We start from the raw sequence: 55,892 nt of genomic DNA, 5'->3' as shown, positions 1-55,892 counted from the left end.
CACCTCGGGCAGATCCTGCCCCTGCAGCCAGCCAATGGCCTCCAGCATCCCCATGCCGAGCATGATGTGGGCCAGATAGAGGGTCAGGGTCTGCCGGCCGACCGGCAGCCACACTCGCCACCAGCGGGCCTCTGGCAGGGTACGGCTCAGCCAGAGGCTGAGGGCGATCAGGGTGCTGGCCGCGCCCATGCCGAACAGCAGGTAGAGCGGCGCCGGGGGAATGGGCTGGGTCGCCAGCAGTGGCGCCAGCTCTGGGTTCGGCAAGAGGGTTGGCAACCAGAGTGACAGCCCCCTGGTCAGCACCATGGCACTCACACCACCGGCCAGCAGCCAGCGCTGGGTGACCGGATTGGCCAGAGACTGGCGGCTCAGCCAGAGGCCGTAGAGCAGAAAGCCCAGCCAGGGCACCACAGGGTGCCAGCCGTTGAACAGCAGATTGCGGATGAAGCCGGCCAGGGTCCAGAACTCGGGATAGCTGAAGCTGTGCCACTGCCAGCCCCGATCGTAATCGAGCAGGAACAGCAGGCCGACGAAGCTTGCCGCCAGCAGCGGGATCAGGGCCAGCAGCCAGGGGGAGGGAAGCCGGAGACAGCAGGCCCCCAGCAGAAAGTAGACGGCGTAGTAGTGGATGATGTCGGCCGGAAACACCAGGTAGTTGAGCAGCCCCACGATCAGCAGAAACAGGGCCCGCCTGGCGGTGTGGGTCATGGCCGCCGACCACGCCAGCTTGCGGGTCGACAGCCCCAGCCCGATGCCGGCCAGCACCACGAAGCTGGCGGCGGAGCGACCCTCCAGTGCATCCAGCAGGGGCTTGAGCCAGGCCGGCTCCCCCGCCAGTACCCCCATGGCGATGCGAAAATTCACCAGCACCATGCCGAGCAGGGCCATGGCGCGGGCCAGATCCAGTCCTTCCAGTCGATTGTACGGGACGGTCATGGGAGCGACTCCTTTGGTGATCAGCGGGTCAGCTGGCCGGGCCCAACAGCTGGTCCAGCAGGGACGGCAACCTTTGCTCCACCGGCGCCTGCTCTGGATGCAGAGCCAGGGCGTGGCGCAGGGCTTGCCCCTCCAGCGCGTCCAGCAGCAGCTGGGCCGTGAGGTCCGGCTGCAGGTGGGTTGCCAGCTCCCCTGCCTGCTGGCCACGGCGCACCGTCGCCGCCAGGGCATCGCACAGCTGGCGCTGGTTGCTGGCGAAGGTGGCCGCCATCTCGGGATGGCGGGTCAGCTCGGCCAGGATCTCGGTGCCGAGCAGCAGGTTCTCCGGGGTCAGCGACCAGGCGAGGTAGCCGGCGGCGAAGCGGGCCAGCGCCGCCCGGGCCGGCCCCTGAACCAGCTCATCCAGCAAGGGTTGCAGCTCGGCCGCCTCCAGCGAGGCGATGTGGGCGATCAGCTCCTCCTTGCGGGCGAAGTGGTTGTAGAGGTTGCCGAGGCTCACCCCGGCGGCGGCGGCGATGTCGCGCATGCCGGTCTGGTGGAAGCCCCGCTCGATGAAGCAGCCGAGCGCCGCCTGGATGATCTGCTCGCGGCGCTGCTCCAGCCGCAGGTTGTTGGTGGTCATGGGGATGCCTCTTGTCTGAAAATTCACCATGAGCGAACGTTCGTTCATTTGTGGATTCACTCTATGCCCCTGGCGAGCCACTGGCAAGCTCGGGACGTACAAAAAGTGATCTGCTGACCAGGCGGGCGGCATGACCCAATAAAAAAGCCCGCAGGGTGCGGGCTTTTGCAAGGAGGGGAGGCCTGGCCTGGCTTATTCGGCCTTGGGGGCCTCGTCGGCAGGCGCGGCATCGGCTTCGCTCACCGGGGCGACCGGCGCCGGGCCCGGCACCAGCTCCACCGCCGGCTTGGCGATGAGGGAGCGGGTCTCTTCCACCGCTTCGGTCAGCTTCACCTCGATGATCTGGCCGAGCTCGTAGACCACCTCGGTCTTGTCCAGATAGACGCGGCCGTTGTCCCAGTTGCACTCCAGCCGCTCCTTGTTGTCCAGGATATGGCGGGCGGGCATGAACACCACGGCACCGTTCTCCTGCAGGCGCAGCTTGAGGCCGGCACGCATCACGTCGATGATCTCGGCGTTGAACACCTTGTCGGTACCCGCATCGGCCTTCAGGTAGCGGACATAGAGCCAGTCGCCGATGTCGCGCTCCACCATGCGGTGCAGGCGACGGCAGGCGGTCAGGTGCTCGGTCAGCTCCAGGCTCGGGCGCTCACCCGGGGTCTTGCCGGCGATGACGGCCTTGAGCAGGCGATGGTTGACCATGTCGCCGTACTTGCGGATCGGTGAGGTCCAGGTGGCGTAGGCATCCAGCCCCAGGCCGTAGTGGGCACCCGGTTCGGCGGACATCAGCGCATAGCTCTGGAAGCGGCGGATCTTGCCGTCCAGCCAGCGGGTGTCCAGGCTGTCGATCCAGCGGCGCAGGGCGCAGAAGCCGGACAGACTGGCGATATCGATCTTCTCGAACGGGGCCTCGGCGCTTTTCAGCAGGTCGATGGCACCGTCGAGGGACTCTTCATCAAAGCCGGTGTGGACATTGAAGATGCCGTAGCCGACGCTCTTGCCCAGCACGCGGCCGGCGCAGATGTTGGCGGCGATCATCGACTCTTCCACCATGCGGTTGGCGATGCGGCGCGGCTCGACGTGGATGGCCAGCACAGCGCCGTTCTCGCCCAGCTCGAAGTCGTAGTCGGGGCGGTCCGGGAACACCAGGGCGTGCTCGGTGCGCCACTTGATGCGCGCCTCGGTCATCGCCTTCATCAGCGGCAGCTGGGCCAGCACGCCTGCGTCGATATCCAGCGTTTTGCCGTGTTCGGCCCAATCGGAGACGTCGTCATAGTTGAGGCGGGCGTGGGAGCAGATGCGGGCGGCGAAGAACTCGGTCTCCTCCAGCAGCAGGCCATCCTCGGCGATCAGCAGGCGGGCGCACAGGGTGTTGCGCTCCTCGCCCTCTTTCAGGGAGCAGAGTTCGTCGGAGAGGGTGCGCGGGATCATCGGCACGTTGCGGCCCGGCATGTAGACGGTGAAGGCGCGCTGGGCGGCCTCCTTGTCCAGCTCGCTCCCTTCGGCCACATAGGCGGTCGGGTCGGCGATGGCGACCAGCAGCTCCCAGCCGTTGTCCAGCTTGCGGATGGCCAGGGCATCGTCCATGTCCTTGGTCTTGGCGCCGTCGATGGTGAAGAAGGGGGTCGCGGTCAGATCGGTGCGGGGCAGCTCTTCCTCTTCGATCACCTTCCACTCCGGCAGATCCGCCGGCTCGACCTGGGCCAGGTTGTGGCGCGCCAGCACCACCCACCAGGGCACGTTGTGATCTTCCTGGGCGGCGATCTTCTGGGTGATCTCGGCGGAGAAGTTGCCGTCCACCAGGGCGTGACGCTTGAGGGTGGCGACCACCCAGTCCCCTTCCTTGAACTCTTTTTCGTCCAGACCCTTCTTGACGCGGGCCTTGATGGCATCCTTGATCAGCGGATGATCGGCCACCACGTTGAGGCGGTCGCGGAACATCTTGACCCGGGCCACGAAGCGGGTGACGGACTGCTCCAGCAGTTCATCCGGCTCGGCCACTTCCTTCTCTTTCTCGGTGCGGATCAGGGCGGTCACCCGGTCACCGTGCATCACCTTTTTCATGTAGGGAGGCGGCACGAAATAGCTGGTCTTCTCATCGACCTCCAGAAAGCCGAAGCCCCGATCGGAGGCGCGGATCACACCCTCTTTCTTGGGGATGTTTTCGCGGATTTGTTGCTTGAGCTGGGCCAGCAGCGGATTGTCTTGGAACATAAATGGGGAACCTGAGTGGAGACCTGGTGGTTAATCGCCCAGCACTATACGTTTTTACCCCTCCAAAGCCAAGGTGAATGGCCCTGTCAGGGGCGTTGCAGCGCTCGGCGACCCTGCTCGATCAGGCGCTGGGATATCTGTTTGTGCAGCCCGCGCTCCAGCACCCAGCGGTGCCAGTAGAGTCGCTCTATCAGGTGCTGTTCCGGGTTGAGATCGAGCAATGACCCCTCCGCCAGCTGGCGACGGATCTGCAGTTCCGGGATGAGGCAGCAGGCCAGCCCCTGCTCGGCCATGGCGACGAAGGCCTCGGAGGAGCGGACCGTGTGGCAGGGGTAGCCGCCGGGCTCCAGCCCGAAGTGGCGGGCCATGTAGCTGACATGCATGTCGTCGCGCTGATCGAAGGCCACCGCCGGCGCCTTGGCCAGCGCCGCCAGGGTCAGCCCCTGCGGGAAGTGGCGCTCGACGAAGGCGGGGCTGGCGGTGAGCAGGTAGCGCATCTCGCCGAGCTCGTCGACGCAGCAGCCCGCCAGTGGCTGGCCGTGCAGGCTGACGGCACCGAACGCCTGCCCCTCGCGCACCCGATCCAGGGTGCGGCTCTCGTCATCCACCAGCAGGTTGAGCTCGATGGGGTGCTGTTCCAGCAGCGGCGCCAGGGCGGGCAGAAACCAGGTGGCCAGACTGTCGGCATTGACGGCAATGCTGACCCGGATCGGCGCCTGGGGCTCGGCGGGAGAGAGCTCGCCGGCCAGCTCCAGTTCCAGCTGGCGTACCTGGCGGTAGTGGGCCAGCAGCTTCTGACCGAGCGCGGTGGCCTGCAGCGGCTGGCCGCGAATGATCAGCGGCTCGGCAAACTGCTGCTCCAGCTGCTTGATGCGCTGGGAGATGGCGGACTGGGTGATGTGCAGGCGCTGGGCGGCGCGCTCGAAGTTCTGCTCCTGCATCACCGCATCCAGCGCCAGCAGCAGCTTGTAGTCCAACGCCTTCATCAGCATTCCTTATCAGCAGGGAGATTGAGAAGGGATGCTACTCAAGTGGTGGCGAGAGAACAACCTGAGAGCGCTGAAAATGTCGGCAGCGCAGGCGAGACAAGGGTTGTGGGGTCAAAGCGGGTTTGTCACTGTGAGATGTGACAGTGGTGGTCAAAAGGTATTCAGGAGATACTCTTTTGCGTCCGTTTTTGCATGGGGTGGAAACGGGCTATAGCGAGAACTTTTAATCCCGGGTCTTACCCCGGGATTTTTTTGCGTCACCCTTATTCGGTGACCAGCTCGCGGGCTTCGTCATAGGCCCCCTGCAGGGGCTGACCGACGGCACGGGCGAAACGCTCGTCCAGATGGAAGCGGATCCCCACCCCGCGCACGGCGCCCAGATCCACCGCCTGGCGGTGACCGAGCCGCTCGATGGGCAGGCCGAGGCGGCGGAAGATGCGTTCCACCGGCAGGCTGACCACGGCGACCAGCTCACGGATCCCCTTCGCCCTGGCGAAGGCATAGACCTCGCGGAAGATGACGCAGGTCAGCTCGCTGACCCCGTTGCCCAGGCGCGGTGCCCGTTCGGCATCGATGGCGAGGCGGGTCAGTTCCCACACGTCGTTGCTGCGCGGCGGGGCTTCGCCGGCGAGGGCGGTGGGGAAGATGCTGGGCAGCATGTAATCCTGGGCACAACTGAGCAGACGGATGCAGCCGCACAGGCCTGAGTCGTCTTCAATCAGAACCCAATGGGTGTCAGGGGTATCGAAACTGTCCTGCTCCAGACCACGGTGAGATTCCACATCCCAGCCGAGGCGATCGGAGAAGACGCGATTGCGAAAGCGATAAAGCTCGTTTTCTACCTCCCATCTGGGGTGTTCTTTTAATTTTCCTTTGAAAACAAGCATTCAGATGTCTCCATTTCAGTGTTCGGCGCTATAATCGAGGCCCTGGCCAGGGGGGCTAGCCTATGAAACAAGACCAACTGCTTGAGTACCTCGAACATTTCACTTCGGTAACGGACGGGGATCGTCTGGCCGAGTTGATCGGTCGGTTCACGCTCGGTATGGGTTACGACTACTACCGGTTTGCGCTGATCATCCCCATGTCGATGCAAAGACCCAAGGTGGTGCTGTTCAATCAGTGCCCCGACTCCTGGGTGCAGGCCTATACGGCAAACCATATGCTGGCCTGTGATCCCATCATTCAATTGGCCCGCAAGCAGACCTTGCCCATTTACTGGAACCGGCTGGATGAGCGAGCACGTTTTCTGCAAGAGGGCAGTCTGGACGTGATGGGGTTGGCGGCGGAGTTCGGGCTGCGCAACGGCATCTCGTTTCCGTTGCACGGGGCGGCGGGGGAAAACGGCATACTGTCGTTCATCACCGCCGAGCGGGCATCGAGCGATCTGCTGCTGGAGTCCTCGCCCGTCCTCTCCTGGATGTCCAACTACATCTTCGAGGCGGCGATCCGGATTGTGCGGGTCAGTCTGCGGGACGATGACCCTCAGGAGGCCCTGACTGACCGGGAGACCGAATGCCTGTTCTGGGCCAGTGAAGGGAAAACGTCGAGTGAAATCGCCTGCATCCTGGGGATCACGGAGCGAACCGTGAACTACCACCTCAATCAGGTCACCCGTAAAACGGGGTCGATGAATCGCTACCAGGCCATCGCCAAGGGGGTGAGCAGTGGCATCTTGCTGCCCAATCTCGAGCAGGTCATGGTCACCAACTTCCCCAAGCTGATGCAATAAAACCCGATGATTCTCGGGGCAGAGTGACTGGCTAACAATTGTCAGATCCTGCAATTGACAGCCATGAACGGGTCTAGCCCCTTCTACCTCGAAGGGGTTGGGTCGAGCCCTCTGTCATTAGCAAAACAAATTGCTCAGCAGATTAATGAATTTCTCTAAACGTCTGGCCGCCCCTTATAGTGCCGTCCAATCACTCTGCTGGACGGTTCATCCATGTTTGCAACCACCCTGCAAGGCTTCACCCTCGGCCTTGCCATGATCATCCCCATCGGTGCCCAGAATGCCTTCGTGCTGAGCCGGGGCATCCACCGCAACCACCATCTGCTGACGGCGACCCTCTGTTGCCTGTGCGATCTCGTGCTGATCGGCATCGGGGTGTTTGGCGGGGCCAACCTGCTGGCGGCCAGCCCGATCGGCCTGGCCCTGCTGACTTGGGGCGGCGTGCTGTTTCTCGGCTGGTTCGGTATCCGTTCCCTGCGCAGTGCCTGGCGCGGGCAGGGGGCAGCACTTGCTGACTCGCCCCAGCTGATGGGAGTCAAGAGCGTGCTGGCCATGACCCTCGGGGTGACCCTGCTCAACCCCCACGTCTACCTGGACACCCTGATGCTGCTCGGCTCCTTCGGCAGCCAGTTTGCCGAAGAGTTGCGGCCCGCCTTCGCGGCGGGGGCCATGCTGGCCTCGCTGGTCTGGTTCTACAGCCTGGCGTTCGGGGCGGCCGCCCTCTCGCCCTGGCTCGCGCGCGGCAGGGTACAGCAAGCTATTGATACTATTGTTGGTTTCATCATGCTGGGGTTGGCGTTGCAGCTGGCGAGCGGGGCTTTGCTGGCGTCATAAGGCTATTTTTGTGCCGCACCTCATAAAAATTCACCCCGGCTTCATCCGCTGACATATTCGTCTGTTAAATTCCCGTCGCTGGTAAAGCGACACTCTAATAAAAGGGACAAGACAGTGAATAAATCCATGAAGCTGGGTGCTATTGCAGCCATCGTGCTGTTGTCTGCCTGTAGCAATGAAAACGACAGCAAGGCGCAACCGGGCGAGGTTGCCCTGCGTCTGATCCAGACCTCCGATATCCACTCCAACGTGCTGGGGTATGACTACTACCAGAACAAGGAGGATCGTAAGTTCGGCCTCTCCCGCACCGCGTTGCTGATCCGCGCGGCCCGTGCCGAAAACCCCAACAACCTGCTGCTCGACAACGGCGACCTGATCCAGGGCACGCCGCTGGCTGACTACATCTTCGAGCAGTCCGGTGCCGGCTACCTCGACAAGCAGGCCCACCCGGTGTTCAAGGCGATGAACGAGCTCGGCTACGACGCCGGCAACCTGGGCAACCACGAGTTCAACTACGGGCTGGATTACCTCACCAAGACCCTGCAGGGAGCCAAGTTCCCCTATGTGAACGCCAACGTGTTCGAGGCGGGCGCCTTCAAGCGCGATGCCAAGGGGCAGATTGACTGGAGTGGCAACAAGTTCACCCCCTACCTGCTGCTGGAGCGCAAGGTGAAGGATGACAAGGGTCAGCTGCAGACCGTCAAGGTCGGCATCCTGGGGCTGACCCCGCCGCAGGTGCTGCAGTGGGACAAGCGTCATCTGGAAGGCAAGGTGGTGGTGGCCGACATGGTCGAGACCGCCAACCACTATGTGCCCGAGCTGCGCGCCAAGGGCGCCGACGTGGTCGTCGTTGTTGCCCACACCGGCATCAACGCCAGCAGCTACGAGGCCATGATGGAGAACTCCGCCTGGCACCTGGCCAAGGTGAAGGGGGTGGATGCCCTGATGCTGGGCCACGCCCACAAGAACTTCCCGGGTGATTTCCCGGATCTGCCGGAGGTGGACAATAAGGCCGGCACCCTGAGCGGCATTCCGACCGTGATGCCGGGTTACTGGGGCAACCACCTCGGCATCATCGACCTCAAGCTGGAGCAGGTGGACGGCAAGTGGCAGGTGAAACAGAGCCAGGCCAGCCTGCGCAAGATCGACTCCAGCGAGGGTAGTGCGGTGGATCAGCGGGTGGTGGACCTGGTACAGGCCGACCACGACGCCACCAACCAGTGGCTGGACGAGCCGCTCGGCAAGATCACCTCCTCCATCCACAGCTTCTTCGCCCTGGTGCAGGATGATCCCTCGGTACAGCTGGTGAGCGATGCCCAGCGCCGCTACGCCGAGCAGCTGCAAAAAGATGGTCTGCTCAAGGAGTCCTACCCCATCCTGTCGGTGGCGGCGCCGTTCCGTGGCGGTCGCAACGGCATCAACGACTTCACCTACGTGGCCCAGGGCGACATCTCCCTGCGCAACGTCTCCGACCTCTACATCTATCCGAACACCCTGCAGGTGGTCGAGGTGAACGGGGCCACCGTCAAGGAGTGGCTGGAGATGAGTGCCGGCCAGTTCAACCAGATCGACACCGGCAAGACCGAGGTGCAGTGGCTGGTGAACGAGAAGTTCCCCACCTACAACTTCGACGTGATCGACGGGGTCAACTACGAGGTGGATATCACCCAGCCGGCCCGTTACAACAAGGAAGGGGCCAAGGTCAGCGACGGCCAGCGCATCAGCAGCCTCACCTTCAACGGCCAGCCCATCGATCCGGCCCAGAAGTTCTACGTGGTGACCAACAACTACCGCGCCAGCGGCGGCGGCCACTTCCCGGGCATCGACGGCAGCAACATCGTCCATGAAGATCCCTTCGAGACGCGCGAGATCATCGCCCAGTACCTGAAGGCCCAGTCTGCCGACAACCCGGCCGGCTTCAGCCCGGCGGCCAACAACAACTGGCACATGAAGGCTCTGCCGGCCAACGTGGACGTGCGGCTCTACTCCTCGCCCCGCGAGGAGGCCAAACAGCTGGCCGGTGCGGATCTGGAGTACAAGTCCACCCTGCCGATGGATGACGCCCAGCACCCTGGCTACGCCATCTTCCGGCTGATCCGTCAGTAATTCCCGGCCGACATGGCAATAAAAAAAGCCCTCGCATTGCGAGGGCTTTTTCATGGGCGGAGGGTTCCGAGGGCTTAGTTGACCACGGCCACGTTGATGGTGCCGTTGCCCTGGGTCATGCGTACCCGGGCGCCCGGTACGAAGGTGGGGCTGGCCTTTTGCACCACCACGATGGATTCGCCGTTCTCTTTCTTGATCTCGAGCTCGACGCCATCCACCTGGTTGAGCTTGTCACCGGCTGCCTTGCCCGCCGCTGCACCCGCGATGGCGCCACCGGCCGCAGCGATGTCGCTGCCGCGCCCGCCGCCGATGGTGCTGCCGAGCAGGCCGCCGACCACGGCGCCGCCTATGGTGCCGATCAGCGAGTTCTCATCGGCCTGGATCTTGACCGGGCGGGTGGAGAGGATGGTGCCGTAGCTGACGGTCTGTACCTGCTTGGCGCGATCCTTGGTGTAGACGTCGCCGGAGTAGACGTCGCTGTTGGCACAGCCGCTGAGGGTGGTGGCGGTGGTGGTGGCCAACAGGGCGATGAGGGTAATGCGTTTCAACATGATGGGCCTCCTGGGCTGGCATCTAATCTGGTTTGTTCGGTCAGTGATTCAACTCTACGCCAACCGGATTGAGCATGAAACCAGCAAAGTGTAACCAATTATAAGGCCCGGGCCCGGCAAACCCCGTCACCGCCGGCTCAGCCGAGCCGTTTCTCCAGCAGCAGGCGATCCTCGCCCTGGCCGAAATAGTCGCGCTCCTCGGCCAGTTGCTGATAACCGAGTCGAAAGTAGAGGCGCTGGGCCGGATTGGCCGGATCCACCGTCAGTCTGACCCGCTCGATCCCCAGCTTTTCCAGTGACTGCTCCACCTGCAGCATCATGCGTTCGGCCAGACCGAAGCCGCGCGCCTCCGGCAGCACCGCCAGCGACAGCAGCCAGCCCTGCGACCGATCCTGTCCCAGCCCACCCAGGGCATAGCCCAGCAGCCTGCCGTCCAGTTCGGCCACCAGCAGCAGTTCGGGCCACAGATCCATGGCCTGGCGGAAGAAGAAGCCGGGATAGACATCCTCCCCGAACACATTGACGTCGATCTGCCAGATGGCGTGCATGTCGGTGTGAGTGGCGGTGCGCAGCAGGGGCGGGGTGTGGTGCATCAAGACTCCTTCGGTCAATATTGGCGAAAGGTGATGCCCTGGGTCTGTACCTTGCGGTCGCTGCCGCCTCGCCATTGGGCAGGGCGCGCCAGCTCGCGGACATCCAGAGCGGTATAGGCGATATCGTGGTGAAACAGGCTCTCGGCGAGCGACTGGCGCAGTGCGAGCAGGCGCTGATCGTCGAGTTGCCAGCCACTGGCAAGCTCGGGCGCGCTCTCGTGGCGGTAGAGCGCGAAGTAGTAATGGAGCCAGCGGGGCGGCAGTTTATGGATCCTGGCCTGGGTCAGCAACTGCCCCGCACTGTATTGCTCGCGGGCACCATACTCTTTGGCCAGGATAGCCGACATCGCCAGATAGCGACGCAGGGCCCGACGCTCACGAAAACGGGTAAACCAGCCCATCTTATCTCCACTTCTCCACTGTCAGATGCAGACCGCAAGAGGCGGTCTGGACGGGGTGGAGTTTACCGGCTGATTCCTGAATCCAGCATGAGTGATCAGGGGGGAAGCGGGCGGCTGTGGGGGCGTCTGGGGGCCTTGCGGCGGCTGTCCAGCAGGTGGCGCAGGGCCAGCCAGGGGTGATGCCACAGCATGCGCGGGCCGCTCCACTTCATCACCAGCTGGATCTGCTTGCGCATGGCCGGGGCATAGCAGTGGATGTGGCAGTTGGCACAGGTGGGCTTGTGGCCGTGACCATAGCGGCAGCGGCGCAGCCGCTGGTGGGCGAACTCCTGCAACTGCTGGCAGTGCCGGCAGGCGGGATCCTGATGATGGTGGTCGCAGTAGAGGCGGATCATGGCGCTGACCGTCTGCTGCTCACGCTTGAGCCTGGGATGCACGGGCGCCTTGTCGGCACGGGCCGGGCGTGCGGGGTGGGTGTGATGGGTCGTCATGCAAGGCATTGTCCGGACCTGGGGCGACGGGGTCTTGATACAGGTCAAACCGGCGGGCAAAAAAACAGGGCCCGTGGGCCCTGTTTCATCAGACAACTTCGATTGTCTGCGCTTAGATGAGGCTGGTTGCCTGCTCCAGCCAGGCGAGATCCTCGCCCTCAAGCAGCGGGCTCAGGCGGCGGTAGACCTCGGCGTGGTACTCGTTGATCCAGCGGAACTCGGCCGGGCTCAGCAGGCTGCGATCGATGAGGCGGGTATCGAACGGTACATAGGTCAGCCGCTCGAAGCCCAGCATCGGCAGCTCGCCGATCTGCTCCTGTTCGGTAACCACCACCAGGTTCTCGCAGCGGATGCCGAAGGCATCTTCCCGGTAGTAGCCAGGTTCGTTGGAGAGCACCATGCCCGGCTGCAGGGCCACCAGGCTGCCCTTGGGGGCGATGCGCTGCGGGCCTTCGTGCACGCTCAGGAAATGGCCGACGCCGTGGCCGGTGCCGTGGTCGTAGTTGTAACCGGCCTGCCACAGCGGCATGCGGGCCAGAACGTCGAGCTGGATGCCGGCGGTGCCGCGCGGGAAGCGGGCCTGATCCAGCGCGATGTGACCCTGCAACACCCGGGTGAACATCGCCTTGTGCTCGTCGGTCAGCTCACCCACCTTGATGGTGCGCGTGATGTCGGTGGTGCCGCCGTCCAGATACTGGGCGCCGGAGTCCACCAGATAGATGCTGTCCTGGCCGAAGGTACGCGGGGTGCCGTTGGTGTGGCGGTAGTGGCACATGGCGGCGTTGGGGCCGAGCGCCGAGATGGTGTCGAAGCTCGGCTCCACATAGTGATCCTGCTCGCGGCGGAAGGCTTCCAGCTGGTCGGCCAGGGTGCCTTCATCCACGCCGTCGAATTCGCCGCTGGCGATCAGCCGATCCAGCCAGGCCAGGAAGCGGGTGACGGCGACACCGTCGCGCAGATGGGCGGCGCGCATGCCGGCCAGCTCCACTTCGTTCTTGCACGCCTTCGGCAGCATGGTCGGATCCTGACCGGCTACCAGGATGGCGCCCGCCTCTTCCATGACCAGCTGGGTCCAGGCGTTGGCGGTGTTGGGATCGGCCAGCACCTTCTGCTGATCCTCGCCGATGCGTTTGAGCACGTCACCCAGCTTGTCGATGGGGTAGACGGAGACATCTTGCCCCACGTGCTGGCTGAAGGCGAAGCAGTCGATCTTGTCGGTGTCGACGAAGAAATCCATGGTGGCGTTGGCGTAGAGCACCGCAAAGCCCAACACCACCGGCAGCCGCTCCACGTCGCGACCACGCAGGTTGAGCAGCCAGTTGATGGGCTCGGCCTGAGTCAGCAGCACCGCATCCAGCCCGCGCTTGCGCAGATCGCTGGCCAGCAGCTCGCGCTTGGCCTGGCTGGACTGGCCCGCCAGCGCCTCGCTGTAGAGGATGGCCGGATTCTTGGTGGGAGCGGGGCGATCGCTCCAGTGCAGATCGATGGGGTTCTGATCAACACGCACCAGCTCGATGCCGCGCTCGGTCAGGATCTCTTTGGCGTGTCGATACCAGGCCAGGCTGTGCAGGCGGGCATCGAAGCCGACCCGTGAACCGGCAGGCAGCTGCTCGGCCAGCCACTGCACGTGGGGATCTTCGTTCAGATGGAGAAACTCGAAGAGCTCGGCCGGTGCCTGCATGCGGGCCTGCACCGTGTAACGACCGTCGATGAACAGGGCCGCCCGCTGCGCCAGTATGATGGCGAGGCCGGCGGAGCCGTTGAAACCCGTGATCCAGTCCAGTCGCTCGGCGTAGGCGGGAATGTACTCCCCCAGGTGCTCGTCGTCATGGGGGACGATGAAGGCGTCCAGCTCCATCATGGCCAGTTCGGCCCTGACCTGGGCGACGCGGGTTTCAATAATCTCGAAATGATTCATGTCGTTAATGCCAGATTGTAGTGATGTGAGTGTTCAGTGGTTGTGGCCGCTGTCCAGGATCCGCTTGATGGATTGGCCAGCCGCCTCGATATGCTGCTTGAGCAGTACCACCGCCTCGTGCTTGCGGCGGGCGCGGCACAGCTCCAGCAGCTGGGCGTGCTCCCGCTCCGCCTTGTCGACGCCATCGCTGGCGAACAGCAGCTCGAAGCGCACATAGCGGTCACAGCTCAGATTGATCTGGGCGATCAGCTCCAGTGCCTGGGGGCGGCCGGCGGCCTGATAGAGGGTGGCGTGAAAACTGTGGTTCAGTTCGGCCCAGTGTTCGATCTGGGTGCCCGACTCGAGGGCCTGGTCGAACTGGGCGAGGATCGCCTGCGCCTTGGCGAAGGTCTCCTCCGTCATCAGGTCGACGGCGTGGAACAGGGTATCGGCTTCCAGCAGGGCTCGCAAATAAAAGAGCTCCTCGATGGCCGCGGCGTCCAGCATGGTGACCACGGCGCCGCGGTGGGCCTCGAACTTCACCAACCCCTGGGCCTCCAGCTGCATCAGGGCCTCCCGCACCGGAATGCGGCTCACCGCCAGCTCCTTGGCGATGGCGTCCTGGCGCAGGGGGGCGCCGGCGGGAAACTCACCGCGCAGGATCCGGCCACGGAGGTTTTCCATCACCATTTGGGTACGGGTCTTGTAGGGTGGGGTCATGATCGGGTCACAGGGGAATCGTTACAAAATTGTATATTGTATAAAGTTGGGCTGAATCTAACGCGCAAGGGCCCACAAGGCAAGGTTTGGCGGGAGTCAAACGCCGCGCTCTGCTCAAAAAAATACCGGTCAGCTGGGCTGACCGGTATGAGATTGGTTGTGAACGGGGTCGCTGTTACAGCTGCGGACCCGCCGCGACCAGACGCTTGCCTTCGTCGTTGTCGGTGAAGCGCTCGAAGTTCTTGATGAAACGCTGGGCCAGATCCTGCGCCTTGGCATCCCACTCGGCCTTGTTGGCGTAAGTGTCGCGCGGGTCGAGGATCGCCGGATTCACGTCGTGCAGGGCGGTCGGCACTTCCAGATTGAAGATCGGCAGCACCTTGGTCTCGGCCTTCTCGATGGATCCATCCAGGATGGCGTCGATGATGGCGCGGGTATCCTTGATGGAGATGCGCTTGCCGGTGCCGTTCCAGCCGGTGTTGACCAGGTAGGCCTCTGCACCGGCCGCTTCCATCCGCTTCACCAGCTCCTGACCGTACTTGGTCGGGTGCAGGGAGAGGAAGGCCGCGCCGAAGCAGGAGGAGAAGGTCGGGGTCGGCTCTGTGATGCCGCGCTCGGTACCGGCCAGCTTGGCGGTGAAGCCAGACAGGAAGTGGTACTTGGTCTGCTCCTTGGTCAGCTTGGAGACAGGGGGCAGCACGCCGAAGGCGTCGGCGGTCAGGAAGATCACCTTGGTGGCGTGACCCGCCTTGGAGACCGGCTTGACGATGTTCTCGATGTGATAGATGGGGTAGGAGACCCGGGTGTTCTCGGTCTTGGAGCCATCGTCGAAGTCGATGGTGCCGTCGGCCGCCACGGTCACGTTTTCCAGCAGCGCATCGCGACGGATGGCGTTGTAGATGTCCGGCTCGGCTTCCTTGGAGAGCTTGATGGTCTTGGCGTAGCAGCCCCCTTCGAAGTTGAACACGCCGTCGTCGTCCCAGCCGTGCTCGTCATCGCCGATCAGCTGACGCTTGGGATCGGTGGAGAGGGTGGTCTTGCCGGTGCCGGAGAGGCCGAAGAAGATGGCCACGTCGCCGTCCTGACCCACGTTGGCGGAGCAGTGCATGGAGGCGATGCCGCGCAGGGGCAGGAAGTAGTTCATCATGGAGAACATCCCCTTCTTCATCTCGCCACCGTACCAGGTGCCGCCGATGAGCTGGATCTTCTCGGTCAGGTTGAAGGCGACGAAGTTCTCGGAGTTGAGACCCTGCTCCTTCCAGTTCGGGTTGGTGCACTTGGCACCGTTCATCACCACGAAGTCCGGTTTGAAGGTTTTCAGCTCTTCATCGCTCGGGCGAATGAACATGTTTTTCACGAAGTGAGCCTGCCAGGCCACCTCGGTGATGATGCGCACGGCCAGGCGGGTGTCCGGGTTGGCACCGCAGAAGCCGTCCACCACGAACAGGCGCTTGCCGGAGAGCTGCTTGGTCACCAGGGATTTCAGATGTGACCACACTTCCGGGCTGATGGCTTTGTTATCGTTTTTACCCTGGTCAGACCACCACACAGTATTCTGGGTAGTGGCGTCTTTGACGATATATTTATCTTTCGGGGAGCGGCCGGTGAAGATGCCGGTATTGACATTGACGGCCCCCAGTTCGGTCACTACGCCGCGCTCGAACCCTTCCAGGTCGGCACGAGTCTCTTCCGCGAACAGCTGGTCGTAGGAAGGGTTGCGCAGGATTTCAGTGGAGTTCTTGATACCGTACTGGTCCAGTCCTAATTGTTGGGCCAGGGTGGGTTCTGCCACGATTGTCATTGTATTCTCCTGGGTTCAGAGGTTGGTAGGGTTCTATCTGGCGTTCATCCTATCACTTAGGTGGTAGAGTTTAGCGATCGCCATCAAACTTTATAAAATAGGGTATTTTTTTGTTATTTAAGTTAAAGGCGGGTTTTGCCCGCCTTCAATTAGTGTAACTTGTTTGCATCATTACCGGGAGCCCCGCTGAACAGGGTTTCGACATCGATCCCGTCAAATTCGTACTGGGCGCCACAATAATCACAGTGCATGCCGATCTTGCCGAGCTCCTGCACCATCTCCATTACCTCTTCCTTCTCGATCTGCAACAGGGCCCCTTCGCAACGCTCGCGGGAGCAGGTGCAGCGAAATTCGACCGCCTGCGGATCGAACACCCGCACCTTGTCCTGGTGGTAGAGACGGTAGAGGATCTCTTCCGCTTCCAGACCGAACAGCTCTTCATCCTTGATGGTGCTGGTGAGCTGGGTCAGGTGCTCGAAGTCGTCGCCGTGATCCTCGCTCTGGGCGGGCAGCTCCTGCAGCAGGATGCCGGCGGCACGCGGCGCGCCTTCGTGGTAGCCGGTGCGGATCCAGAGCTTGGTCGCCAGCTGTTCGGACTGGGTAAAGTACTGCTCCAGGCAGCCGGCCAGGGTGTCGGCGTCCAGCGCTATGATGCCCTGATAGCGTTCACCCTGCTCCGGGGTGATGGTGATGACCAGCTGGCCTTCCCCGATCAGGCTCTGCAACTTGCCGTCGCTCGGCAGTTCACCCTCGTAGCGGGCCACGCCGCGCAACTGCTGGTTGTTGTCGCCGTTGATGACGGCCAGCCGTACCGGGCCGTTGCCCTGCAGCTGCACCGTGATGGAGCCTTCGAACTTGAGGGTGGCGGTCAGCAGGCTGGTGGCGACCAGCAGTTCACCCAGCAGTTTTTGCACCTGTACCGGGTAGTTCTGAGCCTCCACCACGTGGCGGTAGGTGTGGTCCAGCTGGACCAGCTCGCCCCGGACTTCGTACTCTTCGAACAGATAGCGATACAGGAGATCTTGGTTACTCATCATGCATTCCTGGGTTCTTCGGTGGGGTAAATAGATAAAAACATTAATAAACAGGTGGTTAGGAACTTATTCCGCCATCTGTCGTCATAAAAGGGCCATCTTGGCGGGTCAATATTGCTTGACCTTGATCAGCTGGCGCCGCTCCTGCTTGTCGGGACGACGCTCGGGGCTCGGGGCAAACTGGCTGTTGAAGCGGCGTGCCTCGCTGTTTTCCGCCCGTCGTTTCAGGCTGGCCTCGGTCTCTTCATAGAGCTGCTGGGCCAGCGGGGCGGATTTGCGCTGCTCGCTCACCTCGAGCACCCGCACTTCCCGCTCGTCCTGGCCCTGCCAGAAACGAATGAGGGCGCCGACCTCGACATGCTTGCCCGGCTTGCTGCGCTGGCCGTTGTAGTGCACCTTGCCCCCTTCAATCTGGTCGCGGGCCAGGCTGCGGGTCTTGTAAAAACGTGCCGCCCACAACCACTTGTCGAGACGGACCTGGGTTGGGATTTCTGCGGGGTTCGGCATGAATCGACTCCGGAATGGCTGAAAGGGGTGCCTGATTATACCAGAGGCAGGCCCCGGGATAGAAACAGGGGGCCCAAGGGTGTGACGGAATGTCAATTTTCGCAGCTTACTCCCATCCGGTCGGTTGTCTCTGGGTCCATTGCCGTACACAATAGCCAACCGATTTGGATGCCAGAAAATATTGATAAACATGACGCTACCGTTCAGGGATGACTTGTTGAGCTCCCTTCTGGCCCGTTGTAAAACCGTGCCACTCTCCCGTTTCAGCCAGCCTCTGTTCTGGCTTCTGCTGCTGTTGCTGGCCCACCAGTGTGCCGGCCTCACCTGGCGTCTGCTGGATCTCGGCAGCCGCCCCGTCAGTCAGCCCTGGCAGCCGTCGGTGGTAGCCAGTCAGGGCCAGGGTTCAAACCGGCTCGATCTGAGCGGCGTCAGCCGGCTGGCGCTGTTCGGCAAGGCCAAGCAGCAGGCCCAGGCGGCCGATGTTGTCGCAGCCGATGCTCCCAAGACCCAGCTCAACGCCCAGCTCAATGGCGTGCTGGCGAGCTCGGATCCCGCCAAGTCCATCGCCATCATCGCCCACAACGGGCTGCAGAACTCCTATGGCATCGGTGACCTCATCGACGGCACCCAGGCCAAGATCCGCCAGGTATTTGCCGACCGTGTCATCATCGAGCGGGATGGGCGCGACGAGACCCTGATGCTGGACGGCGAGGAGTACGGCAAGCCGCTGCCCCAGCAGGGCAAGCAGGACGACAAGCTCTCCTCGGTGCGCAACGAACTGATGGGCAACCCCGGCAAGATCACCGATTACCTCAATATTTCCCCGGTCCGGGTCGATGGTCGCATGGTCGGCTATCGCCTCAATCCGGGTCGCAATCCGGAACTGTTCAATCAACTCGGGCTGGTCGCCAACGACATGGCGGTCAGCATCAACGGGCTGGATCTGCGGGATAACGCTCAGGCCATGCAGGCGATGCAGCAGGTGGCTGGCGCAACGGAAATGACCGTCACCGTCGAGCGGCAAGGACAGCTCTACGACGTTTATGTCGGCTTGTCAGAATAATGAATTGGAGTAGCACCAAGAATGACAAATAAAGGGAAGGGCTGGCGTCTGGCCACCGTGGCCGCGGCGTTGATGATGGCAGGCTCAGCCTGGGCCACCGAATACTCCGCCAGCTTCAAGAATGCCGACATCGAAGAGTTCATCAACACGGTCGGCAAGAACCTGAACAAGACCATCATCATAGAGCCGTCGGTGCGGGGCAAGATCAACGTCCGCAGCTATGACCTGCTCAACGAAGACCAGTACTACCAGTTCTTCCTGAGCGTGCTCGACGTCTATGGCTTCGCCGTGGTCCCGATGGACAACGGTGTGCTCAAGGTGGTGCGCTCCAAGGATGCCAAGACCTCCGCCATCCCGGTGGTGGACGAGAGCAACCCCGGCAGCGGCGACGAGATGGTGACCCGGGTCGTGCCGGTGCGCAACGTCTCGGTGCGCGAGCTGGCGCCGCTGCTGCGCCAGCTCAACGACAACGCCGGCGGCGGCAACGTGGTCCATTACGATCCCTCCAACGTGCTGTTGATTACCGGCCGCGCCGCCGTGGTCAACCGGCTGGTGGAAGTAGTGCGCCGGGTCGACAAGGCGGGCGACCAGGAAGTGGACATCGTCAAGCTGAAGTACGCCTCCGCCGGTGAAATGGTGCGGCTGGTGACCAACCTCAACAAGGACGGCAACAACCAGGGGGCCAACACCTCCCTGCTGCTGGCCCCCAAGGTGGTGGCCGACGAGCGCACCAACTCCGTGGTGGTGAGCGGCGAGCCCAAGGCGCGCGCCCGCATCATCCAGATGGTGCACCAGCTTGACCGTGACCTGCAGAGCCAGGGCAACACCCGGGTCTTCTATCTGAAATACGGCAAGGCCAAGGATCTGGTGGAAGTGCTCAAGGGCGTCAGCTCCAGCATCGAGGCGGACAAGAAGGGCGGCGCGGCCACCACCACAGGGGGTGGCGGTGCCAGCATCGGCGGTGGCAAGCTGGCCATCTCCGCCGACGAGACCACCAATGCGCTGGTGATCACCGCCCAGCCGGACGTGATGGCAGAGCTGGAGCAGGTGGTCGCCAAGCTCGACATCCGCCGTGCCCAGGTACTGGTGGAGGCGATCATCGTCGAGATCGCCGATGGCGACGGCCTCAACCTCGGGGTGCAGTGGGCCAACACCAATGGCGGCGGCACCCAGTTCACCAATACCGGTTTGCCAATTGGTTCGGTGGCCATCGCCGCCAAGGATTACAAGGATAACGGGACCACCACTGGCCTGGCCTCGCTGGCCAAAGAGTTCAACGGTATGGCGGCCGGTTTCTATCACGGCAACTGGGCCGCGCTGGTGACGGCCCTGTCGACCAACTCCAAGAGCGATATTCTCTCCACCCCGAGTATCGTCACCATGGACAACAAGGAAGCCTCCTTCAACGTCGGCCAGGAAGTGCCGGTGCAGAGCGGCTCCCAGAGCTCCACCACCAGCGATCAGGTGTTCAACACCATCGAACGCAAGACGGTGGGCACCAAGCTGGTGGTAACGCCGCAGATCAACGAGGGGGATTCCGTGCTGCTCAACATCGAGCAGGAGGTCTCCAGCGTAGCGAACAAACCAGCCGAGGGGACTGCAACACTTGGCCCGACCTTCGATACCCGCACCATCAAGAATGCTGTGCTGGTGAAGAGCGGCGAGACAGTAGTGCTGGGCGGCTTGATGGATGAGAAAACCAGCGAAACCGTCTCTAAGGTGCCGCTGCTCGGCGATATCCCGGTGCTGGGCTATCTGTTCCGTTCGACCAATAACAGCACCTCCAAGCGCAACCTGATGGTCTTTATCCGGCCCACCATTTTGCGGGATGCCAACATCTACACAGGTGTTTCCAGCAACAAGTACACCCAGTTCCGCTCCGAGCAGCAGGAGGCGGCGGCGCAGGAGGGCTACCTCACCTCGCCCAAGCGCCAGGTGCTGCCCGAGTACAGCCAGGGTGTGACAACATCGCCCGAGGCACAAAAGCAGATTGAACAGATGAAGCAGCACCAGCAGACGACAATCGACTCGGTGCAGCCATTCGTGGGTAACAAGTAATGGCGGCATACCAGCTGGATGGCGTCGACATGCCGGCAGCCCTGCCCGAGCTGCCGTTTGCCTTCGCCCGCAACTTCGGCGTGATCCTGACCGAGCGGCAGGGGGCCCCGGTGCTGCTCTGCCGCCAGGGCGTGACGCCGCAAACCCTGCTGGAAGTGCGGCGGGTGGCGGGCTGCGCCTTCACGGTGGAGCAGATGGACGGCGAGGCCTTCGAAGAGCTGCTGATGGCCCACTACCAGCGCGACTCCTCCGAGGCGCGCCAGCTGATGGAGGATCTCGGCAACGAGATGGACTTCTTCGCGCTGGCCGAAGAGCTGCCCCAGAGTGAAGACCTGCTGGATGCCGACGACGATGCCCCCATCATCCGCCTCATCAACGCCATGCTGAGCGAGGCGATAAAAGAAGAGGCGTCCGACATCCACATCGAGACCTTCGAGCGGGCCCTGGTGATCCGGTTTCGCATCGATGGGGTGCTGCGGGAGATCCTGCGGCCCCATCGCAAGCTCGCCTCCTTGCTGGTGTCGCGCATCAAGGTCATGTCGCGGATGGACATCGCCGAGAAGCGGGTGCCGCAGGATGGCCGCATCTCACTGCGCATCGGCGGCCGGGCGGTGGACGTGCGGGTCTCCACCATGCCGTCCAGCTACGGCGAGCGGGTGGTGCTGCGTCTCTTGGACAAAAACAACGTGCGGCTCGAGCTCAAGCAGCTCGGCATGACGCTGGCCAACCGCAACATCATCAGCGAACTCATTCGCAAGCCCCACGGCATCATTCTGGTGACGGGCCCGACCGGTTCGGGCAAGTCGACCACCCTCTACGCGGCCCTCTCCGAGATCAATTCGCGGGATCGCAACATCCTGACCGTCGAAGACCCCATCGAATATGACCTCGAAGGGGTGGGCCAGACCCAGGTCAACAGCAAGGTGGACATGACCTTCGCCCGCGGCCTGCGCGCCATTTTGCGCCAAGATCCGGACGTGGTGATGGTGGGGGAAATTCGTGACCTCGAGACCGCCCAGATCGCGGTGCAGGCGTCGCTGACCGGCCACCTGGTGATGTCGACCCTGCACACCAACACCGCCATCGGCGCCATCACCCGGATGCGAGACATGGGTATCGAGCCCTTCCTGCTCTCCTCCTCACTGCTGGCGGTACTGGCCCAGCGGCTGGTGCGCACCCTCTGCCCCGATTGCCGCGCGCCGCGCCCCATCACCGAGCAGGAGCGTCTGGCCATGGGCATCGAGCTGGCGCCGGATCAGCAGGTGTGGCGGCCAGTGGGCTGCGAGCAGTGCAACCACACCGGCTATCGCGGCCGGACCGGTATCCACGAGCTGGTGGTGATCGACGAAGCGGTGCGCGAGGCGATCCACAGCGCCAGCGGCGAGCTGGCCATCGAGCGGTTGATCCGGGGTCACACTCCCAGCATCCGCCGCGACGGCATCGACAAGGTACTCAAGGGGCAGACCAGCCTCGAAGAGGTGCTGCGCGTGACCCGGGAAGACTGAGATGGCAGCATTCGAATACAAGGCCCTCGACGGCAAGGGACGCAACAAGAGCGGCGTGCTGGAGGGGGATTCCGCCCGCCAGGTACGCCAGCTGTTGCGCGAGCAGGGGCTGACCCCGCTCGAGGTGAACGAGACCACCGAGAAGGCCAAGCGCGAGGCGAACCGCTTCGTGTTGTTCCGCCGTGGTGCCAGCACCGCCGAGCTGGCGATGATCACCCGCCAGCTGGCCACCCTGGTGGGGGCCGGCCTCACCATCGAAGAGGCGCTCAAGGCCGTCGCCGAGCAGTGCGAGAAGGCTCACCTGCGCAGCATGGTGGCCACGGTGCGCAGCAAGGTGGTGGAGGGCTATTCGCTGGCCGATTCGCTGGCGGCCTTTCCCCATGTGTTCGATCAGCTGTTCCGCTCCATGGTGGCGGCCGGCGAGAAGTCCGGTCACCTGGAGAAGGTGCTCAACCGCCTCGCCGACTACACCGAGCAGCGTCAGCACATGCGCACCAAGCTGCTGCAGGCGATGATCTACCCCATCGTATTGACCTGCGTCGCCATCGGCGTCATCTCCATCCTGCTCACCGCCGTGGTGCCCAAGGTGGTGGCCCAGTTTGAACACATGGGCCAGCAACTGCCGGCCACTACCCGCTTCCTCATCGGTACCAGCGAGCTGATGCAGCACTACGGCCTCTGGTTCCTGTTGCTGCTGCTGGTGGGTGGCTTTGTCTGGCGCTGGTGGCTGACCGACGACAAGCGTCGCCGTCACTGGCACCAGCTGATCCTGCGCCTGCCGGTGATCGGTCGGGTCAGCCGTGGGCTCAACACCGCCCGCTTCGCCCGTACCCTGAGCATCCTCAACGCCAGCGCTGTGCCGCTGCTGGAGGGGATGAAGATCTCCGGCGAAGTGCTCTCCAACGACTTTGCCCGCATGCGCATCGGGGAGGCCACCGAGCGGGTTCGGGAGGGGACCAGCCTGCGCAAGTCGCTGGATGAAACCAAAATTTTTCCGCCCATGATGCTGCACATGATCGCCTCCGGTGAGCAGAGCGGCGAGCTCGACAACATGCTGGAGCGGGCGGCAGACAACCAGGATCGGGAGTTCGAAACCCAGGTGAACATCGCCCTCGGGGTGTTCGAACCTATGCTGGTGGTCTCCATGGCCGGGGTGGTGCTGTTTATTGTGATGTCGATCCTGCAGCCGATCCTGGAGCTCAACAACATGGTGAATCTGTAGGTTCGGGCGCCCGAAAGCCCTTCGCTATTCGAACCTGCAAATTCAATCGAACGATCGTGGTTTAACAGTTAATCGTTGATGGTTCATGCCATCTCATTTCGTGAGGGAGTAAGTCATGCAAAAGCGTCGTCAATCGGGTTTTACCCTGCTGGAAGTGATGGTGGTCATCGTGATCCTGGGGATCCTGGCCAGCCTGGTGGTGCCCAACCTGATGGGCAATAAGGAGAAGGCCGACCAGCAGAAAGCGGTCTCCGACATAGTGGCGCTGGAAAACGCCCTCGACATGTACAAGCTGGACAACAACCGCTACCCGACCACCGAGCAGGGGCTGGACGCGCTGGTCAACAAACCGACCGCCGCACCTGAGCCGCGCAGCTACCGCGAAGGGGGCTACATCAAGCGCCTGCCGCAGGATCCCTGGGGCAACCCGTACCAGATGCTGAGTCCGGGCCAGTTCGGCAAGATCGACATCTTCTCCATGGGGCTGGATGGCGAAGCCGGTACCGATGACGACATCGGCAACTGGAACCTGAAGGATTTCCAATAAGTGATCCCGCCGCGTCGCGCTCACCGAGTCATGCCGGGGCTGCCTGAATGAAGGTGGCCTCTTCTGCCCGTCGCCAGGCCGGTTTTACCCTGCTGGAAGTGTTGCTGGTCGCCATGTTGATGGGACTGGTGGCCACTGCCGTGACCCTCAGCATGGGCGGCGCCAGGGGGGATAGAGAGCTCGACAAGCAGGCGCGCCGCTTCATGGCCGTGCTGCAGCAGGCGCAGGAGTACTCGGTGATGGATGGCCGGCTGGTGGGCCTGCGTGTTGAGGACAACAGCTGGCAGTTCATGCAGCGCTCGGCCAAGGATCGCAAGTGGCAGGTAATGAGCGGCGACAAGCTGCTGGATCGGGTCGAGTTGCCCGACAACATGCGGCTGGCCATCGAGCTCGAGGGCTTCAGCTGGCGGACCGAATCCGACGAGAAGTACGAGAAGGGGCGCGACGAGAAGGAGCGCACGCCGCAGGTGTTCATCTTTCCCGGTGGCGAGCTGACCCCCTTCGTGCTGACCCTGACCCAGCAGGACGACGATCTGCGCTATGTGCGCACGGTCAAGGCGGACGAGTTTGGCCGCTTGCGTCTGCTGCAGGATGAGGAGGAAGAGGAATGAACGCCCGCGGCATGACCCTGCTGGAAGTCATGGTGGCGCTGGCGGTGTTCGCCATCGCCGGGCTGGCGGTGATGAAGACCGCCAGCGAGCACCTCTCCGGCCTCAACTATCTGGAACAGAAGACCCTGGCGACCTGGGTGGTGGAGAACCAGCTGGTGCAGCAGAAGCTCGAAGCCAAGTGGCCCGGTGACAGCTGGGTGGAAGGGGACGAGCAGATGGCGGGCCAGACCTGGTACTGGCGCTATCGCGGCGTCGCTACCGCCGACAGCAACTTCAAGGCGCTGGACATGGAAGTGCGTACCGCGCCCAAGGCAGACAGCCCGGTGGCCACGATCCGGACCTATATCAGCCGATGAACCTGCATCAAGGTGTCTCCATAAGCCGGAGCCGGCATCAGCCGATGAACATTCACCAACGAGTCTCCATGAGCCGGCGTCAGGCGGGGTTTACCCTGCTGGAGATGCTGGTGGCCATCGCCATCTTTGCCGGCCTGAGCCTGGGCGCCTATCAGGTGCTGCAAGGGGTGCTCACCAGCGACGAGGTGGCCAAGCGCAAGGAAGCTCGTCTCTCCGAGCTGCAACTGGCCTTCTCCGTGCTGGAGCGGGACATCACCCAGATGGTGCCGCGCAGCGGCCGCATCGACGGTGAGAACAACAAGGTGCTGCTGGCGGCCTCCCGTTTCGGCCAGCAGAGCGATGACTGGGGCATGGCCTTCATGCGCGGCGGCTGGCTCAACCCGGACGGCATGCTGCCGCGCTCCGGCTTGCAGCGGGTCGGCTGGCGCCTCAAGGATCACAAGCTGGAGCGGCTGAGCTACCTCTACCCGGATCCGGTGATTGGCACCGAGCCGCGCATCCAGCCGATGCTGGAGCGGGTGACGGCGCTGCGGCTCTACTTCTACGACAAGGGTGCCTGGAAAGAGGAGTGGACCCAGCGCAACGTGCTGCCCTACGGGCTGGCGGTGGAGCTGGATCTGGAAGACTACGGTACCATCCGTCGCCAGTTCCTGATCGGCGCTGGCGGCCAGCGAGCGGACAATGGCAATTAAGCGCGGCCGCACCACACCGGGCCGCCAAGGGGGCATGGCCTTGCTGGTGGTGCTGCTCATCCTGTCGGTGATGGTGATCATCGCCAGCAACATGAGTGGCCGCCTGCAGCTGGAGCTGCGCCGTACCGCCAATCTCACCGCCGGCAAGCAGGCCTGGTGGTATGCCATGTCGGCGGAGGCGCTGGTGAGCAAGGTGCTGGCCCAGGATTTCAAGGACGACCCCAACGTGGTCAGCCTGGGGCAGAACTGGGCGCGCCAGGATGCGGTCTTCCCGGTGGATGACGGCAAGCTCACCGGCCGGGTGCGTGATCTGCAATCCTGCTTCAACCTCAACAGCCTGAGCGTGCCGTTGAAGGACGGGATCAGCGGCGACGATCTGGAGAAGCAGCCCTATCCGGTCAAGGTGTTCAAGGCGCTGCTCAAGCAGCTCGAGGTGGAAGATTATGAAGCGGTGCAGCTGACCGATGCCATCCGCGACTGGACCGACAAGGATACCGTGCTGGTGTCGAGCTACGGCGCCGAGGATGCCTATTACGAAGGGCTCACCCCCCCTTATCTGACCGCCAACCAGTGGATGCTCGGCACCGACGAGCTGCGGGCGGTGCGCGGGGTGAGCGCCAAACTTTATGCCCGACTGGCGCCTTATGTGTGCGCCCTGCCCAACGACAAGCTGGTGGTGAACGTCAACACCATCCGGCCGGAGCAGTCGGCCCTGCTGGTGGCGCTCTATCTGGACAAGGTGGGACTGGACGATGCCAAGCGGGTGCTGACCAGCCGCCCCCAGAAGGGATGGAAGAACAAGAAGGAGATGACGGACCAGATGCCGCTGCAGGTGAGCTCCATTCCGGGGCTGGATGCGGCGCTGGACGTCAAGAGCAGCTACTTCGAGGCCAAGCTGATTGCCGAGGTGGGCGACACCCGCGCCCGGCTGGAGAGCGTCTTCGTGCGCGGCAAGGACAACAAGCTGGTGATGCTGCGCCGTCTGAACGGCGGCGCCGAATAACAAGGGAGGCGGGCGACGGCCGTTGGCCGGCCCGCGCCATCCCCCGATTGGACTGCAGCCCATGGCTGCGCGCCCGCCCATCCCGAGGGATGCGAGCGGGCATGGCAGGAGAGACATTAGTGAGCGAGAGTCTGGTCATCCGTCTGGGGACCAATGCGCAGCAGCCGGTCGAGTGGCTGGTGTGGTCGGGCGGGGAAGAGGAGGTGATCGCCTCCGGTACCCTGGCCTCGGCCCATGCCCTTGGCGAGCTGCAGGAGCGGGCCGGTGGCCGCCCGGCGGTGGTGCTGGTGCCCGGCAGCGATCTTATCTTCCGGCGGGTGAGCCTGCCGGGCAAATACAGCCGCCAGAGTGCGGCCGCCTTGCCCTATCTGCTGGAGGAGCAAATCGCCTCCGACGTGGATGAGCTGCACCTGGTGGTGCTGGGTCATCAGGGTCACGAGGTGGACCTGATGGCGGTCGACAAGGAGAAGATGCAGACCTGGCTCGGCTGGCTGGAGCAGGCCGGTCTCAAGAGCCGGCAACTGCTGCCGGACGTGCTGGCGCTGCCGCAGGCGGTCGACGGCTGGTCGGCGCTGCAGCTGGGCAAGGAGTGGCTGCTGCGCCAGGGCCCCTGTCAGGGCATCGTCGCCGACGAGCCGCTGCTGGCCATGCTGCTGGCGGCGGAGCCGGCGCCGGTGACCATTCACAGCCATACCCCGCCGCCGGCCATTGCAGCGGCCAGCTGGCAGGCGGCCGATCCCGAGCTGCCCATGCTGCTGCTGGCCCGGGGCGCGCTCGCCAGTCAGGCCAACCTGCTGCAGGGGCCATACCGGCCGCAGACCGAATACTCCCGCTACTGGCAGCAGTGGCGCAAGGTGGCGGTGGTGGCCGGGGCGCTGCTGGTGGTGGCGTTCGCCCAGCGTGGCGTGCAGCTCTATCAGCTGGCGGAGCAGGACAAGGCGCTCAAGGCGGAGATCCGGCAGGTTTATACCCGGATCTTCCCGGGGGAGAGCCGCATCGTCAACGTGCGCAGCCAGATGACCCAGCATCTCCAGCAGCTGGGGCAGACGCCCCAGGACGGGGTGTTGATGGTGCTGACCGAGCTGGCCCCTACCTTCGCCGAAGTACCTGGCCTCAAGCCCGAGGTGCTGCGTTTCGACGCGGCTCGCGGCGAGCTCAGGCTGCAGGTGACGGCCCCCGGTTTTGCCGAGATCGAGCGTTTTCGCGAGCTGGCCGGCAAGCGCTTCGAGGTGCAGCAGGGGGAGGTGCGCAGCACCGAAGGCAAGGTCGAAGGGGCACTGGTGCTGAAGGGTAAATCATCATGATGGACAAACTACAAGGCTGGTGGCGGAGCATCAGCGCCCGCGAGCAGCGGCTGGTGGCGGTGGGCGGCAGCGTACTGTTGATCGGCTTCTGCTACTGGGTCATCTGGCAGCCCATCGGCAATCGCATCGACGAGCGTGAGCGGCAGGTATTGAGCCAGCAGCAGACTCTCGCCTGGCTGAAAGAGAAGGGTGAAGAGGTGCTGGCGCTGCAGGGTGGCCAGGGCCGCCAGCTCGATACCAGCGGCACCCTGGAAGGGGTGGTCAACCGCACCGCCTTCAACCAGAAGATCAAGATTGCCCGGCTGCAGCCCCAGGGCCAGGAGCTGCAGGTATGGATCGACACGGTGGCGTTCGATGATCTGTTGATCTGGCTGGCGACCCTGGCGGATCGCCATGGCGTGCAGGTGCAGGTGATCGAGCTGGCCAGCGAGAATCTGGCGCCCGGTCTGGTCAAGGTACGCCGCTTGCAGCTGAGCCGTCCCCAATGAAACAACGCGTCCCGAGCGGCCCCGCGCCTGAACGGGCGTTTGCAGTCGAGTCGTTTTCTATGAAGCAAAGAGTGCTGATTGCCGTGCTGTTTCTGGCGGCCTATCTGGTTTTCCTGCTGGCCAAGCTGCCGGCCTCTCTGGTGGTGCGCTACCTGCCGCTGCCGCCCCTGGTGCAGCTGGAAGGGGTGAGCGGCACCCTCTGGAACGGCCAGGTTGCCCGCCTGCAATACGCCAGCGAGTCGTTGACCCAGCTGCGCTGGGAGCTCAACGGCTGGTCGCTGCTGCGCTTTGCCCCTGAAGTCTCCCTGCGCTTTGGCGAGCGCAGCGGCCTCAACGGGCAGGGGGTGGTCGGCTGGAGCGGCGCCGCCTTTGGCCGCGACATCACCCTCAACGTGCCGGCCCCCTGGCTGCTGGCGCGGGTGCCGATGCAGCTGCCCGTGCCGGTGACCGTGGCTGGCCAGTTGCAGCTCAAGCTCGATCAGTTTGCCCAGGGAAACCCCTGGTGCGACAACCTCTACGGCAACCTCTACTGGTACGGGGCCGATGCCGATACCCCGGCCGGCAAGCTGGTGCTGGGGGATCCCGAGATCAAGCTGACCTGCATCGACTCCCGGCTGGTAGCCGAGCTCAAGCAGGGCTCGGAGGCGGTACAGGTGCAGGGCAAGCTGGAGCTGCAGGCCAATCGTCAGTACCTGTTCCAGGGCACCCTGAAACCCGGGCCCGAGCTGCCGGAGCAGATGAAGCAGGGGCTGCCCTTCCTCGGCCAGCCCGACGGTCAGGGGCGCTTCCCGCTGCGCTACCAGGGCCGCATCTGACGGCCTTGCCGTCTGAGCTGGCAAGCATCGACACCACCCCGCCTCGGCGGGGTGGTGTCGTTATGGGGCCGCGGCGGCCGGCGCCGTGATGAGGTGATTGAGGAAGAAGCGGAACAGCTCGGCCCGCGAACGCAGGTGCAGCTTGGCGTAGAGGTGCTTGCGATGATTCTTCACCGTGCCGCTGCCGATGCCGAGCGCACCGGCAATGGCCTCGGTATCCAGCCCCTGCAACAGCAATCCCGCCACCTGGCGCTCGCGCCGGGTGAGGCTTGCGCCCCCCACGCTGGCGATAGCCTGCTCCACCGTTGCCTTGAGATCGGCACCACCCGGTAGCGCCGGACTCTGGGCCAACAACGCGGCTTCCTCCCGCCAGTGCTGGCGGCACAGGGAGTGCACCAGCGGAAACAGCGCATCCAGTCGGGCCAGTTCGTCACGACTGAGGGAGCTGCGCTTGTCGAGTCGCCCGAGAAACAGCATCAGGGTGAGGCCGCCGCGCACCGGCAGGATCAGCCCCACCTCCTCCTGCCAGCCGGTGGCCTGATAGAAGTGGTGGCGATACTCGGGATCGAGTCGCCCCCGCGACACCTGCGCCAGGGTCCAGACCCCGGCCCCCAGCCCCCGTTCTAGCGCCTGCATGAAGGGATCCTGGCTGAAGTGGCGGGTGAGGTAGCGATCGAACAGCAGGGCCCGCTGATGATGCAGGTTGTCGTAGAGGTAGACGGGGCGCAGCCCCACCCCGAGCAGCAGGGCGCAGTCGAACGCCACCTGCTGCTGGATAAGGCGCACCAGGGCTGCCGGGAAGCCGCTGCCATGCAGGGCATCGACCAGCTCGGTCATGCTGCGGGTCAGGGCTTCTGTGGCGAGTGGCTGGATCATGGGCGCTGGGTCATGGCAATAAGTTCCGGGTGGCGGGCAGGCTCCCCGCAATAGTCGTGCGATGGTCACACTATGGCCGGATGCTAGCACGAGAGTGGCAAAACTGTCCCCTGGGGGACATATTCGGCGCGCGCCGGAGCGGCGAGGATGTGGGCTTTTCCCCCTGCTGTTGGAGTACCCATGATCAACCCCCACCTGCTCGATGAGCTGACCCGACGCGGCCTGGTAGCCCAGAATTCTGACCCGGTGGCGCTGGCCGACCATCTTGCCAGCCCTCGCACCGTCTACTGCGGCTTCGATCCCACCGCCGGCAGCCTGCACATCGGCCATCTGGTACCGCTCCTGATGCTGCGCCGCTTCCAGCTGGCGGGCCATACCCCGGTGGCGCTGGTGGGCGGTGCCACTGGCCTTATCGGCGATCCCAGCTTCAAGGCAACCGAGCGCAGCCTCAACAGCGCCGAGACGGTGCAGGGCTGGGTAGCCAGCCTGTCGGCCCAGATAAAAGCGCTGCTGCCGGCCAGCGACGGGCTGGCGGCGCCGCTGCTGGTCAACAACGCCGACTGGATGGGGCAGATGTCCGCCCTCGATTTTCTGCGGGACATCGGCAAGCACTTCTCGGTCAACGCCATGCTGGCCCGTGAGTCGGTGCGCCAGCGCCTCGCCCGCCCGGATCAGGGCATCTCGTTCACCGAGTTCTCCTACGCCCTGCTGCAATCCCAGGACTTCGCCGTGCTCAACCAGCGTCTCGGCTGCACCCTGCAGATAGGTGGCAACGACCAGTGGGGCAACATCACCAGCGGCATGGATCTCACCCGGCGGCTGCATCAGGCCCAGGTCTATGGCATGACGCTGCCGCTCATCACCAAGGCGGACGGCACCAAGTTCGGCAAGACCGAGGGGGGCGCAATCTGGCTCGATCCGGCGCTCACCTCGCCCTACGCCTTCTACCAGTTCTGGCTCGGCACCGCGGACGAGGATGTCTACCGCTTCCTGCGCTACTACAGCTTTATGGCGCTGGCCGAGATTGAGGCGCTGGAGGCGGAGGATGCGAAGCGGCAGGGGCGCAAACTGGCCCAGCAGGTGCTGGCCGACGAGCTGACCGAGCTGGTGCACGGCAAGGGGGCACTGGCGGCGGCGCGGCGCATCAGCGAGCTCTTGTTCAGCGGTGACGTGGCCCACCTTGGCGAGAGCGATCTGGCCCAGCTGGCCCAGGATGGCCTGCCGAGCAGCCCCATCGAGGGGGAAACGGATCTGGTGACCCTGCTGGTGGAGTGCGGCCTGGCGAATTCCAGGCGCATCGCCCGCGAGCTGCTGGCGGCGGGGGCGGTCAGCCTCAACGGTGCAATCCGCCAGGATGGGCAAGTGACCGACGGCGACTGGTTGTTCGGCCGCTATCTGCTGCTGCGCCGGGGCAAGAAGCAGTACCACCTGGTGATCCGCTCATGAGGGGGTGAGCGCCTCGATGACGTAGTCGAGGAAGTGGCCGACCAGGGCCGACTCGGCCCGGCGCTGGGTGTAGAGGGCATAGAAGCCGGTCCCCTTGGGACGGTAGTCGGGCAGCACCTCGCGCACCACCCCCTCGGCCAGCTCGGCCGCCACCAGGTAGCGCGGCAGGCGGGCGATCCCCAGCCCCTGGCGCATCGCCTGGTGAATCGCCTTCTTGCTGCTGAAGGCCAGCTCGCCCGCCACTTCCAGCGGGATCTCGCGCCCCTGGGCAAGCAGGGTCCAGCGCTCGTGGCGGCTGTACTCCTGGCAGCGGGTGATGAGGGGGTGCTGCTGCAGATCCTGCGGCTCGCTCAAAGGCGGGTGGTGGTCCAGGTAGTCGGCGCTGGCGCAGAGCACCAGATCGTCCACCGCGATGGGGCGCGCCAGATAGGGCTGGCTGCCGAGCTCGGTGCTGCGAAACGCCACGTGCAGGTTGTCGCGCAGCAGGTCGGCCGGGGTATTGCTGAAGTCGGCGATGATCCGCACCTCGGGGTGGTCGGCGCGAAAGCGCAGCAGCACCGGGGTCAGCACCACCTCGCCCCACAGATCCGGCGCCGTGATGCGCAGCTCCCCGCACAGGGCTGAGCGGCGGCGCTGCAGGCCGTCCAGCAGCTGCTCGTGCAGGGCGATCATCTGGTCGGCCTGGCGGTAGGCGAGCTCTCCCGCGTCGGTCAGCTGCACCCGGCGGGTGGTGCGGCTCAGGAGCGTGTTGCCGAGGCTCTGCTCCAGGTGGCGCAGATCCTTGGACGCCTTGCTCGGGGTGATGCCGAGCTGGGCCGCCGCCGCGGCGAAGGATCCGCAGCGGACGATGGCGACCAGCAGGCGCATCAGGTAGAGGGTGTCGAGCTTGTGGTGACTCATGGGGCGGCCTATTGTGTCTTGATGGGAATGAATGCCTTGCTTGTGTGCCTGATTATATCCTGATTGTCCCGGTTTATAGTGGCGGCATTCCATTGCGATCCCGGGAGAGGGCGATGAACAAGACACTTGGCGACAGCTTCCACTTCGAACGGGCCGGATTGCGGCTCAAGAACCGGGCCGTGCTGGCTCCTTTGACCCACAACATGAGCGGCGCCGGCGGCGATCCCGCTCAGGCCGAGCTCGACTGGCTGGCGCGCTGCGCCCGGGGCGGTTTCGGCCTGCTCATCGCCGCCGCTACCCAGGTGCAGCCTGGCGGACGCTGCTGGGCGGGGCAGCCGGCCCTGATGACCGACGCCCAGCAGCAGGCCTTCACGGCCCTGGCCTACAGTGCGCGGCAGGCCGGGGCGCTGGCGGTGGTGCAGCTGCATCACGGCGGGATGCGGGCCCTGCCCGAACTGAACGACGGGGCGCCGGTCGGCCCGTGCGAGCTGGCACCAGGTGGGCGCTACCCGCTCGGGGTCAAGGGGCTGACGGAGGAGGGGATTCTTACGCTCATTGAAGCCTTCGTGCGCGCCGCCGAGCGGGCCCATGCCGCCGGCCTGCACGGGGTCGAGCTGCACGGGGCCCACAACTTCCTGCTCTGCAACTTCCTCAACCCCCTGCACAATCGTCGCACCGACCGCTGGGGCGGCAGCATCGCCAACCGGGCGCGGATCCTGGTGGAGATAGTGCGCGGCATCCGCGCCCGCCTGCCCCGGGAATTTCTGGTCGGGGTGCGCCTCTCCCCCGAAAACTATGCCCATATCCAGGGCATAGAGCTGCCCCATCAGCTGGCGGTGGCGCACCTGCTGGCGGACGAGGGGATCGACTACCTGCACTTCTCCATGGGGGACAGCTTCAAGGCGGTGGCGGGGGATCCTGATGGCGGCGCCCTGCTGGAGGCGGTGCGGGTCGGGTTGGCCGGGCGGGTGCCGCTCATGGTGGCGGGCAAGATCCACGACGCCGCCTCGGCCGAGCTGGCTCTGGCCGGCGGCGCCGAATTGGTAGCGGTGGGCACGGCAGCCATCGGCAATCCGGACTGGATGGAACGGGTGAGCCGCGGCCTGCCCCTGCTGCGCGCTCCCTTCACGGCGGCGCACCTCGCCGAGATCGGCTTCACCCCGAGCGCCCTCGACTACCTGGCCGGCATGGGGGTGCTGGCTCCGCGCGACGCGGCCTGAGGGCTTTAATCAGCGGACTGGCTGCTGAGCTGATATGACAAGACCCTCGCGATGAGGGCCTTGAGCGTATCAGGTGCCGAGCGGCAACAGCTCGGCGTAGTCGCGGATCGCCGGGAAGGCGGTGATGCGCTGCTCGGGCTGCCGGCTGTCCGGGTTCTGGATGGCGAGCTGGTAGCCGATGCCGTAATCGGCGGCGGCGCGCAGGATCCGCTCGCTGTCATCCACGAACAGGGTGCGGGCCGGGTCGAACGCCAGCCGCTCGGCCAGTGCCTGCCAGCAGTGCTGGCTCTCCTTCGACCAGCCCAGCTCGTGGGTGCTCACCATCAGATCGAGGTGCTCGGCGAGGCCGAGGTGCGCATCCTTGACCGACAGGCTGGCAGGGTGGGCATTGGTGAAGAGCACCAGCTGCTTGCCGGCGGCCTTGAGCGCGGCCAGGAAGGGGATGACGTTGGGGCGCCACTGGATCTTCTCCAGGATCTCCTGCTTGAAGGCGCGGATGTCGAGCCCGAGCGTCTCGCTCCAGTAATCCACGCAGTACCAGTCGAGGGTGCCGCTGACGGCCTGGTAGTGCGCCTCGATCTGCACTCTGGCCTCGGCCAGCGGCAGGCCGAGTCGCTCGGCATAGCGCTCGGGGACCAGCTGCTGCCAGAGGTGGTTGTCAAAATGGAGGTCGATCAGGGTGCCATCCATATCGAGCAGGACAGTGTCTATCTGGTGCCAGGGCAGTGGGGTCGGCATGGGGCCTCGGTGGTCGGGTCGAAACGGGCGGGCATTATAACGGATTTTTCCCGCCGCTTTCCCACCCTTGCCCCGTGGTGTTTGAGAGGGGAGTCGTTTACTCTTGAAACACGATTTTTTAACGAGCAGCCAGCCCCGATGAGCGATCCCCGCAAGCGCAACCCCGTGCACCTCAGTGCCGAGACCATGGCCCACGACAAGAGCAAGCCAGAGATCCTCAAGGCCGAGATAGTGGCCGAGAGTCGCTTGTTCAAGGTGGAGTCCCTGCACCTGAAATTCTCCAACGGCGAGGAGCGGGTCTACGAGCGGATGCGTGGCGGCAACCGGGGCGCTGTCATGGTGGTGCCCCTGTTCGATGCCCATACCCTGCTGCTGGTGCGCGAGTACGCGGCGGGTACTCACTCCTACGAGCTGGGCTTTCCCAAGGGACTGATCGACCCGGGCGAGAGCGCCGTCGAGGCGGGCAACCGGGAACTGATGGAGGAGGCGGGCTTCGGGGCCGCCAGCCTGACCCTGCTCAAGCAGGTGTCTCTGGCACCGGGGTACTTCTCCAGCCGGATGGACATCTTGCTGGCGCGGGATCTCTACCCCGAGCAGCGGGTCGGCGACGAGCCCGAACCCCTCGAGGTGATCCCCTGGCCCCTCAACCGCATCGACGACTTGCTGGCGCGCCCCGACTTCACCGAGTCGCGCAGTATCAGCGCCCTGCTGCTGGCCCAGAAGTGGCTGGCGGAGCAGGAGGATTAGCCCGTTCGGGGCTGTTTGGTAATCAGAGACAGAGGGCAGGACTATGCAGGAGTTGTTGGCCTGGATACCGGAGGTCAAGGAGATCGCCCGCGAAGCGGGGCGGATCCTTCACGAGATCTATCGCGGCGGTCAGTTCGAGCGCCAGTTGAAGGAGGATGCGACCCCGGTCACCAGTGCCGATCTTGCTGCCGACGCCTACCTCAAGCGGGCGCTGTCGGCGCTCACTCCCCATGTGCCCGTACTGACGGAAGAGGCGGCCGACATCCCCTTCAGCCAGCGTGCCAACTGGCGCCAGTACTGGCTGGTGGACCCGCTTGACGGCACCGGCGAGTTCATCGCCGGCAGCGGTGACTTCGCCACCCTGATCGCCCTGGTGCAGGACAATGTGCCGGTGCTCGGGGTCATCTATGCCCCCGAGTCGGACCTGCTCTACTGGGCGGTGCGCGGTCACGGCGCCTTCAAGGAGGCGAACGGCGAGGTGCACCCCATCAGCGCCATTCACCATGAGCACGATCAGCCCGACTCCCTGGTGGTGGCCATCAGCCGCCGCCAGAAGCTGGAGAACCTGACCCGTCGCCTCAACCCTGCCATCCATTACGAGCTGATCCCGCTGGGTTCCAGCTCCCTCAAGTCCTGCCTGGTGGCGGAGGGGGTCGCCGACTGCTACGTGCGGCTCGGCCCCACCGGGGAGTGGGATACCGCCGCCGCCCAGTGCATCGTCGAGGCGGCGGGTGGCCGTATCCTCAGCCTGGCGCTGCAGCCGCTGCGTTACAACGAGACGGAATCGCTGGAGAACCCGGACTTCATCGTGATGGGGGATCCTGAGCTCGCCTGGGGCAGGATCCTGGCCCACTGAGCCCTGACGTGAGTACCATATGCAACCATCAGGCGGCTTCAGGGTCGCCTGATTGCTTGGTGCGTTCTGCTGTCTTTTTGCGGAGTCTTCAGTTTCATTCGCTGGTTAATTGGATTGTGGTAGTGGATCGTCTCAATCATGCAGAATTAACTGGTTCATGTTTTCATGTAATTCTGGAAAGATTCATTTCACCAAAATAAAAAATCAAACCTGAATGACAATTTGGTTTTATATTTTTATTTATCAATGTTTTCGGGATTAAGTAAATTGCGCACCCGCCAACTCTCGCCCAATCTCACTGGTAAACCTCGGTTCAGCCAGTGAGATCTGCCACTGTCCATTTTTGAGAATTAAATTCTAAAGGAGCACAATATTTTTAGATTTTAATACTATGTGAAAGTGGTTTACCGATGAGTTTATCTGCAGAAGCCTCCCGGGAGCTGTCCGCCTCCCAATCCACCCCGACTGCCAGCAGCTGGCGCCGTCACGACACCCATTGGGTCATCAGCCTGTTTGGCACCGCTGTCGGTGCCGGCATCCTGTTCCTGCCCATCAACCTGGGACTGGGCGGGATCTGGCCCCTCATGGTGGTCGCCGTACTGGCCGGCCCCATGACCTTCCTGGCCCACCGCGGGCTGGCGCGCTTCGTGCTTTCCTCTTCGCGCCCCCACGCCGACTTCACCGAGGTGGCCCAGGAGCACTTCGGCAAGATGGCCGGCCGCCTCATCTCGGCGCTCTACTTCCTCTCCATCTTCCCGATCCTGCTCATCTACGGGGTCGGGCTGACCAACACGGTGGAGAGCTTCATGATCAATCAGCTCGGCATGGCGACCCCGAACCGGGTGATGCTCTCCGGCATGCTGGTGTTTGCCATGATCGCCGTGATGCTGGCCGGTGAGAAGGCGATGCTGCGCGCCTTTGCCGTCATGGTCTATCCGCTGGCGGCCATCCTGGCGGCGCTCTCCTGCTACCTCATTCCCCAGTGGCAGTGGCCACAGCTGGGCAGCCTGGAGGGCGGCAGCTTCCTCAACACCGTCTGGCTGGCGCTGCCGGTCACCGTGTTCGCCTTCAGCCACGCCGCCGCCATCTCCGGCTTTGCCAACGTGCAGCGCCGGGAGTACGGCGAGCAGGCGGAAGCCAAGAGCAGCCTGATCCTGCGCAACACTACCGTCATGCTGGTGGGCTTCGTGCTGTTCTTCGTCTTCTCCTGCGTGCTGAGCCTCTCGCCGGCCCAGCTGGCCGAGGCCAAGGCCCAGAACGTCTCGGTGCTCTCCTATCTCGCCAACATCACCGACAACCCGGTGATCGTGACCCTGGGGCCGCTCATCGCCTTCATCGCCATCAGCTCCTCCTTCCTCGGTCACTTCCTCGGTGCCCGCGAGAGCCTGAAAAGCCTGATCGCCAAGCCCACCGGCCTGTCGCTGGCGAAGGCGGACAAGCTCGGCATCGCCCTGATGTTCTTCTCCATCTGGGGCGCCGCCATCATCAACCCGGGGATCCTGGGGCTGATGGAGACCCTCTCCGGCCCGGTGATCGCCATGATCCTGTTCATCATGCCGGTGGTGGCCATCTACAAGGTGGAGGCGCTGGCCCGCTTCCGCCAGCGCTGGGCCAACGGCTTCATCCTGCTGACCGGCTCGCTGGCGGTGTCGGCGCTGATCTTCAGCCTGCTGAAGTAACGGCGAGCAACCCGCCGCAAAAGAGAGAGGCGACCCCAGGGTCGCCTCTCTTGTATCCGTCCGATTGTGGCCTCAGCCGAGCTTGGCGCCGTTCTCCACCGCCTGCTCGGGGATGGCGATCACCACGGCGCCATCCGGCCGGTAGAAGCCGGTCAGCAGAAACTCCGACTGGATCGGGCCTATCTGCTTGGGGGGGAAGTTCACCACGGCGACGATCTGGCGGCCCACCAGCTCCTCCGGTCGATAGAGGTCGGTGATCTGGGCGCTGCTCTTGCGCACCCCGAGTTCGGGGCCGAAATCCGCCCACACCTTGTAGGCCGGGCGACGCGCCTCGGGGAAGGGCTCGACCCGCACCAGGGTGCCCACCCTGAGCTCCACCATCTCGAAATCCTGCCAGCTTATGGTCTGCATCTTGGCTCCTCGTTGCCCATACCTTGCATGAGCCTCAGCATGCCTCGAAACCACCTGCGCCGTCTTCGGCAAACGGCCGCCCGGTTACGGCAAGCGGCCGTTTTGTTGGCGCCAGAGGGAAGGGGTTACCCCGGTTTCGGCCAGGAAGCGCTCGCCGAAGGCCCCCTGATTCTGGTAACCGCAGCGGTTGGCCACGTCGCCGATGGGCAGAGCGGTGTGGGCGAGCAGGGTACGCGCCAGCGCCATGCGCCGCGCCCGGATGTAGTGGGAGACGCTCATCCCCACCTGCTGCTGGAAGGCGTGCTTGAACTGGCTCTGGCCGAGGCAGGCGATGGCGGCCAGCCGCTCGTTGCTGAGAGGTTCGGCGAGATGCGCCTCGATATGACGCTGCACCTTGCCGATGCGCGGGGCGAGGCGGGCACGGCCGCGCGAGCCTGCCTGCTGCGCCTCTGCCAGCAGACCCAGCCACACCTGCTCCATGCCGGCCACGTGGCGCCCCTCGGCCACCATGCGGTGCAGGAAGGCGAGGTAGTGGCGCTGGGCCTCGTCCAGCTCGATGAAGGGGCGCTCGCCCAGCTCGCCGGGCAACCAGTGACTCTCCTGCACCAGAAACGAGAGCGCCGGATCGGCGGCGTAGTCGTGCCGCTCACCGGGGGCGATGATGCAGGCAAAACCGGGTGCGAGCCGCCGCCCCTGGCCCTGCACCTCGATCTCGATGGGACCGTCGAGGGGGATCACCAGCTGGGCATGGTCGTGGCTGTGGCTGCAGACGTCGCTCTGGTAGCGACGCAGGCTGAAAGGGGCGGATAGCGATGACGCGGCCAGGGGCCGCGTCATCGAAGGGGGTTTGCTGTCTGGCATCTGCTGCAGATTACTCGGCGTCGAAATCTTCGATCTCTTTGCCCAGCGCTTCCATGATGGCACGCGCCTCGGCAGGGACGCTGTCCGGATGATCCTTGCGCAGATCTTCGTCGCAGGGCAGCGGCTGACCGGTGAAGGCGTGCAGGAAGGCTTCGCAGAGCAGCTCGCTGTTGGTCGCATGACGCAGGTTGTTCACCTGACGGCGGGTGCGCTCATCGGTCAACACCTTCAGCACCTTGAGCGGGATCGAGACGGTAATCTTCTTGACCTGTTCGCTCTTCTTGCCGTGTTCCGCGTAGGGGCTGACGTAGTCGCCGTTCCACTCTGTACCCATGATCCACCTGTTCTCGTTTAGCCGTGAGCGCGGATTTTAACCCTTAAGGAATTTAATGGCAATCCAACAGCAAAGCCATTTAGACGTCTGGAAGTGTTGACGGCCTTTTTAAGCTGGCGTAGTGTGGTTCACCATGAGCCTGCAATGGCGGGATGACGTGTGGCAGCAAGATGCCAGCGTGTGAAGAGACATCAAGGAGAGTGACATGACCCACAAGGCCACCCTGGCAGTGCGCACCGGGATTGAGACAGACCAGCAACACGGTGCCGTGGTGCCGCCCATCTACCTCTCCAGCAACTACACCTTTGCCGACTTTGGCGAGCCCCGTCAATACGATTATGCCCGCTCCGGCAACCCGACCCGCACCAATCTGGCGGACGCGCTGGCGGCGCTGGAAGGGGGCGCCGGCGCCGTGGTGACCGGCACCGGCATGGGGGCCGTCCATCTGGTCACCACCGCCCTGCTCAAGGCGGGGGATCTGCTGATCGCCCCCCACGACTGCTACGGCGGCACCTGGCGCCTGTTTGAGTACCTGGCGGCCAAGGGCCACTACCGGGTGCAGTTCGTCGATCAGGGGGATACGGCGGCACTGGCTGAGGCGCTCTCGCAAAAACCGGCGCTGGTGTGGGTGGAGACCCCCTCCAACCCGCTGCTGCGGGTGGTGGACATCGCCGCCATCGCCGAGGCGTCCCACGCGGCGGGGGCCAAGGTGGCGGTGGACAACACCTTCCTCTCGCCGTTGCTGCAACAGCCGCTGGCGCTGGGGGCCGATCTGGTGGTGCATTCCACCACCAAGTACATCAACGGCCACTCCGACGTGGTGGGCGGGGTGGCGATCGCCAAGGAACCCGAGCTGGCCGACTCCCTAGTGTGGTGGGCCAACTGTCTGGGGCTCACCTCCGGGGCGTTCGACTCCTACCTTACCCTGCGCGGCTTGCGCACCCTGGCTCCCAGGTTGCGCGCCCATCAGGAGAACACCGACCGTATCCTTGCCTTTCTGCAGCAGCAACCGCTGGTCAAACGCATCTATCACCCCAGCCTGCCGAGCCATCCGGGCCACGATATTGCGCGCCGTCAACAGTCCGGTTTCGGCGCCATGCTAAGTTTTGAGCTCGATTGCAGCGAGGCGGGCATTCGCGCCTTCCTGGCGGCCCTCACCCTCTTCTCGGTGGCCGAATCCCTCGGCGGGGTGGAGAGTCTGGTGGCCCATCCGGCCAGCATGACCCACAGGGCCATGACCCCGGCCGCCCAGCAGGCAGCAGGCATCAGCAGCCAGCTGCTGCGTCTGTCGGTCGGTATCGAACACGGTGAGGATCTGGTGGCCGATCTGGCCGCGGCGTTTGCACAAGCACAGCAGGTGGCGAAGTAATGGAACAGCAGCAACAAGGAGAGATCGCGGTGGCAACAGAAGCAGGCTTGAAGCGACGTCACGTCCACAAATTCGGTGGCAGCAGTCTGGCGGATCCGGTCTGTTACCGCCGGGTCGCCAGCATTCTCGAACAACAAGCCGAGCAGCAGGGGGGCGGGCGAGAGCTGGTGGTGGTCTCCGCCGCCGGCAAGACCACCAACCGGCTGATCCAGCTGGTGGAGCTGGCCGAAGCCGGGGATGAAGCCGCCGGCGAGGCCATCTCGGCCCTGCAGGCCTATCAGCAGAGCCTGATCGACGGTCTGCTGGAAGGAGAGCTTCACCTCGAACTGAGCCAGCAGCTGGCCGACGACATGCAGCTCATCGCCAAGACCCTGGAGGGGCAGTTTGACCGCTTCGAGCGCAACGGCCTGCTCGCCTTTGGCGAGGTGTGGTCGGCGCGCCTGCTGGCGGCCCTGCTCACCAGTCGCGGTGACAAGGCAATCTGGCTCGATGCCCGCAGTTTCCTGCGCGCTGAGGATGGCGCCCTGGTCAAGGTGGATACCGCGCTGTCCAGCGAACTGCTCAAGGCGCGGCTGGCGGAACACGCCGGCCGCATCGTGGTGACCGGCTTTATCGCCGCCGACATGGAGGGACGCTCCCTGCTGCTCGGTCGCAACGGCTCCGACTACAGCGCCAGCCTGTTGGCCCTGCTGGCGGACGGCGAATCCACCACCATCTGGAGCGACGTGGCCGGGGTCTACAGCGCCGACCCGCGCCGGGTCAAGGAGGCGCGCCTGCTGGAGCGCCTGAGCCTCGCCGAAGCCAACGAGCTGGCCCGCCTCGGCTCCTCGGTGCTGCACTCGCGCACCCTGCAGCCGGTGGCCGACAGCCGCCAGCGGCTCACCCTGCGCTGCAGTTACAACCCGGACGAGGGCTGCACCCACATCCTGCGCCGTGCCCCGCGCTCCGGCGGCGCCCGCATCGTCTCCTCGGTGGATCAGATCGCCCTCATCGAGCTCAAGGTGCTGCCGCAGACTGACTTTGAGCAGACAGTGGCAACCATCGAGGCTTATCTGGCCCGCCATCGCCTCAACCCGCTCACCCTGCAGCGCCAGCCGGATCGCCGGATCCTGCGTCTCGCCTACACCCTCGAGGTGGCACAGGGGGCGTTCGAGCTGCTGCGCGACTTCCAGCTGCAGGGCAGCTTCACCGCTCTTATCCAGCGCGAAGGCTACAGCCTGGTGGCGCTGGTGGGGGCCGGCGTCACCGACAACGCCGAGCAGTGTCACCGCTTCTACCAGCTGCTGGCGGATCAGCCGCTGGAGTTCGTGCAGGTGGCCAAAGATGGCCTGAGCCTGGTGGCCGTGCTGCGCCAGGTGGTGCTGGAGCCGCTGCTGATCGCCCTGCACAGCGCCCTGTTCAGCCGCCCGAACCGGGTCGGCCTGGTGGTGTTCGGCAAGGGCAACATCGGCGGCCACTGGCTGAACCTCTATGCCCGCGAGAAGGCGCGGCTCGAGCATGAACTGAACCTGGCACTCACCCTCTACGGGGTGTTCAGCTCGGAAGGGGGCCTGCTCGATGAAGAGGGGCTGGATCCCCTCAAGGTGCAGGACAACTTCAATCCCAAGCCGCTGATCTGGCCCGAGCTGCTGGCCCAGCTGGAGCAGCACGGCTTCGATACCCTGATTGCGCTGGACATGACCGCCAGCGAGACGGTGAGCCGCTACTACCCGGACTTTGCCCAGCTCGGCATTCACATCATCGCCGCCAACAAGTTTGCCGGCGCCGCCGACAGCGAGTTCTACCAGCGCATCAAGCAGACCTGCCGTGACCATCAGGTGCAGTGGCGCTACAACGCCACCGTCGGCGCCGGGCTGCCGATCCAGTCCAGCATCCAGATGCTGCGCCAGAGCGGCGACCGCATCCAGGGGGTCTCCGGCATCTTCTCCGGCACCCTCTCCTGGCTGTTCCAGCAGTATGACGGCAGTCGCCCCTTCTCCGAGCTGGTGGACGAGGCGTGGCAACACGGCCTGACCGAGCCGGATCCCCGCGAGGATCTCTCCGGCCAGGATGTGCGCCGCAAGCTGCTCATTCTGGCGCGGGAGGCGGGTTTCGAGCTCGACTCTGCCGACATCGAGCTGGAGAACCTGGTGCCCGTCTCCCTGCGCAAGGTGAGCACGGATCAATTCATGGACAGGCTGAAAGAGCTGGATGACCCGATCCAGACCGCCTTCGAGGGGGCACGCCGGGTCGGCAAGGTGCTGCGTTACGTCGCCCGCTTCGAGCACGACGGCAAGGCGCGAGTCGGGCTGGAGGCGCTGGAGCCGCACCACCCGTTCGCTAACCTGCTGCCGTGCGACAACGTGTTTGCCATCGAGAGCGACAGCTATCGCACCAACCCGCTGGTCATTCAGGGCCCGGGCGCTGGCCGGGAAGTGACGGCCGCCGCCATCCAGTACGATCTCTGGCAGATCTGTGCCAGCCTGTAACAGCGGACAAGCCGTTCAGTCAAAGAGGCGCCAGTGGCGCCTCTTTTTATTGTTTAGCGGCAGGTTTTTAGGTCTACGGGCTGATTTCCCTATCCCGTAAGCGGCCTGTTTTTAGCTTCTTCAACAGGTTGCTGGCAGGAGTCAGGTAATAACCGGACTTGCACAGGTAGCATGATCGGGCATTGCTTCCGCACAGACTGGTCAAGAGCGGGCACGGTATTGGCTCCCCCTCTTATTCGCTGAGGCGAGTACGCTTGTCCAGGTCGCGAGACAGGATGTCGAGCGAGTGGCGCCGGGCCATGGACGGCCCGTCGGCGTGTGCCGTCGGACATGCGGTGAGCGAAGGTACCCGACGTAGTCGGGCGAAAAAGCGGGGGAGAAGACCTTTGGTGACTTTGGGTCTTTCCAAAGTCACTCGTCCCAGCCCGAAGGGCGGGCGAAACCCCTTCAAGACCAGCAGGCTTGCATCCACCATCCTCTAAAGCTGTAAAGCGGGCGATTGCCCCTGATAGTTAATCGACCCTGCGATTCCATGGCAACGCCTAACGACCAAGGATTCTCCGGCAACATCGCTCCAGCGGGCCTTGTAGATATGACAAAGGGCGCCGAGGCGCCCTTTGTCATGGAGGGGAGCTTGATAGCCACGACTATCAACCCGTGTTGCGCATACCGGCGGCAATACCGGCGATGGTGACCATCAGCGCCTGATCCAGCTCGGGATGCAGGGTCTCCGGGTGGTTGCGCGAGCGGCCCAGCAGCTCGACCTGCAGCACGTTGAGCGGGTCTGTGTAGGGGTTGCGCAGCTTGATGGACTCCTTGATCCAGGGCTGGTCGTCGAGCAAGTCGCCCTGCGGGCGCAGCTCCAGCACCACCTGGATGGAGTCGGCAAGCTCCTGACGCAGCTGTTTGCCCAGATCCCACAGCTCTTTGGGCACCAGCCGGGTGTCGTAGTACTCGGCCAGCCAGACGTCAGCCTTGAGGAACACCATCTCCAGCATCTCGAGGCGGGTGCGGAAGAAGGGCCACTGACGGCTCATCTCTTCCAGCACGCCCTTCTGACCGTCGGCGATGGCTTGCTGCAGTCCCTTGTGGGCACCGAGCCAGGCCGGCAGCATCAGCCGGTTCTGGGTCCAGGCGAAGATCCAGGGGATGGCGCGCAGGCTCTCGACCCCGCCGTTGGGCTTGCGCTTGGAGGGGCGTGAACCGAGCGGCAGCTTGCCGAGCTCCATCTCCGGGGTGGCGGCACGGAAGTAGGGCACGAAGTCCGGATGACCGCGCACGATACTGCGGTAGTGATCGCAGGAGACAGAGGCCAGCTGCTCCATCACGGCGCGCCAGCACTCCTTGGGCTTGGGCGGCGGCAGCAGGTTCCCCTCCAGCACGGCGCTGGTGTAGAGGTTGAGGCTCTGGATGGCCACCTTGGGCAGGCCGAACTTGAAGCGGATCATCTCGCCCTGTTCGGTCACCCGCAGGCCACCGCGCAGGGATCCCGGCGGTTGCGACAGAATGGCCTGATGGGCAGGAGCACCACCACGGCCGACGGTACCGCCACGGCCATGGAACAGGGTGAGGCGCAGGTTGTTGGCCTCGGCCAGTGCCACCAGGGATTCCATGGCGGCGTACTGGGCCCAGCCGGCGGCCATCATGCCCGCGTCCTTGGCGGAGTCGGAGTAGCCGATCATCACGTACTGACGGCCCTGGATGTAGCCGCGATACCAGTCCACCGACAGCAGGCGCTCCATCACGGCGGTACCCGCCATCAGGTCTTCCTGGGTCTCGAACAGCGGGGCAACCGGCATGCGGAACTTGCAGCCGGCTTCCTTCAGCAACAGCTGCACCGCCAGCACGTCGGACGGTGCGCCGGCCATGGAGATGATGTAGATGCCGAACGCATCGGGGTCGTGCTGGGCGATGACCTTGCAGGTATCCAGGGTCTCGCGGGTCTCGTCGCTCGGCGCCCAGTCGGTCGGGATGAGCGGACGGCGGGAGTTGAGTTCGTTGAGCAGGAAGGCCTGCTTGTCGTCCTCGCTCCACTCGGCGTAGTCGCCCATGCCGAGGTAGCGGGTCAGCTCGGAGAAGACCTGGCCGTGACGCTCGCCATCCTGGCGGATGTCCAGCTTGACCAGATGGATGCCGAAACAGGCGAGCTTGCGCAGCACGTCCAGCAGCATGCCATCGGCGATGTTGCCCATGCCGCAGGCGTGCAGAGAGTGGTAGCAGAGCTCCAGCGGCTCGCGCAGCTGGGCGGTGGTCTTGACCAGATCCCGGCTCTCGCTCGCCTGGCCCTGCACCTTGGCGGTCAGGAACTCCTGGGTCTCGCGCAGCTGTTCGCGCAGCTCGCGTACCAGGGCGCGGTAGGGCTCAGGGTGATCGCCGACCCGCTCGCGCACGGCGTCGGTGCAGTCGGACATGGAGAGCTCGGAGGTGAGCTCCTTGATGTCCTTGTAAAACAGGCTCACCGCCATCCAGCGGCCCAGCTCCAGCACTTCGGCGGTCACCTTGGCGGTGACGAAGGGGTTGCCGTCGCGGTCACCGCCCATCCAGGAGGTGAACTTGACCGGCGCGGCATCCAGCGGCAGCCGCACACCCAGGTGGTGTTGCAGCCGCTCGTCCAGATTGCGCATGAATTCGGGGATGGCCGGCCACAGGCTGTTTTCCACCACGGCGAAGCCCCACTTGGCCTCGTCCACCGGGGTCGGGCGCTGTTCGCGGATCTCGTTGGTGTGCCAGGCCTGGTTGACCAGCTGTTCGATGCGATTGAGGATCTTGTCCCGCTCGCGGGGCAGCAGATCGGAGAGCTCCAGCGCCTCGAGGCAGTCGTTGAGCTGCACGTGCTTGTGGATCAGGGTGCGACGGGTCACCTCGGTGGGGTGGGCGGTCAGCACCAGATCGATGTCCAGCTCGCGCACGGCCTGGATGATGGCTTCCTGCGACAGGTTGGAGGCTTTCAGCTTGTCGAACATCTGCTCGAGCGGATCCGGGGTGCAGACCTGCTCTTCGCAGCGACGGGAGATGGTGTGGAACTGTTCGGCCACGTTGGCCAGGTTGAGGAACTGGCTGAAGGCGCGGGCCACCGGCAGCAGCTCGTCGTCGCTCAGGTTGCGCAGGGTGTCGAGCAGACGTTCCCGGTCCGTCTCATTGCCTTTGCGGGAGGATTTGGCCAGCTGGCGAATGGTTTCGATCTTGTCGAGGAAGGCCTGTCCCTGATGATCCTTGATGGACTTGCCCAGCAGTTGACCCAGCATGCCTACGTTGGCGCGTAGTGCGGCGTACTTTTCGTTCATTCCACATCCTTATCTTGTTGGTGCCTGACACCCATCCGGGGGGCGAGACGACCTCACTTATTGTTGTGCGATTACAACATATGCTCCGTCATCTTAGGGTGACAATCTACCCAGATTGTCTGCGCAAGGTCAAATAACAGGCCGATTCAGAACATGTATTTCCATCACCTGTCCCGAGGTGCGATGTCATGTAACTTACTTACATTCCCGTCAGTTCAGAGGCAGAAACGGCGGATCAGGTGCTGCAATACGCTGGTGGTCGGTTTGACGAACGACAGATCGAGATATTCGTCCGGCTGGTGGGCCTGGGCGATGTGGCCGGGGCCCAGCACTATGGTTTCACAACCGAGCTGCTGGATGAAGGGGGCCTCGGTGCAATAGTTCACGGATTCGGCGGCCCGCCCGCTTGCCCGCTCGGCCTCGCGCACCAGCTCCGAGTCATCGGCGCAGGCGTAGGCCGGGATGGGCTCGTGCAGGTGTTGCAGGTGCAGGCAACCCGGCTGGTGGATCTCGATGGGGGAGAGCGCTTCTTTGAGCATGCCCATCAGCTCGTCTGGGCCCACCTGCGGGGTGGGACGCATGTCGATGTGCAGTTCGCAGCAACCGCAGATGCGGTTCGGGCTGTCGCCCCCCTGGATGTAGCCGAGGTTCAGGGTCGGCTGCGGCACGGCGAATCTGGGATCCGCGTACTTCTCCTTCAGGCTGTGCTGCAGCTTGAGCACCTGGCCCATGGCCTGGTGCATGATCTCCAGCGCGTTGACGCCGTTGGCGGGATCCGAGCTGTGACCGCTCTTGCCTGTGATGCGGATGGCTTCCGACATGTGCCCTTTGTGGGCCACCACCGGCACCAGTCCGGTCGGCTCGCCAATCACCGCGTAGTCCGGCTTGAGCTCGGCCGCCGCCGCGATGGCGCGCGCGCCCGCCATGGTGGTCTCTTCATCGGCGGTAGCCAGGATGCGCAGCGGCTTGTTGAGGGTCTTGAGGTCGATCTCCTTGAGCGCCTCGACGATAAAGGCGAAGAAGCCCTTCATGTCGATGGTGCCGAGCCCGTACAAGCGGTTGCCCTCTTCGGTCACCTTGAAGGGATCCTTGCGCCAGGCGCCCTCATCGAACGGCACAGTATCTGTGTGGCCCGCCAGCAGCAGCCCCCCTTCGCCCTGACCTATCGTCGCCACCAGATTGAACTTGCCCGGCAGCTCGGGCAGGGCGGTCACTTCGCACTGAAAGCCGAGCTGAGCGAACCAGTCGGCCAGCAGCCGGATCACCGCCTCATTGCTCTGATCCCAGCGGGGATCCGTGCTGCTGATGGACGGAATCGCAATAATATTCTTGTAGAGTGAAAAAAAATCCAGATTGGCCACCTGCTCCTCCTTGCTTCCCCGGAATGTTTCTGTTAGAAAATACAAATGCAAAGTGAGTGCATGAATATTCTATAGGTTTGCCTGAATACGTGGCTCATCGACAAGGCTTCTAGTTGTAAGGGAAAGTTAATGTTCTGTCACCTGATCTATAACCGACGACACACACCCGCCTGAATTGCCCCTCCGCACTCGTGCATGGGGCATCAAACCCCCTTGTGCACCGCAGCACCATGCTGTGAATCTCGAACTCTGACTTGGAATACTCAACATGCTTAACACCGTTATCGTCGGTGCCAGTGGCTACGCGGGAGCCGAACTGGCCGCCCTGGTCCAGAACCATCCACAACTCAAGCTGTTCGGCCTCTATGTCTCCGCCGGCAGCCAGGACGCCCACAAGCGTTTCTCTGCTCTGCATCCCCAGTGGGTCGGCGCGCTGGATCAGCCGCTGTTGCCGCTGGACGAGGATGGCATGACCCGGATCCTGACCCAGGCCGATCTGGTGCTGCTGGCCACCGCCCACGAGGTGAGTGCGGAACTTGCGCCCAAGTTCCTGGCCAAGGGGCTGCCGGTGTTCGATCTCTCCGGTGCCTTCCGGGTCAGGGATCAGCAGTTTTACGCCTCCTACTACGGCTTCACCCATGAGAGCGAGCAGTGGCTGGATCAGGCCGCCTACGGCCTGGCCGAGTGGAATGCCGAAGCGGTCAAGGCGGCCCAGCTGATTGCCGTGCCAGGTTGCTACCCGACCGCCTCCCTCTGCGCCCTCAAGCCGCTGCAGCAGGCCGGTCTCATCGCCAGGGGGTGGCAGCCCATCATCAACGCCGTCTCCGGGGTTTCCGGTGCCGGTCGCAAGGCGGCCATCAACACCAGCTTCTGCGAGGTGAGCCTCAACCCCTACGGCACCTTCAATCACCGGCATCAGCCGGAGATCAGCCATCACCTCGGCAAGGAGGTGCTGTTCCAGCCTCACCTTGGCAACTATGTGCGCGGCATCCTGGCCACCATCTATGTACAGCTGGCGGACGGCGTGACGCCGACCCAGGTGGATCAGGCCTATCTCAAGGCCTACGAGGGCAAGCCCTTGGTGCGCCTCACTGGTCAGATGCCCTCCATCCGCGGTGTCGCGGGCACCCCTTACTGCGACCTCGCCTGGCAACAGCAGGGCAACATGCTGGTGGTGGTATCCGCCATCGACAACCTGCTCAAGGGCGCCGCCTCCCAGGCCATGCAGTGCATAAATATCAAATTCGGATTTGAACCGGCCACCGGCCTGATTTAAGGACTCAAGGAAGGATCGCAACGATGAACAAGCAGACTCTGGTAATCAAGCTGGGCGGCGCACTGATCGAGAACGACGAGGCGCTGACCGCCCTGTTCGCCACCCTCAAAAGCTTTCTGGACGAGCAGCACAGACCCCTGGTGCTGGTGCACGGCGGCGGCTGCCTGGTGGATGACCTGCTCAAGGGGCTGGGTCTCACCTCCACCAAGAAGAACGGTCTGCGGGTGACCCCGTTCGAGCAGATCCCGTTTATCGCCGGCGCGCTGGCCGGTACCGCCAACAAGCAGATGATGGCCAAGGCCATCGCCACTGGCATTCCGGCGGTGGGGCTCTGTCTGGCGGATGGCGGTCTGTGCCAGGTGACCCAGCTCGACCCGGCACTCGGCGCGGTCGGTGACTGCCAGCCGGGCAACCCGGCACTGGTGGCGGGGATCCTCGCTCAGGGCTTCCTGCCGGTGGTGAGCTCCATCGGCATCACCGCCGACGGGCAGCTGATGAACGTCAACGCGGATCAGGCGGCTACCGCCATTGCCGAGGCGCTCGGCGCCGACCTGGTGATGCTGTCGGACGTGAGCGGCATCCTGGATGGCAAGGGCAAGCTGGTGCCCCAGCTCGACAAGCTGACTGCACTGGACCTGATGGAGAAGGGGGTGATCAGCGACGGCATGGCGGTCAAGGTGAAAGCCGCTCTGCATGCAGCCGAGACCCTGGGCAAACCGGTCTGTGTCGCCAGCTGGCGCTACCCGGATCAGCTGCTCAAGCTGCTGGCCGGCGGTGCGGTTGGCACCCAGGTCTCTCTCTGATCTCCACCGGAACAAGGAACATCCGATGCAACATCTTCTGAAAGACAGCGACTTGAGCAAGGCCCAGATCGAGGCGCTGATCGCCCTGGGCAAATCGGTCAAGGCCGATCCGAAAAAGTACGGTCAGGCACTGGCGGGCAAGAGCGTGGTGACCCTGTTCGAGAAACCCTCCCTGCGCACCCGGGTCACCTTCGACATCGGCATCGCCAAGCTGGGCGGCCACAGCGTCTATCTGGATCAGCAGAACGGCGCGCTTGGCAAGCGGGAATCGGTGAAGGATTTCGCCGCCAACCTGTCGCGCTGGTGTGATGCCATCGTCGCTCGGGTGTTCGATCACCAGACCCTGGTCGAGCTGGCGGAACACGGCACTGTGCCTGTGGTGAACAGCCTGTGCAACCTCTACCACCCCTGCCAGGGGCTGGCGGACTTCATGACCATCAGCGAACACTACGCCGATCTGTCCAAGGTGAAGCTGGCCTATCTCGGCGATGGCAACAACGTCAGCCACTCCCTGCTGCTGCTGGGGGCGACCCTCGGCACCGACGTGACCCTGGTCTGCCCGAAAGGCCACGGCCCGGATACCCAGATCTTCTTGCAGGCCCAGGCGCTGGCGGCCCAGTCGGGGGCGACCATCCACATCAGCGACGACGTGGCGGCCATCGAAGGGTTTGATGTGGCCTACACGGATACCTGGGTCTCCATGGGTGACAACACGCCAATGGAGCAGGTAAAAGATATCTTTATGCCTTATCAGATCAACCAGGCCCTGCTCGACCGTACCGGCATCCAGCACGTGCTGCACTGCCAGCCGGCGCACCGGGAGCTGGAGATCACCTCTCAGGTCATGGACGGGCCTGGCTCCCTCATCATGGACGAGGCTGAAAACCGGATGCATATCCAGAACGCCGTACTGCTGACCTTGCTTGGACATGGTCAGGGGCACAAATAACGGCAACCGACCCCAAATCACACCCTTTTATCGAATCATCATGGAGAGAAGTAAATGAGCGGAATCAACAAGATCGTACTGGCTTACTCGGGCGGACTGGATACCTCGGCCATCATTCCCTGGCTGAAGGAAAACTATGACGCGGAGATTATCGCCTTCGTCGCCGACGTCGGTCAGGAGCGTGACGATCTGGAAGGGATCGAGCAAAAGGCCATCGCCTCCGGCGCCACCAAGTGCATCGTCAAGGATCTGCGGGAAGAGTTCGTCAAAGAGTACGTTTACCCGACCCTGAAGACCGGCGCCGTCTATGAGGGCACCTACCTGCTGGGTACCTCCATGGCCCGTCCGGTGATCGCCAAGGCGATGGTCGAGGCCGCACTGGCGGAAGGGGCCGACGCCATCTCCCACGGTTGCACCGGCAAGGGCAACGATCAGGTGCGTTTCGAAGGTGCGGTCGCCGCGCTGGCGCCCCAGCTGAAAGTGATCGCCCCCTGGCGTCTGTGGGACATGCGTTCCCGGGAAGACCTGCTGGCCTACCTGGAAGCCCGTCAGATCCCCTGCAAGGCGACCCTGAAGAAGATCTACAGCCGCGATGCCAACGCCTGGCACATCTCCACCGAGGGTGGCGAGCTGGAGAGCACCTGGAACGAGCCGTCCGAAGCGGTGTGGCAGTGGACCGTTTCCGCCGAACAGGCTCCGGATCAGCCGGAGTACGTCAAGCTGACCGTGGCCCAGGGTGAAGTGGTGGCCGTTGATGACCAGCCGCTCAGCCCGCACCAGATCCTGATGACCCTGAACGAGCGTGCCGGCAAGCACGGCGTGGGCCGCATCGATATTACCGAGAACCGGATGGTAGGCATGAAGTCCCGTGGCTGCTACGAGACCCCGGGCGGTACCGTGATGGTCGCCGCGCTGCGCGCGGTGGAAGAGCTGGTCTTGGATCGCCCGACCCGCGCCTGGCGCGAGAAGCTGGGTGCCGAGTTCTCCCACCTGGTCTATGACGGTCGCTGGTTCACCCCGCTGTGCAAGGCCATCGTTGCCTCTGCCAACGCCATCGCCGAAGATCTCGACGGTGAAGTGGTGCTGAAGATGTACAAGGGTCAGGTCACCGCGGTACAGAAGAAGTCGCCGAACAGCCTCTACTCCGAAGACTTCGCCACCTTCGGCGCCGACGAAGTGTACGACCAGAGCCATGCCGAAGGCTTTATCCGTCTCTACACCCTGGCGAGCCGGATCCGCGCCATGAAAGAGCAGCATCAGGCCATCGGTGGTGATCACACCCACGGCTAACCCTATAGGTTCCAAGCCGCAGAAACAGGTGAGGGGGCTTGGCCCCCTCACTCATAAGCGGCGACCTGATTCCCTCGCCTGTGAGCGGGGGGAAGGATAACCGATGAGCTGTGACAAGAGCGGCAGCGCCCCGGCCGCTTCTGTGAGATAACAGGGGCGGCTTTCAATGAGGGGTGTGCTTTGCCCCCTTCTCCCGCTTACGTGGAAAACAGGCGGAGAAGGGTTGGGGATGAGGGGGAAAATTGCCCTCACCCTAGCCCTCTCCCAAAGGGAGAGGGAACCGGTTCGCAGTTGCTGGATGTGACATGTTTAACGGCAACAGCACTCCTCACCACCGCACTGTTATACAGGAAAATACAGGGCAAGATTTCTGCGCGCAGGCCAAGAGGCCGCGCGAGTACGGCAGGCGCAAACGCCTACCGACAACGCATTCAAGGAGAGCAGTATGGCACTTTGGGGTGGACGCTTCAGTCAGGGAGCCGATAGCCGGTTCAAGCAGTTCAACGATTCGCTGCGGTTCGATTACCGGCTGGCGGAGCAGGATATTCAGGGCTCCATGGCCTGGGCCAAAGCGCTGGTCAAGGTAGGCGTGTTGACCGAGGGTGAACAGGGCAAGTTGCAGCAGGCGATGGAAGTGCTGCTCGCCTCTGTGCAGCAGGATCCCCAGCAGATCCTGAGCTCGGATGCTGAAGATATCCACTCCTGGGTCGAGAGCCAGCTCATCGCCGCCGTCGGCGATCTCGGCAAGAAGCTGCACACCGGCCGCTCGCGCAACGATCAGGTCGCCACCGACCTGAAACTCTGGTGCAAGGCACAGGGTGAGCTGCTGCTCGGCTCCATCACCGCCCTGCAACAGGGGCTGGTCGCCTCCGCCCGCGCCAATCAGGCCGCCGTGCTGCCGGGCTACACCCATCTGCAGCGGGCCCAGCCGGTCACCTACGCCCACTGGGCACTGGCCTATGTGGAGATGCTGGAGCGGGATTACTCCCGGCTGCAGGATGCCCTCAAGCGCCTCGACACCAGCCCGCTCGGCTGCGGCGCGCTGGCGGGCACCGCCTACGCCATCGACCGCGAAGCCTTGGCGCTCGACATGGGTTTTGCCGGCGCCACCCGCAACAGTCTGGATTCGGTCTCCGATCGGGATCACGTGGTGGAGCTGATGCACGTGGCGTCCCTCTCCATGACCCACCTGTCGCGCTTTGCCGAAGATCTCATCTTCTACAACACCGGCGAGGCTGGCTTTGTCGAGCTCTCCGATGCGGTCACTTCCGGCTCGTCGCTGATGCCGCAGAAGAAGAATCCGGATGCGCTGGAGCTGATCCGTGGCAAGACTGGCCGGGTGGTCGGCGCCCAGATGGGCATGCTGATGAGCCTCAAGGCGCTGCCGCTGGCCTACAACAAGGACATGCAGGAAGACAAAGAGGGGCTGTTCGATGCCCTCGACACCTGGCACGACTGCCTCGACATGGCGGCCCTAGTGCTGATCGATCTGAAGGTCAATGGTGAGCGCACCATGGCGGCGGCGCAGGGGGGCTACGCCAACGCCACCGAGCTGGCAGACTATCTGGTGGCCAAGGGCATCCCGTTCCGTGAGGCGCACCATATCGTCGGTGAAACCGTGGTCTACGCGATCGGCGTGAAGAAGCCGCTGGAAGAGCTCTCCCTCCCCGAGTTCCAGCGCTTCAGTCCCGTGGTGGGGGAAGATGTCTACCCGAACCTGGAGCTGGAGGCGACCTTGGCCAAGCGGGTTGCCAAGGGAGGCGTCGCCCGCGAGCAGATTGAATCGGCCCTCACCACCGCCGAACAGTGGCTGGCCAAACGTGCCTAAATGCACAAGAACATCAAGAGAGGGCGTCAGCCCTCTTTTTTATGTCGGCTTATCAGCCTGTTTCGCTTGCCCCGAGGGCGGCAAAGCGGGCATAAATCCCTGACCAGGCTGAATGGAACTCAGCGCCAACCAGAAGGAACCTGCATGTACTTGCCACCCCATTTTGCCGTCACCGACTCCGAGACTCTGCACCAGCTGATCCGGGCCTATCCGCTGGGGGCTCTGATCACCCATGGTGAAGGGGGGCTGGATGCCAACCACCTGCCGTTCGAATTCGATGCTGGAGAAGGGGAACATGGCGTCCTGCGTGCCCACGTTGCCCGCAACAATCCGCTCTGGCAGGAGGTGAAAGACGGTGACGAGGTGCTGGTGATCTTCAAGGCTGCAGATGGCTACATCTCTCCCAGCTGGTATCCGGGCAAGCAGGAGCATCACAAGCTGGTGCCGACCTGGAACTACAGCGTGGTGCATGCTCACGGTCGCATCCAGATCCGCGACGATGCCCGCTTCGTGCGCCGGCTGCTGGCAAATCTGACTCGTCATCATGAGGTCGGAGAACCAACTCCATGGAAGATGGCTGATGCGCCGCGAGACTATCTCGAGGCCATGGTGCAGGCGGTCATCGGCATCGAAATCGAGATAACCGGGCTGGTCGGCAAGTTCAAGCTGGGTCAGAACAAGGAGGCGGCGGATCGCCTGGGAGCGGCCAATACCTTGCAGGATCGCGGGCAGACCGCGCTGGCTCAGGCAATGCTGAGTCCACCTTGCTCACTACCCTAGCGTGACAGCATGGGATCCGGCCCGACAAAAACGGCAACCTTCAGGTTGCCGTTTTTCATGGTTCCACACCCGCTCACGCGCTGGCATTGAGCAGCTTGCCGACGCCTTCCCCCTTGCCATTGGGCAGGGTCTGCTTGAAGGCGAAGAGCAGCTGATCGAGGCTGAGGTCGCTGTTGCCAAGGGAGCCCTTGAGGGTGTCGAGCTCGCCCTGCAGGGCGTCGAGGCGGGTGCTCTGGGTGCCGTTTGCCAGCTGGGTGCGGGCGGCGTCGATGGCCTGGGGCAGCGACTGGCCCGAGTACTCCTGGCCCAGGGTCTGCATCAGCGCCCCCATGAAGTGGTTGATGGCGGGACGGTTTTGCTCGCTGTTTGCCTCTTTGACGCCGAGGCGCTGGAACAGGCTCTGCACCGTGGGGGCTAGCCGCTCTTCCTGCACGGGGGGCTCGGTCTGGGCCGGCGGCGTGCTGTCCCCAAGCAGCTTGCTGCCGAGCTTGAGGGCGAGGGAGGCGAGGGGAAGCAGGGTGCCGATGGCGATCATGATGTCACTCTCCGTACTACTGATGTCATGACGGAGCAGGGAACGGGCCAGTTTGGCGAAAATTTAGCCTAGGAGTGGCAGAGGACTGATCCTGCGGTGAATTTAGTTTTTGCCAGGCAGAGGGTGGGCGAGTGCGAGAGAGGGCGGCGGCAAACCCTTGCAGCCCGGGGGCTGGCGGTTTGCCGCCCGGCTTGCCGGATCAGAGCTCCTTGAACGGGCGGCGCTTCTCCTCCTCGATGACGATGGCCTCCAGATTGGCGATGCGCTCCTGCAGCTCGTTGATGAGCATGTCCTGCTTGCCGAGACGATCGGTGATGCGGGCATCCCCCAACTGGTAGCGGGCCCGCTTGCTGAGAAAGCCGAACAGAGCGCTGATGAAGACGATCAGCACGATACCGGTCCACATGGTCATGAATGACTCCTTGCCGATGAACAAACGAGAAAACAGCCTTGTTGCCATCTGTTGTCTCATACCCGGTTGCCGGCTGCAATGGCCGGCAAGGGGGTGGACGGGAATGTCGAGAGGCTGCCTTGCCCGCGTCAGACCGTCTGCCAGAGCGGACGGCCGAGCCAGAGCCCCCACAGGGTCAGGTGCAGCAGCACGATGAACCAGAATACCCTGCGATAACTCCCCTTCTGGGTCTTGTGGCGCAGCCAGTGGCGGGCCAGCAGGGCGCCGGGCCAGCCGCCGAACAGCTCGAGCAGGTGGAGCCGGGACTCGGGAATGCGCCAGCCGCCGCGCACCGCCTGGCGCTTGTCGTGGGCGTAGGCCAGCATCGTCAGCAGACT

At 63.9% G+C, this 55,892-nt stretch carries 53 protein-coding genes (2 of these 53 only partly in view); 28 read left to right on the top strand and 25 right to left on the bottom strand.

Features of this window, described 5'->3' with window-relative positions:
- The 5 genes from PG897_RS11605 to PG897_RS11585 form a co-directional block, all read right to left on the bottom strand.
- Positions 1-936, bottom strand: partial view of a DUF418 domain-containing protein gene (locus PG897_RS11605; protein WP_270829025.1) — the 5' portion only. The gene continues 111 nt to the left of window position 1, outside the view; only the first 936 of its 1,047 coding nucleotides appear in the window; the start codon lies at positions 934-936; its stop codon lies beyond the left edge, outside the window.
- 28 nt (positions 937-964) lie between these two features.
- Positions 965-1,558 carry a TetR/AcrR family transcriptional regulator gene (locus PG897_RS11600; protein ID WP_226014123.1) on the bottom strand — a complete coding sequence of 198 codons (594 nt, stop codon included), beginning with the start codon at positions 1,556-1,558 and terminating at the stop codon, positions 965-967.
- A 192-nt stretch (positions 1,559-1,750) separates the two neighbouring features.
- A complete protein-coding gene (locus PG897_RS11595; RefSeq protein WP_201882582.1) occupies positions 1,751-3,772 on the bottom strand; it encodes an exoribonuclease II in 2,022 nt (673 codons plus the stop codon).
- A gap of 86 nt (positions 3,773-3,858) precedes the next feature.
- Positions 3,859-4,758, bottom strand: coding sequence for a LysR family transcriptional regulator ArgP (locus tag PG897_RS11590; protein ID WP_017765214.1), 900 nt, complete (start codon positions 4,756-4,758; stop codon positions 3,859-3,861).
- Positions 4,759-5,024: 266 nt separating this feature from the next.
- On the bottom strand, positions 5,025-5,648 hold the full coding sequence (locus PG897_RS11585; protein ID WP_005308454.1) for an acyl-homoserine-lactone synthase: 624 nt from the start codon (positions 5,646-5,648) through the stop codon (positions 5,025-5,027).
- Positions 5,649-5,710: 62 nt separating this feature from the next.
- On the opposite strand from PG897_RS11585, the gene PG897_RS11580 reads away from it, so the two are divergent.
- The 3 genes from PG897_RS11580 to PG897_RS11570 all read left to right on the top strand — a co-directional run bounded on the left by PG897_RS11580 (position 5,711) and on the right by PG897_RS11570 (position 9,433).
- Complete coding sequence (locus PG897_RS11580; RefSeq protein ID WP_043169399.1) at positions 5,711-6,493, top strand: LuxR family transcriptional regulator; 783 nt, start codon at positions 5,711-5,713, stop codon at positions 6,491-6,493.
- A gap of 213 nt (positions 6,494-6,706) precedes the next feature.
- Positions 6,707-7,327, top strand: coding sequence for an L-lysine exporter (gene lysE, locus PG897_RS11575; RefSeq protein WP_005308459.1), 621 nt, complete (start codon positions 6,707-6,709; stop codon positions 7,325-7,327).
- Between the two features lie 126 nt (positions 7,328-7,453).
- Positions 7,454-9,433: a bifunctional 2',3'-cyclic-nucleotide 2'-phosphodiesterase/3'-nucleotidase gene (locus PG897_RS11570; protein WP_043169397.1), complete on the top strand. Its 1,980-nt coding sequence runs from the start codon at positions 7,454-7,456 to the stop codon at positions 9,431-9,433.
- 74 nt (positions 9,434-9,507) lie between these two features.
- Here the strand turns inward: PG897_RS11570 and PG897_RS11565 are convergent, their stop codons facing one another.
- From PG897_RS11565 to hslR, 9 genes are all read right to left on the bottom strand, one after another.
- Positions 9,508-9,984: a glycine zipper 2TM domain-containing protein gene (locus PG897_RS11565; RefSeq protein WP_005308463.1), complete on the bottom strand. Its 477-nt coding sequence runs from the start codon at positions 9,982-9,984 to the stop codon at positions 9,508-9,510.
- Between the two features lie 137 nt (positions 9,985-10,121).
- Positions 10,122-10,577, bottom strand: coding sequence for a GNAT family N-acetyltransferase (locus PG897_RS11560; RefSeq protein ID WP_043169395.1), 456 nt, complete (start codon positions 10,575-10,577; stop codon positions 10,122-10,124).
- Between the two features lie 14 nt (positions 10,578-10,591).
- A complete protein-coding gene (locus tag PG897_RS11555; protein ID WP_052248732.1) occupies positions 10,592-10,978 on the bottom strand; it encodes a DUF6559 family protein in 387 nt (128 codons plus the stop codon).
- 95 nt (positions 10,979-11,073) lie between these two features.
- Entirely contained in the window at positions 11,074-11,469 is a 396-nt protein-coding gene (locus tag PG897_RS11550; protein ID WP_052248731.1) for a nitrous oxide-stimulated promoter family protein, read from the bottom strand.
- 112 nt (positions 11,470-11,581) lie between these two features.
- Positions 11,582-13,387 carry an aminopeptidase P family protein gene (locus PG897_RS11545; protein WP_270829023.1) on the bottom strand — a complete coding sequence of 602 codons (1,806 nt, stop codon included), beginning with the start codon at positions 13,385-13,387 and terminating at the stop codon, positions 11,582-11,584.
- A gap of 33 nt (positions 13,388-13,420) precedes the next feature.
- On the bottom strand, positions 13,421-14,086 hold the full coding sequence (locus tag PG897_RS11540) for a GntR family transcriptional regulator (RefSeq protein ID WP_017783592.1): 666 nt from the start codon (positions 14,084-14,086) through the stop codon (positions 13,421-13,423).
- A gap of 175 nt (positions 14,087-14,261) precedes the next feature.
- Positions 14,262-15,887, bottom strand: a complete 1,626-nt coding sequence (pckA, locus tag PG897_RS11535) for a phosphoenolpyruvate carboxykinase (ATP) (RefSeq protein WP_017765220.1) — start codon at positions 15,885-15,887, stop codon at positions 14,262-14,264.
- Positions 15,888-16,036: 149 nt separating this feature from the next.
- Positions 16,037-16,921 (bottom strand): Hsp33 family molecular chaperone HslO, encoded by an 885-nt coding sequence (gene hslO / locus PG897_RS11530; RefSeq protein WP_005308471.1) that lies wholly within the window; start codon positions 16,919-16,921, stop codon positions 16,037-16,039.
- A gap of 108 nt (positions 16,922-17,029) precedes the next feature.
- Positions 17,030-17,428, bottom strand: coding sequence for a ribosome-associated heat shock protein Hsp15 (gene hslR, locus PG897_RS11525; protein ID WP_017765222.1), 399 nt, complete (start codon positions 17,426-17,428; stop codon positions 17,030-17,032).
- A gap of 214 nt (positions 17,429-17,642) precedes the next feature.
- Here hslR and exeC point away from each other — a divergent pair, with 214 nt between their 5' ends.
- The 12 genes from exeC to exeN all read left to right on the top strand — a co-directional run bounded on the left by exeC (position 17,643) and on the right by exeN (position 29,092).
- Positions 17,643-18,491, top strand: a complete 849-nt coding sequence (gene exeC / locus PG897_RS11520) for a GspC family type II secretion system variant ExeC (protein ID WP_005308474.1) — start codon at positions 17,643-17,645, stop codon at positions 18,489-18,491.
- A gap of 21 nt (positions 18,492-18,512) precedes the next feature.
- On the top strand, positions 18,513-20,549 hold the full coding sequence (gene exeD / locus PG897_RS11515) for a GspD family T2SS secretin variant ExeD (protein ID WP_201882578.1): 2,037 nt from the start codon (positions 18,513-18,515) through the stop codon (positions 20,547-20,549).
- The gene (exeE, locus tag PG897_RS11510; RefSeq protein WP_029301892.1) at positions 20,549-22,054 is read left to right on the top strand and encodes a GspE family T2SS ATPase variant ExeE; all 1,506 of its coding nucleotides are present in this window, start codon (positions 20,549-20,551) and stop codon (positions 22,052-22,054) included. Before exeD ends, exeE begins: the two co-directional genes overlap by 1 nt.
- A gap of 1 nt (position 22,055) precedes the next feature.
- Positions 22,056-23,276, top strand: coding sequence for a GspF family T2SS innner membrane protein variant ExeF (exeF, locus tag PG897_RS11505; RefSeq protein WP_011704542.1), 1,221 nt, complete (start codon positions 22,056-22,058; stop codon positions 23,274-23,276).
- A gap of 115 nt (positions 23,277-23,391) precedes the next feature.
- On the top strand, positions 23,392-23,823 hold the full coding sequence (gene exeG, locus PG897_RS11500) for a GspG family T2SS major pseudopilin variant ExeG (RefSeq protein ID WP_005308483.1): 432 nt from the start codon (positions 23,392-23,394) through the stop codon (positions 23,821-23,823).
- A gap of 47 nt (positions 23,824-23,870) precedes the next feature.
- A complete protein-coding gene (exeH, locus tag PG897_RS11495; protein WP_201882572.1) occupies positions 23,871-24,434 on the top strand; it encodes a GspH family T2SS minor pseudopilin variant ExeH in 564 nt (187 codons plus the stop codon).
- Positions 24,431-24,790, top strand: coding sequence for a GspI family T2SS minor pseudopilin variant ExeI (gene exeI / locus PG897_RS11490; protein WP_201882563.1), 360 nt, complete (start codon positions 24,431-24,433; stop codon positions 24,788-24,790). Before exeH ends, exeI begins: the two co-directional genes overlap by 4 nt.
- 44 nt (positions 24,791-24,834) lie before the next feature.
- Positions 24,835-25,482, top strand: a complete 648-nt coding sequence (gene exeJ, locus PG897_RS11485) for a GspJ family T2SS minor pseudopilin variant ExeJ (RefSeq protein WP_201882561.1) — start codon at positions 24,835-24,837, stop codon at positions 25,480-25,482.
- Positions 25,472-26,485, top strand: coding sequence for a GspK family T2SS minor pseudopilin variant ExeK (gene exeK, locus PG897_RS11480; RefSeq protein WP_201882556.1), 1,014 nt, complete (start codon positions 25,472-25,474; stop codon positions 26,483-26,485). The genes exeJ and exeK overlap by 11 nt, the downstream gene beginning before the upstream one ends.
- A gap of 119 nt (positions 26,486-26,604) precedes the next feature.
- On the top strand, positions 26,605-27,789 hold the full coding sequence (exeL, locus tag PG897_RS11475) for a GspL family type II secretion system protein ExeL (RefSeq protein ID WP_201882548.1): 1,185 nt from the start codon (positions 26,605-26,607) through the stop codon (positions 27,787-27,789).
- The gene (gene exeM, locus PG897_RS11470) at positions 27,786-28,277 is read left to right on the top strand and encodes a GspM family type II secretion system protein ExeM (protein WP_005308496.1); all 492 of its coding nucleotides are present in this window, start codon (positions 27,786-27,788) and stop codon (positions 28,275-28,277) included. Before exeL ends, exeM begins: the two co-directional genes overlap by 4 nt.
- A 59-nt stretch (positions 28,278-28,336) precedes the next feature.
- A complete protein-coding gene (gene exeN / locus PG897_RS11465; protein ID WP_017787452.1) occupies positions 28,337-29,092 on the top strand; it encodes a GspN family type II secretion system protein ExeN in 756 nt (251 codons plus the stop codon).
- Between the two features lie 60 nt (positions 29,093-29,152).
- On the opposite strand, the gene PG897_RS11460 is transcribed toward exeN, so the two are convergent.
- Positions 29,153-29,968: a helix-turn-helix transcriptional regulator gene (locus PG897_RS11460; protein ID WP_201882545.1), complete on the bottom strand. Its 816-nt coding sequence runs from the start codon at positions 29,966-29,968 to the stop codon at positions 29,153-29,155.
- 180 nt (positions 29,969-30,148) lie between these two features.
- On the opposite strand from PG897_RS11460, the gene tyrS reads away from it, so the two are divergent.
- The gene (tyrS, locus tag PG897_RS11455; RefSeq protein WP_201882544.1) at positions 30,149-31,414 is read left to right on the top strand and encodes a tyrosine--tRNA ligase; all 1,266 of its coding nucleotides are present in this window, start codon (positions 30,149-30,151) and stop codon (positions 31,412-31,414) included.
- On the opposite strand, the gene PG897_RS11450 is transcribed toward tyrS, so the two are convergent.
- On the bottom strand, positions 31,409-32,314 hold the full coding sequence (locus PG897_RS11450; protein WP_270829020.1) for a LysR family transcriptional regulator: 906 nt from the start codon (positions 32,312-32,314) through the stop codon (positions 31,409-31,411). The two genes, tyrS and PG897_RS11450, sit on opposite strands and share 6 nt — an antisense overlap.
- A 113-nt stretch (positions 32,315-32,427) precedes the next feature.
- Here PG897_RS11450 and PG897_RS11445 point away from each other — a divergent pair, with 113 nt between their 5' ends.
- Complete coding sequence (locus tag PG897_RS11445) at positions 32,428-33,534, top strand: NADH:flavin oxidoreductase (protein ID WP_270829018.1); 1,107 nt, start codon at positions 32,428-32,430, stop codon at positions 33,532-33,534.
- A gap of 69 nt (positions 33,535-33,603) precedes the next feature.
- Here the strand turns inward: PG897_RS11445 and yrfG are convergent, their stop codons facing one another.
- The gene (gene yrfG, locus PG897_RS11440) at positions 33,604-34,272 is read right to left on the bottom strand and encodes a GMP/IMP nucleotidase (protein WP_017787456.1); all 669 of its coding nucleotides are present in this window, start codon (positions 34,270-34,272) and stop codon (positions 33,604-33,606) included.
- A gap of 138 nt (positions 34,273-34,410) precedes the next feature.
- Here yrfG and nudE point away from each other — a divergent pair, with 138 nt between their 5' ends.
- The 3 genes from nudE to PG897_RS11425 all read left to right on the top strand — a co-directional run bounded on the left by nudE (position 34,411) and on the right by PG897_RS11425 (position 37,554).
- On the top strand, positions 34,411-35,019 hold the full coding sequence (gene nudE / locus PG897_RS11435; RefSeq protein WP_206219378.1) for an ADP compounds hydrolase NudE: 609 nt from the start codon (positions 34,411-34,413) through the stop codon (positions 35,017-35,019).
- Between the two features lie 43 nt (positions 35,020-35,062).
- Positions 35,063-35,875 carry a 3'(2'),5'-bisphosphate nucleotidase CysQ gene (cysQ, locus tag PG897_RS11430; RefSeq protein ID WP_043763072.1) on the top strand — a complete coding sequence of 271 codons (813 nt, stop codon included), beginning with the start codon at positions 35,063-35,065 and terminating at the stop codon, positions 35,873-35,875.
- 410 nt (positions 35,876-36,285) lie between these two features.
- The gene (locus PG897_RS11425; RefSeq protein WP_270829015.1) at positions 36,286-37,554 is read left to right on the top strand and encodes an aromatic amino acid transport family protein; all 1,269 of its coding nucleotides are present in this window, start codon (positions 36,286-36,288) and stop codon (positions 37,552-37,554) included.
- A 72-nt stretch (positions 37,555-37,626) separates the two neighbouring features.
- Here the strand turns inward: PG897_RS11425 and PG897_RS11420 are convergent, their stop codons facing one another.
- From PG897_RS11420 to metJ, 3 genes are all read right to left on the bottom strand, one after another.
- Positions 37,627-37,965: a tRNA-binding protein gene (locus PG897_RS11420; protein ID WP_054544020.1), complete on the bottom strand. Its 339-nt coding sequence runs from the start codon at positions 37,963-37,965 to the stop codon at positions 37,627-37,629.
- Between the two features lie 84 nt (positions 37,966-38,049).
- Positions 38,050-38,802 (bottom strand): AraC family transcriptional regulator, encoded by a 753-nt coding sequence (locus PG897_RS11415; RefSeq protein WP_270829014.1) that lies wholly within the window; start codon positions 38,800-38,802, stop codon positions 38,050-38,052.
- 34 nt (positions 38,803-38,836) lie between these two features.
- Positions 38,837-39,160, bottom strand: coding sequence for a met regulon transcriptional regulator MetJ (gene metJ, locus PG897_RS11410; protein ID WP_005308521.1), 324 nt, complete (start codon positions 39,158-39,160; stop codon positions 38,837-38,839).
- A 205-nt stretch (positions 39,161-39,365) separates the two neighbouring features.
- On the opposite strand from metJ, the gene metB reads away from it, so the two are divergent.
- Positions 39,366-40,529, top strand: a complete 1,164-nt coding sequence (gene metB, locus PG897_RS11405; RefSeq protein WP_270829013.1) for a cystathionine gamma-synthase — start codon at positions 39,366-39,368, stop codon at positions 40,527-40,529.
- Entirely contained in the window at positions 40,529-42,997 is a 2,469-nt protein-coding gene (locus tag PG897_RS11400; protein ID WP_270829011.1) for a bifunctional aspartate kinase/homoserine dehydrogenase II, read from the top strand. Before metB ends, PG897_RS11400 begins: the two co-directional genes overlap by 1 nt.
- A gap of 650 nt (positions 42,998-43,647) precedes the next feature.
- Here PG897_RS11400 and ppc read toward each other — a convergent pair.
- Together ppc and argE are read right to left on the bottom strand one after the other, a co-directional pair.
- Positions 43,648-46,281 (bottom strand): phosphoenolpyruvate carboxylase, encoded by a 2,634-nt coding sequence (gene ppc / locus PG897_RS11395; protein ID WP_270829010.1) that lies wholly within the window; start codon positions 46,279-46,281, stop codon positions 43,648-43,650.
- Positions 46,282-46,496: 215 nt separating this feature from the next.
- Positions 46,497-47,642, bottom strand: coding sequence for an acetylornithine deacetylase (gene argE, locus PG897_RS11390; RefSeq protein WP_270829009.1), 1,146 nt, complete (start codon positions 47,640-47,642; stop codon positions 46,497-46,499).
- A 268-nt stretch (positions 47,643-47,910) separates the two neighbouring features.
- Between argE and argC the strand changes: the two genes are divergently transcribed.
- The 6 genes from argC (at position 47,911) to PG897_RS11360 (ending at position 54,568) form a co-directional block, all read left to right on the top strand.
- Positions 47,911-48,918 carry an N-acetyl-gamma-glutamyl-phosphate reductase gene (gene argC, locus PG897_RS11385; protein ID WP_270829008.1) on the top strand — a complete coding sequence of 336 codons (1,008 nt, stop codon included), beginning with the start codon at positions 47,911-47,913 and terminating at the stop codon, positions 48,916-48,918.
- A 23-nt stretch (positions 48,919-48,941) separates the two neighbouring features.
- A complete protein-coding gene (argB, locus tag PG897_RS11380) occupies positions 48,942-49,721 on the top strand; it encodes an acetylglutamate kinase (protein WP_094696358.1) in 780 nt (259 codons plus the stop codon).
- A 25-nt stretch (positions 49,722-49,746) separates the two neighbouring features.
- Entirely contained in the window at positions 49,747-50,670 is a 924-nt protein-coding gene (locus PG897_RS11375) for an ornithine carbamoyltransferase (protein WP_065018340.1), read from the top strand.
- 54 nt (positions 50,671-50,724) lie between these two features.
- On the top strand, positions 50,725-51,960 hold the full coding sequence (locus PG897_RS11370; RefSeq protein ID WP_010635203.1) for an argininosuccinate synthase: 1,236 nt from the start codon (positions 50,725-50,727) through the stop codon (positions 51,958-51,960).
- A gap of 445 nt (positions 51,961-52,405) precedes the next feature.
- Positions 52,406-53,788, top strand: coding sequence for an argininosuccinate lyase (gene argH / locus PG897_RS11365; protein ID WP_025202263.1), 1,383 nt, complete (start codon positions 52,406-52,408; stop codon positions 53,786-53,788).
- Positions 53,789-53,932: 144 nt separating this feature from the next.
- The gene (locus PG897_RS11360) at positions 53,933-54,568 is read left to right on the top strand and encodes an FMN-binding negative transcriptional regulator (RefSeq protein ID WP_270829007.1); all 636 of its coding nucleotides are present in this window, start codon (positions 53,933-53,935) and stop codon (positions 54,566-54,568) included.
- A 73-nt stretch (positions 54,569-54,641) separates the two neighbouring features.
- On the opposite strand, the gene PG897_RS11355 is transcribed toward PG897_RS11360, so the two are convergent.
- The 3 genes from PG897_RS11355 to PG897_RS11345 all read right to left on the bottom strand — a co-directional run.
- Positions 54,642-55,103, bottom strand: coding sequence for a hypothetical protein (locus PG897_RS11355; RefSeq protein WP_043169350.1), 462 nt, complete (start codon positions 55,101-55,103; stop codon positions 54,642-54,644).
- 199 nt (positions 55,104-55,302) lie between these two features.
- A complete protein-coding gene (locus PG897_RS11350; RefSeq protein ID WP_005308557.1) occupies positions 55,303-55,515 on the bottom strand; it encodes a hypothetical protein in 213 nt (70 codons plus the stop codon).
- A gap of 128 nt (positions 55,516-55,643) precedes the next feature.
- A protein-coding gene (locus PG897_RS11345; RefSeq protein ID WP_043169348.1) for a DUF1294 domain-containing protein crosses the window boundary here: on the bottom strand, positions 55,644-55,892 show its 3' portion. Its footprint extends 93 nt past the window's final position; the window shows 249 of its 342 coding nt (coding positions 94-342); its start codon lies beyond the right edge, outside the window; it ends in the stop codon at positions 55,644-55,646.

Source organism: Aeromonas sp. QDB20, assembly GCF_027707805.1.
Classification (GTDB): domain Bacteria; phylum Pseudomonadota; class Gammaproteobacteria; order Enterobacterales; family Aeromonadaceae; genus Aeromonas; species Aeromonas dhakensis.
Note: the sequence above shows the minus strand (reverse complement) of the source record. Positions and strands in the feature narration are given on the sequence as shown.

Excerpts from the sequence above, each read along its gene's own strand:
- exeD (WP_201882578.1), top strand. The coding sequence starts at position 18,513 with ATGACAAATAAAGGGAAGGGCTGGCGTCTGGCCACCGTGGCCGCGGCG.
- metJ (WP_005308521.1), bottom strand. The coding sequence starts at position 39,160 with ATGGGTACAGAGTGGAACGGCGACTACGTCAGCCCCTACGCGGAACAC.
- PG897_RS11590 (WP_017765214.1), bottom strand. The coding sequence starts at position 4,758 with ATGAAGGCGTTGGACTACAAGCTGCTGCTGGCGCTGGATGCGGTGATG.
- PG897_RS11420 (WP_054544020.1), bottom strand. The coding sequence starts at position 37,965 with ATGCAGACCATAAGCTGGCAGGATTTCGAGATGGTGGAGCTCAGGGTG.
- PG897_RS11600 (WP_226014123.1), bottom strand. The coding sequence starts at position 1,558 with ATGACCACCAACAACCTGCGGCTGGAGCAGCGCCGCGAGCAGATCATC.
- PG897_RS11565 (WP_005308463.1), bottom strand. The coding sequence starts at position 9,984 with ATGTTGAAACGCATTACCCTCATCGCCCTGTTGGCCACCACCACCGCC.
- exeF (WP_011704542.1), top strand. The coding sequence starts at position 22,056 with ATGGCAGCATTCGAATACAAGGCCCTCGACGGCAAGGGACGCAACAAG.
- PG897_RS11415 (WP_270829014.1), bottom strand. The coding sequence starts at position 38,802 with ATGACGCGGCCCCTGGCCGCGTCATCGCTATCCGCCCCTTTCAGCCTG.
- PG897_RS11580 (WP_043169399.1), top strand. The coding sequence starts at position 5,711 with ATGAAACAAGACCAACTGCTTGAGTACCTCGAACATTTCACTTCGGTA.
- exeG (WP_005308483.1), top strand. The coding sequence starts at position 23,392 with ATGCAAAAGCGTCGTCAATCGGGTTTTACCCTGCTGGAAGTGATGGTG.
- PG897_RS11425 (WP_270829015.1), top strand. The coding sequence starts at position 36,286 with ATGAGTTTATCTGCAGAAGCCTCCCGGGAGCTGTCCGCCTCCCAATCC.
- exeE (WP_029301892.1), top strand. The coding sequence starts at position 20,549 with ATGGCGGCATACCAGCTGGATGGCGTCGACATGCCGGCAGCCCTGCCC.
- PG897_RS11460 (WP_201882545.1), bottom strand. The coding sequence starts at position 29,968 with ATGATCCAGCCACTCGCCACAGAAGCCCTGACCCGCAGCATGACCGAG.
- PG897_RS11400 (WP_270829011.1), top strand. The coding sequence starts at position 40,529 with ATGGAACAGCAGCAACAAGGAGAGATCGCGGTGGCAACAGAAGCAGGC.
- PG897_RS11370 (WP_010635203.1), top strand. The coding sequence starts at position 50,725 with ATGAGCGGAATCAACAAGATCGTACTGGCTTACTCGGGCGGACTGGAT.
- exeJ (WP_201882561.1), top strand. The coding sequence starts at position 24,835 with ATGAACATTCACCAACGAGTCTCCATGAGCCGGCGTCAGGCGGGGTTT.
- PG897_RS11585 (WP_005308454.1), bottom strand. The coding sequence starts at position 5,648 with ATGCTTGTTTTCAAAGGAAAATTAAAAGAACACCCCAGATGGGAGGTA.
- exeM (WP_005308496.1), top strand. The coding sequence starts at position 27,786 with ATGATGGACAAACTACAAGGCTGGTGGCGGAGCATCAGCGCCCGCGAG.
- yrfG (WP_017787456.1), bottom strand. The coding sequence starts at position 34,272 with ATGCCGACCCCACTGCCCTGGCACCAGATAGACACTGTCCTGCTCGAT.
- exeN (WP_017787452.1), top strand. The coding sequence starts at position 28,337 with ATGAAGCAAAGAGTGCTGATTGCCGTGCTGTTTCTGGCGGCCTATCTG.
- pckA (WP_017765220.1), bottom strand. The coding sequence starts at position 15,887 with ATGACAATCGTGGCAGAACCCACCCTGGCCCAACAATTAGGACTGGAC.
- PG897_RS11355 (WP_043169350.1), bottom strand. The coding sequence starts at position 55,103 with ATGATCGCCATCGGCACCCTGCTTCCCCTCGCCTCCCTCGCCCTCAAG.
- argB (WP_094696358.1), top strand. The coding sequence starts at position 48,942 with ATGAACAAGCAGACTCTGGTAATCAAGCTGGGCGGCGCACTGATCGAG.
- hslR (WP_017765222.1), bottom strand. The coding sequence starts at position 17,428 with ATGCCGAACCCCGCAGAAATCCCAACCCAGGTCCGTCTCGACAAGTGG.
- PG897_RS11595 (WP_201882582.1), bottom strand. The coding sequence starts at position 3,772 with ATGTTCCAAGACAATCCGCTGCTGGCCCAGCTCAAGCAACAAATCCGC.
- PG897_RS11375 (WP_065018340.1), top strand. The coding sequence starts at position 49,747 with ATGCAACATCTTCTGAAAGACAGCGACTTGAGCAAGGCCCAGATCGAG.
- PG897_RS11445 (WP_270829018.1), top strand. The coding sequence starts at position 32,428 with ATGAACAAGACACTTGGCGACAGCTTCCACTTCGAACGGGCCGGATTG.
- cysQ (WP_043763072.1), top strand. The coding sequence starts at position 35,063 with ATGCAGGAGTTGTTGGCCTGGATACCGGAGGTCAAGGAGATCGCCCGC.
- PG897_RS11350 (WP_005308557.1), bottom strand. The coding sequence starts at position 55,515 with ATGACCATGTGGACCGGTATCGTGCTGATCGTCTTCATCAGCGCTCTG.
- metB (WP_270829013.1), top strand. The coding sequence starts at position 39,366 with ATGACCCACAAGGCCACCCTGGCAGTGCGCACCGGGATTGAGACAGAC.
- PG897_RS11550 (WP_052248731.1), bottom strand. The coding sequence starts at position 11,469 with ATGACGACCCATCACACCCACCCCGCACGCCCGGCCCGTGCCGACAAG.
- PG897_RS11560 (WP_043169395.1), bottom strand. The coding sequence starts at position 10,577 with ATGCACCACACCCCGCCCCTGCTGCGCACCGCCACTCACACCGACATG.
- nudE (WP_206219378.1), top strand. The coding sequence starts at position 34,411 with ATGAGCGATCCCCGCAAGCGCAACCCCGTGCACCTCAGTGCCGAGACC.
- hslO (WP_005308471.1), bottom strand. The coding sequence starts at position 16,921 with ATGAGTAACCAAGATCTCCTGTATCGCTATCTGTTCGAAGAGTACGAA.
- PG897_RS11545 (WP_270829023.1), bottom strand. The coding sequence starts at position 13,387 with ATGAATCATTTCGAGATTATTGAAACCCGCGTCGCCCAGGTCAGGGCC.
- exeK (WP_201882556.1), top strand. The coding sequence starts at position 25,472 with ATGGCAATTAAGCGCGGCCGCACCACACCGGGCCGCCAAGGGGGCATG.
- exeI (WP_201882563.1), top strand. The coding sequence starts at position 24,431 with ATGAACGCCCGCGGCATGACCCTGCTGGAAGTCATGGTGGCGCTGGCG.
- argH (WP_025202263.1), top strand. The coding sequence starts at position 52,406 with ATGGCACTTTGGGGTGGACGCTTCAGTCAGGGAGCCGATAGCCGGTTC.
- ppc (WP_270829010.1), bottom strand. The coding sequence starts at position 46,281 with ATGAACGAAAAGTACGCCGCACTACGCGCCAACGTAGGCATGCTGGGT.
- PG897_RS11555 (WP_052248732.1), bottom strand. The coding sequence starts at position 10,978 with ATGGGCTGGTTTACCCGTTTTCGTGAGCGTCGGGCCCTGCGTCGCTAT.
- PG897_RS11570 (WP_043169397.1), top strand. The coding sequence starts at position 7,454 with ATGAAGCTGGGTGCTATTGCAGCCATCGTGCTGTTGTCTGCCTGTAGC.
- tyrS (WP_201882544.1), top strand. The coding sequence starts at position 30,149 with ATGATCAACCCCCACCTGCTCGATGAGCTGACCCGACGCGGCCTGGTA.
- argC (WP_270829008.1), top strand. The coding sequence starts at position 47,911 with ATGCTTAACACCGTTATCGTCGGTGCCAGTGGCTACGCGGGAGCCGAA.
- exeH (WP_201882572.1), top strand. The coding sequence starts at position 23,871 with ATGAAGGTGGCCTCTTCTGCCCGTCGCCAGGCCGGTTTTACCCTGCTG.
- PG897_RS11360 (WP_270829007.1), top strand. The coding sequence starts at position 53,933 with ATGTACTTGCCACCCCATTTTGCCGTCACCGACTCCGAGACTCTGCAC.
- lysE (WP_005308459.1), top strand. The coding sequence starts at position 6,707 with ATGTTTGCAACCACCCTGCAAGGCTTCACCCTCGGCCTTGCCATGATC.
- PG897_RS11450 (WP_270829020.1), bottom strand. The coding sequence starts at position 32,314 with ATGAGTCACCACAAGCTCGACACCCTCTACCTGATGCGCCTGCTGGTC.
- PG897_RS11540 (WP_017783592.1), bottom strand. The coding sequence starts at position 14,086 with ATGACCCCACCCTACAAGACCCGTACCCAAATGGTGATGGAAAACCTC.